The sequence below is a fragment of the Bellilinea sp. genome (assembly GCF_034432615.1).
Classification (GTDB): Bacteria; Chloroflexota; Anaerolineae; order Anaerolineales; family Anaerolineaceae; genus Bellilinea.
The window spans coordinates 57,672-115,342 of the sequence record NZ_DAOUBL010000049.1; the positions used below are offsets into that span (position 1 = coordinate 57,672).

Below are 57,671 nucleotides of genomic sequence, written 5' to 3' on the forward strand. Positions count from 1 at the left end.
CGGTAATGGTTTCATGTTTGAGGGTGCGCGCCATGATGGCATCACACATGCGGGAAAGAACCTGCGCGGTATCACCGAGCGATTCTCGCACACCCAGATGAATTTCACCCGGTTTCAAGTAGAGGGCGTGGCCGCCCAACTCGGTCATGGCAACTTCAAAAGAAACGCGGGTGCGGGTTGAGGGTTCCTCGAAAATCATTGCGAGGGTCGCATCTTGAAGCAGCTTGGGGGTGCAGCCCTGTTTATCGGCTGCTTTGATGAGCCGGGTCAGTTCGATGAGGTTGAGAAGCTCCTCTTTTGTGAAGTCCTGGGTGTCAATAAAGTGTTTCAGGTTCATGAAATTCCTCCTATGTGATTATAGAAATGCGTATAGCCAAAATATTAATCTCCAAAATCCTCGGGTCTAGGCAGCCATTCGTCAATGTTACGCAGAATGCGCGGTACCAACGCATAACCTTTTACCCTGACACCGGGTATGGAGGGCAAGACTTTACCAAGAAAAGTGCGCATTTCAGCATTATCCTTAAAGCGAGCTTCGATGGAAATCTCCTGAGTGCCCAAACCATACGCCAGATAAGAGACTTCATGCATCTGCAGCAAGCGCTCAATGGCGGTATGTTCCTGTTCTGGTTCAACTTCAAGGAAAATATCCACCGTATTGACATAGCCGAAAGCCTGGGGGTCAAGGATGGACGTCAACCTGACTGCGCCGGATTCAACCAGCCGATCAATGCGGTTGCGGATGGTTCGCTCGTTGGCTTTCAGTGCCCGGGCAATTTCAGAGGCTGATTTGCGGGCATCTTTGCGCAGTTCGAGAATGATCTGATAATCGAGATGATCAAATTCTGCTGATTTTGTCATGAATAATTCCGAAACGGAAAAATATATTACCGAATAGGCAAGATAATTATAGCAAAAATCGGTGGCCGTTTCAATAGGCGGAAGGTCGATCGGGTAATTTGTCATGGAAAATTGTGACGGTTGTAAATGCTTTGTCCGGATTGTTGCGGGTACCTGGAGTGCCATCCACAAGCATAGGAATGGAGATTTCCGCTAACATTATTCACGTCAAGTCTGCATTACGGAGATATGTTACAATTTTTTTTACTTGGATTGCTGATGAACGCTGAATTCACCCTTCCTACTCTTTATCCAACCGATCGAAGCGGGCCGGTGCGGTGGGTTTTATCGCACCTGAAATATCAATGGTGGCTGGTGATTATTGCTGTCATTGGAGCGCTGGGAAACGCCGGACTTGCCGGGGTGGTTCCGGTGATGATTGGGCAGGCAGTCAATCTGGTGAGCGGGGGTGCGTTTGAGGTCAATGGGTTATTAAGAATTGTTTTGATTATTGTCATATCGCAAACGATCCGTGGTTTTCTGCAGTTTGCCCGCAATTTTGGCTTTGAGGTGATTGCCCAAAGGATAGAACGCAATATCCGGCAGGAGTTGTATGTTTCACTCCTGGGTAAAAGCATGACCTTTCACAACCTGCAACCGGTGGGGGATACCATGGCGCGGGCTACCAATGATGTTCGCGAGGTGAATTTCTTATTTTCGCCTGGGGTCAATTTGGTCATTGGTTCGTTGATATTTATATTTGTCCCAATCTTTCTTGCCCCTCGTTATCATCCTTCGTTGGTGCTTGTCCCTCTTCTATTTGTTGTCGTCTATTTTATTCTTTTGAGGTTTTACCTGAAAGAACTTGAACCGGTTACCGACGAAGTTCGCCATTCTTTTGGCATTTTGAATACGCGGTTAAACGAAGCGTTGGATGGCATTGAAGTAGTGAAAGGGGCTGCTCAGGAAGAGGGCGAAGTGGCGCTGTTTGGCAAAAATGTGGATCGTTACCGCAAGGCTGCCGTCCGACAGGGGGATATTGAAGCGCGCTTTTTACCGGCGTTGCTGCTGGCGGTTGCAATGGCTGGGGGACTGCTTCATGCGCTTTTGCTTTTCCAGAGGGGCTTAATAAATACTGGCGATGTGGTTGCCTATTTCGGTTTGCTGGTAATGCTTTCCTTTCCCACATTCGTTTCGATTTTCGCGTATTCTCGCATCTCGTTGGGCTTGGCCGGGGCGCGCAGAATTCTGGAGTTGATGAACCGAGAGAATAACCTTGATCAAAATGAACGGGGTTATCAGGGTAGGATGCGGGGGGAAGTCACCTTTGAAAATGTCTATTTTGCTTACCAAAACCAGGAAGCGGTATTGAAAAATATCTCGTTCCATGTAAAGCCCGGGCAAACCGTTGCCATTGTAGGGCAAACCGGCAGCGGAAAGACCACCCTGGTCAAGCTGATCAACCGCATTTACGATGTCAGCAGCGGCCGGATTCTGGTGGATGGCGTTGACGTACGTGATTGGAATCTGGAAGCACTGCGCCGGCAAATTTCCATTATCGAGCAGGATATTTTCCTTTTTTCCCAAACCATTGCGGAAAATATTGCCTTTGGTCACCCTGAAGCATCATTGGAGGAGATCATTGAAGCGGCAACCGCAGCGCAGGCCGATGAATTTATCCGATCTTTTGAAAAGGGCTACGATACGGTGATCGGCGAGCGCGGTGTAACCCTTTCGGGAGGCCAGCGCCAGCGGTTAGCCCTGGCGCGCGCCTTTTTGACCCAGCCAAGCATTCTTATTCTGGATGATTCAACCAGCGCTATCGACTCGGCAACTGAGGATAAGATTCAGCGGGCAATTTACACTGCGGCGCAAGGGCGGACTACCTTCATCATCACCCATCGCCTTTCGCAAATTCGTTGGGCGGATGTCATCCTGGTTTTGCGCAAGGGCGAACTGGTTGCAGCCGGCAGCCATGATGAATTGATGAAGAGCAGTGATGCATATCGCAATATCTTTCAGGAATTGTGAAAGGCGATACAGGAGTAGTCTGTTATGGGATTTTTTGCCGGGTTAGATGCCGAAAAATATGACCGAAAATACAGCGATCGAGAATTGATCCGGCGTATTTTGAACTATTTTCGACCGCATTTTGCAAGACTTTTTGTGGTCGGCTTTCTGGTTTTGATTGTTTCTGGGGCAGGGGCGTTGATGCCCATATTGGTATCCAGAGGCATTGATTATCTAAAAGATGAATTGACTCCAATCAACGTACTGTTTATTCCATTTGCTGTCATGCTGACGGGAGTTATTGCCTGGCTGGCAAACTGGCAGGCGCGGCGGTTGATTGTCCGTTCGGTTGCGGACGTGGTGGCACGGCTTGCCAACGAGGCGTTTGCTTCAGCGGCAGAGCATGACCTGTCCTTTTATGATCAATTTTCCACAGGAAAAATTGCCTCTCGGATTACCAGCGACACGCAGGATTTTGGTCAGCTGGTGGTTTTGACCACTGATCTCATCTCGCAAGTCGTTGAATCACTGATTCTTGCGATTGTACTGGTCAACCTGGAATGGCGACTGGCATTAACCCTTTTTGCGATTATTCCGATTGTCGGGGTTTTGGCAATGAGCTTTCGCGGCCTGGCGCGCAAGGTAACGCGGGCGGGAATGCGCGCGATGGCAAATGTCAATCAGACCATCAAAGAAACGGTTTCCGGAATTGCGGTTGCAAAAAATTTCCGTCAGGAAGGGCGAATTTTCGAGCTGTTTGACCAGTCCAACCGTCTGTCGTATCAGGTCAATGTTCGGCGCGGGCTGGTACTTTCGATGGTTTTTCCGGTACTGAACACTGTCGGGGGCTGGATGACGGCACTATTGGTATACGTAGGGGGAATAAGTGCTGTTCAGGGGGCTGTGACGGTTGGTGCCTGGTACCTGTTTTTATTAAGCCTCGATCGTTTCATGTTTCCGGTGATGAATTTATCGTCATTCTGGACTCAAATTCAAAACGGCCTGTCGGCGGCTGAACGGGTGTTTGGATTGATTGATGCCGATCCCAGTGTCGTTCAAACCGGCGATGTGAAGGCTCCGCGATTAAGGGGACAAATTGACTTTAATCATGTTTATTTTCGATATACAGATGCTTCACCAGTGCTAGAGGATTTCAATCTACACATTTCTCCGGGAGAATCGGTAGCGCTGGTTGGTCATACCGGTGCGGGAAAGTCCTCGGTTGTGAAATTGATTGCGCGATTTTATGAATTTCAAGGGGGTGAAATTTTGATTGATGGAATGGACATTCGCAGTTTTGATTTGGGTAGTTATCGTTGTCAATTGGGGATTGTGTCGCAGGTGCCGTTCCTATTTTCAGGAACATTATTGGAAAACATTCAATATTCCTGCAAAGGCGCAAGTGAGGAGGAAATTGAAAGGCTGGCTTATCAGATTGGAAATGGTGAATGGCTGGAAGCCTTGCCAGATGGTTTGATGACCCAGGTGGGTGAGCGGGGAGGCCGATTGTCCATGGGGCAGCGGCAGCTGGTTTCATTGATGAGGGTTTTGGTTCAGAAGCCGGCCATCTTTGTGCTGGATGAAGCCACTGCCAGTATTGATCCCTTTACTGAAAGACAAATTCAACAGGCTTTGGAAATGGTTCTTTCACAAAGCACCAGCATTTTGATTGCTCACCGATTATCTACAGTAAAAGCGGCCGATCGAATTATTGTTTTAGATCATGGAAAAATAATTGAGGAAGGCAATCATGAGGAATTAATGAATACCGGCGGTCATTACGCCGATCTTTATAATACCTATTTTCGACATCAGTCTCTGTCATATATTGATCAGGCTGGAAAGATGCGAGAAGAAGTAACCACTAAAATTGGGAGGCTAAGATGATTTATAAATGGATGACCCTGTTCAATCGCATTGACCCGATCATTACGGGTTTTATGGCGCGTTATTCTGTAACCTTTTTGAGAATCAGCCTGGGAATCAATTTTTTCTGGTTTGGTGTGTTGAAGTTCTTTCCGGGCCTCAGCCCTGCGCAGGGATTGGCTGCAAGAACAATTGAAGTACTGTCATTTGGTTTGATTGGCAGCGAAATTTCTGTGCCGTTGCTTGCAGCGTGGGAATGTCTGATTGGATTGGGGTTGATCACCGGTAAGTTTTTGCGGGCTACCTTGTTGTTGTTGTTTCTCCAAATGGCAGGCACAATGACCCCGCTCGTTTTGTTTCCCGCCGAAACCTTTGTTCGTTTTCCTTACGCCCCGACTTTAGAAGGCCAGTACATCATCAAGAATCTGGTGTTAATTTCAGCGGGGTTGGTGGTGGGTTCTACCGTGCGCGGCGGTCGAATTGTGGAAAAGACAACCTGATTTGATTTACTCCAATCGCCATGAATAGAATCTTGCTATCCGGAATAGTCCTGTCTTTGTTGGTCTTAAGCGGCTGCACGGTGTATGAAGCCGGCAACCTGAAGATTATTGATATTTGGGCTCAGGCTGCCCTGTTAGCCTATTCGGAAAAAATGTCAGAGCACGCCTATCATATTCCGGTTAGCAACGATGCCCCTGTTTATTTTCAGATTGAAAATCAGGGAGAGGAAACAGAGACCTTGATCGGCGGTTTCAGTGAGATTTGTGAGAAGGTTGAGGTGATTGGGGAAGAGGGAAATCAAATTCGACTTGAGCCGGGAGAAAAGGTAATCCTTTCTCCAAAATCAGGATTATCCATTCAATTAAGAAATCTCAAGCAGGATCTATTACCTGCTCAGAAGATCAAAATCACTTTGTTTTTTGAACGGCAGGGAGAAGTTGAATTCGTTGTTCCGGTGAAGCTGCCCCAAAATTAACTTTCTTGACCTTCCATTTCGGAGATCAGTTCCAAAAATGCCTCGACGATTTTTGGATCAAAGTGTTTGCCGGCTTGTTCGCGCAAATAGGAAATTACCTCTCGTTTTTTCCATGCCGGGCGATAAGGTCGATCGGATAATAAGGCGTCCCAAACATCCACCACAGCAAAAATTCGCGCAGCCAGCGGAATTTCCTCGCCCTTCAAGCCGCGCGGATATCCGCTTCCATCCCATTTTTCGTGGTGGCAGTAGGGAATTTCAAGGGCAGGTTTGAGAAATGGAATACCGGACAGCACATCATACGCCATTTGGGGATGGCGGCGCATGATTTCCCATTCTTCGGGTGTCAACGGACCCGCTTTATTTAAAATAGCATCTGGTATACCCATTTTTCCAATGTCGTGGAGCAAAGTACCCCGCCGAATATCGGGTAATTGGTTTTCCTCCACACCCAGTTTTTTTGCCAATTCCAGGGTGATTTGTGTAACCCTCTGACTGTGGTTTTGCGTTTCAGCATCGCGAATTTCAAGGGCCTTTGCCCAGCCTTGCAGGGTTGTGTCATAAGCGATTTGTAATTCATTGATATGGTGCTGCAGGTCAGTAAGTAACTGGATATCTTCAATTGCAATGGCAGCCTGACCCGCCAGCATTTCTAAAAAGTTCATCCACTCATGGTTTGGCTTGATTTCGGCACGCTTCCATAGTTGAAGTAATCCCCATTCATTCTTTTTTGTTATAAGGGGTACTCCCATATAATCCTCAAAGCCTTCTTTATCAATCATTTCTTTGAATTCATTTACTAAAATGGTGGATAAGTCTGATTTTTTAATGTGAATAATTCGATCAAGGTCGGTTCTTAAACCAGGGTATTTCATTCGCATGGCGGGAAGTTCGTTCAAACGGAACCCAATAAACGCAGATAGATGATACTGGTCCGTTTGCGGTTCTTTCAGCCAAATGCAAGCAGCATCCACTTTTTGATGTTCTACGACAGCCTCTAACAAAACTTTTAAGCGTTCCTGTAAATCTCTCCCATGAGTTATGGTTAAATCAATTTTTCTCAAAGCGGATAAATAATTCACAGTTTTTTGGGTTTTTTCCTGCAAAATTGTTCTCTGAATGGCGTTACCAACCATTTCGCTCATCGCCGTAAGAATCTGTTGATCGGTATCATTAAAGGGTTTATTCTTCCCGAGCAAAAGAGCTCCAATCGGTTCTTCAGCGGAAAGCAGGGGTAATACCACCACATAAGGGTGATACTGTTCAGAATAGCGCTGAAGAAAATTCGGATCATTTACAACATCGTTCTGAAAATACGGTAATTTACTCCGCAAGGCGTAACCGGTAATCCCCTGCTCGATTGAAAACTCGGCCCCGATCCATTGCTGCCCTTTTCCAACACCATATACAAAACGATATTGTGTTTCATTTTCTATGGACTTCATGGCCACTGCAACGGTTTCAATTTCTAACAATGAACTGATGGTATGCACGATTGTTTGCACCATATCTTCAGTGGTATAGGTTTGGCGGATGCTTTCAGAGAGCTTTAATAAGGCGGATTGGTAACGTTCAGTTTGCTTCTGGGGAGTAATATCTTCAAACAACGTAGCAAATTGACCTCTGACCGGGGAGAAGGCAAAAACACGGTAATAGCGGTCAAGTTCTTGCGAGTAATTTTCAATCAGGGCTGGTTTGCCTGTCAGGGCAACTTTGCCGTAGGTCTCAATCCAGTATGATTCGGTATTAGGTAACACCTCAAGAACTGTTTTTCCAATGATGGCATTGGCTGATAATCCAGTCAATTTTTCAAATGCAGGATTTACGGCAATGAAACGATAATCTTTGGGATGATTATTCTCGTTGAGTATCATTTCATGGAGTGCAAAGCCGTTTAACATCGTTTCAAACAATTGCCGATATCGCTGCTCACTCATCTTGAGAGACTTTTTAAACTGCTCGATTTCAGTTATGTCATGCCATCTTGCAAACAACGCCACATCCCCTGCGTAAGGAATGGCTGTCAGGGACACTTCGGCAAGAAATTCGCTGCCATCTGCACGCGTATGTAGCCATTCAAATGTGACTGCCCCTTCTTTGAGGGCTTCTTTTTGGTATATTTCAGCTTTTTCTTTGCTCGGGTTGCCATCTGGTTGCATAGGTGGTGAAATTTGGTCCGGCGATTTCCCAATGATTTGCATTCGGTTGGCGCGAAGATTGAGCAAAGCAGATTGATTCAAATCCATAATTACTCCATTGACGATCAAAAGACTTGGATCAGATGATTTGTGGAATATACGCTGAAATTTTTCTTCACTCCTCAATAACTCAACTTCGCGCTGTCTTCGTTCTTTAGCCATATACAGGGTTGAACGAAGCGAATCATCTGAGATGGGTTGAAAAATAAATCCATCAATCAGCTTACTAATCGTTGATAGAAAATTCTCGGTGGTTTTTTGAGATTCAGGCTCAAGGATTAAAATTAAGAGTGCGCGGTTGTTTTTACGAATTTCATCAAGACATTCAAACAGGTTGGATTCAGGGGCAGCATCAATGTCAAAGAAAATTACGATTTCTTTTTCGGTTGTACAACAAATTTCCAGTAGTCTTTCGTGAGATTTAACAATAATGATATCTGTCCATCCCATAAAATTTAATTGAGTAGATAGGGAATGGATGAGTAACTCGTTTTTTGAGACCAGAACCACTTTGGAAGGAAACATAAATTGTATAAAGTGAATTGATTATACACACCTGATAATATAATGTATCACAATAATCATGTATTTGCTGTAAAAGACCGATAAAAAAGCATCCCACATTTGTGCAGGATGCTTTTTTTATAACAAACCGGCGCTTTCAACAGCAGTTAACCATTAAAACTTTCAATATCCTTCCATCCAGTGGTTACATAGGTGGTTAATTCACTGACGCTCAGGTCTTTGATTCCTAATTTTTCCAGTGTTCTTCCGCGCCGCCAGTAATCAGTGCGGTGGATGATGCAGGCCAAACGTATCACACTGTTGATCCCATTGACCGAAACGCCATAGCGTTCGCCCAATGAAGCAATCGGAACCAGACTCATTGGAACATCTTCAAAGATATAACGGTGGTTGAGGGTGGCTGGGGCTTTAATGCCATAGTAACCGGTCTGATTATGAATGCGATCATAAAGGGTTTCTCCGGTAACGTTGTATGCCAGTTCCAGCCACTCCAAGGCTGTGCGGGCACGAATGCCCAAAGCTGAAGCGACCGTAACTCTTTCACGATCGAGAATTTCCAAGACGCGAGCAACCGAGGGAGTGACCCCGTCAATGTAAAATTGAAAATCGCCATGTGTGGCTTCAATCCATCCTGCATTGAGGATCGTCAAAGCCGGATGAAAAATTGCCCCCATGTTATTCAAACCGGTGTGCAGCACATTAACACCATCAATGTATTGTGGAAAAGCAACTCGGATTTGTTCAAGTACCAAAGGAGTCTTAACAGCGGGTAGAGCTGCCAGTGGAACTGCCTCCTTGATGCGGAATATGCGTGCCTGGGCAGGACCGTCTGCTCGGCTGGCATAGATAAAGGTTTCTGCCTCTGCTACGTTGACCTCGACATTGCATCCGCTTCTTCGAAGAATGACATCAAATTCAATTGCACCAAGTGTTCTGCCCGGATGAAGGATGATGGTTTGTCCTTCTTTCAGGTGGCAGGCTATTTTATGGGCGATTTCTGCATGAGCAGAAGATGGCAATACCACCATGATGACCTGAGCATCTTTGATGGCAGTGCCAATGTCGTCGGTAACGATTCGAATTTTTCCAAATCCTTTAGGTCCGCCTTCGTAACTTTCCAGATCAATTCCCCCTCGCTTGGCAATGATTTCAATATGGGCATAGGTGCGATTGTATAGACTTACATCAAAACCCATCAAAGCCAGATGGGCAGCCATCGCTTTTCCGCCGTTGCCGGCACCAATCACTGCGAATCGTGAAATATCAGACATTGGATTACCCTCCCGATTTGAAGAATTGTTCCAGTCTTTGGAGTTCAGAAATGGGATTACCATTTTCATCAACCGCGTGACAGGCTCCGTTAATGATGCGTGTGCGGATCATCCCTCTGCCAAAGCGGTTGTTTTTCAGTTGCGGAGCGTCCAGAATGCCCGTGGTGACAGACCTTGCCAGGACTTCAGGGTCAGTGAAAGGATCGCGGGTTGAATCATGGGAGAGGCTTTGAATTGCCAGGAGAGTGACTTTCGCTTCCGAAACAAGATTTTCTTTTCGTTTAACAAGGTTGGGGTCATAAATCATAGCTGGCTGACCCCCTAGCGCGTTCTCAATCGAGCGCCGAGCCATTTTGGCGGCTTCAATGACCTCGTCGGCAGTGGCTGCATGGTCGGCTTCCGTATGACCAACAATATGGACAATATCCGGTTTAAGCGCCATTTGTAAGTAGATACTGGCAGCCAGATGGGCTCTGGCGGAAGGCGGGTCAAGCGGATAAGACAACAGGCCAGTGCGAGTTTGAGTCCAGATCCGAAAATCCGCACCAGCGAGCGGTTGAATCAGTTCAAGAATTGCCAGCATCTTGGCCAGGTCCATACTGTCTGAAGTGCCGGGCGGACTGTTGAACATCAATTGTGCAATATAATCTTTCACCCCAAAGGCTTTGGCATTATAGGCTGAAAGGAAAGCAGATACAACAAAAACTACATCAGGCGCATCTCGCATCCCCCAGTGATGTGGTTCATTCAATTCTACCGGGATATTTTTATCCCCGTACCATGTCATGACGCGCTGGTGCTCACGGATGGAGCCGGCTAAATCCCATGGACCGCGGCCATCCATTTGATTGAACCAGAAAAGCGGAATGGCACACCAGGCGTTATTAATGGTTTCTATGTATAACTCAGCCAGACGAATGAAGTCATCCGTGCCTGAGTATGTTCGTAAAAGGGGATAGTTGCCGGTTCGAGATACCTGATAGAGCATGCGGTAATCCCCTGCAGAACGTACCGGAACACCGCCTGCGCCTTTACGGCGCGGATCTTGTCTTTCTGGATGGAAAAAATTTTCCTGGGCATCCTGGTCAATACCCAAAGAGATCACATCCAGGACTCGTGCCTCAGCAATTTTTCGTATTCCATCTCGGGTATCTTCCAGGCTGGGTAAACCAAAATGATGACGCAAGAGGGGAAATGGCGCTTTCCATAAACGACGCTCAACCGTAGTTTGGGGAAAAGCGGATTCTCCAGAATGTTCAGTTTTTTCACCACGCAGGTAGGCTAAAGTTTCCTCTGTTAATTCGGAACCATCAAAAATTTTTTCAAAAAAACCGAGCCCTTTGGCTCGTTCGGCAACCGGTGGTGTACCGGCAAAAGCAAAACGAATTCCTTTTGACCTTAATTCATCAGCGGCTTCCGCAAATTCACCAAGTAATCTTTCCCCAGTTTCAGGAGTCAGGCGGTATGAAACCCCAACCAAATCAGCATTTTCTCGAATTGCTGCCTGAATAAACTCTTTTACCGGCACCGCTGGGCCTAAAAAGACTGTCCGCCATCCAGCTATTTCTGCCAGCTTGAGAAAATTGCTGACACCGGCAACGTGGACACATTCTCCCAGTGCGCCGGCAACAACTGTTTTCATGTACACCTCCATTTCACACGCAAAAAGGGGCTACAAAAGTTTTTCTTCATCCACCAATAAGTTTTTCAATGTTGGGTGGGTGATGGCGAATTGGACATGACGCCATGTAATACTGGTATTTTTATTATAACTGATTTTTTCCGCCCCTGATTTTGTAACAAAATCACGCCAAAGTCATCTAATTCAATGGCAAGACCAATCAAAGGAGTGGAACCTCAATGACTGAAACAAAGGTCAATCATCCCAAAGTGATCATTTTTACAACGCCGACCTGCTCATTTTGTAACATGACTAAAAAGTACCTGCGCGAGAAAGGTATCCGGTTTAAGGAGGTTGATGTCAGTCGTGATCCTGTTGCCGCTCGAGATATGGTAAAACGCTCGGGGCAGATGGGCGTGCCGGTTTTGGATATAGGTGGGAAGATCGTGGTCGGATTTGATCGTCCAAAAATCAACCAGTACTTAGGAATTAAATAAATTCAGGAGGCTGAAATGACAGAAATTAAAGTTCAACCTATGGGGGCTCGCATTCTAGTGAAACCGCTGGAGCAGGAAAGCAAAACCGCAACTGGTTTATATATCCCCGAAACAGCCAAAGAGAAACCACAAACGGGTGTGGTTGTTGCTGTAGGGGATGATGAGGACATCAAACTCAAGGTGAATGACAAAATTTTATTCGCAAAGTATAGTGGAACAGAAATCAAGCTGGGCGGTGATGATTATCTCATCATGGAATGCAGTGATGTTTTGGCTAAGGTACTTGATTAATTGAGATTAGCATTTCAACAAAAAAAACAGCCGGTTCCACAAGCCGGCTGTTTTTTTGTTGTCCCTGTGGGGAGGTGATAACTATAAAAATGGCCAGTTTTAACCTGGCCAAAATAACGGGGCTGAAACTGGTATTTGTGCAGATTACAAAACCAAAGGTTTCATTGAAAATCAAAAGGAATTAAACCGCCGTATCAGAGCCATTCAATCATCGTGAATCGGAGGTGAATCCCAAAAATCAACTTCTAGAAGTCTGTCCCTTTTTGTTTTTCCACAAAATCTTGAAAGGAATTGAAGATGAAACGAGTAAATTATTTTTGGATGCTGCTGATTGCATTCTCGCTGGTGATGAGTGCCTGTCAGCCAGCTGTCGAAACAATTGAAGTTGAAAAAGAAGTTGTCAAAACGCAAGTGGTCGAAAAGGTTGTGGAGGTTGAGAAAGAACCCTCCGAGGTACTTTCTTTCTCGACTCCTCACCCAATTCTTTCGGATGTGCGAGTACGTCAGGCGATGGCTTACTGCACCAATAAAGACGAAATCATCCAGGCTGTTTATCCTTTTCTCTCACCAGAAGAGCGGGCTGAACTGGTGATGGACACTTTCATCCCCAAAAATCACTGGGCATATGCTGGGGATGAAAATGTAACCATTTATCCATTTGACCCGGAAAAGGGTAAAGCTTTACTAGAGGAAGCTGGTTGGACGGATGAAGATGGTGACAATGTTCGCCTGAACGCGGATGGTGAACCATTGATGTTGGAACTGGTTTTGACAGAAGCACCACACCGCAAGATATTGGCTCCAGTCTGGCAGCAACAAATGAAAGCATGTGGTATTCGCGTAGCCGTAAACCATGTACCTTCCACATGGCTGTATGGGGATACTACCGGTTTGGCGCGCCGTGAATTTGAATTGGCAGACTATGCCTGGGTTGGTCAATCTGATCCCTCTGGCAGAACCTTGTATGCCTGCGATCAAATTCCTACCGCGGAAAATAACTGGGAAGGTCAAAACGCGATGGGATGGTGTAACCCGGTTGCCTCACAAGCCATTGTGAAAGCCACCAACACCATCAATCAGGAGGACCGCAAGGAACCGTACAAGATTGTTCAACAAGAATTCACCAAAGACATGGTTTCTTTACCGTTGTACAATCATCTGGAAATTTTTGCGTCCAATCCGAACTTGAAGGGATTTAATCCCCAACCGGGTGAGGAGTATTACAGTTACAACGTCGCTGAATGGGAAATCCCCGGAAAAGATACGATTGTGATCGGCTTCACCCAGGAACCGGCTTCGATGTTTGCACTGGTGGAACAGGGTGTTTCAGCGATCATCGCCAACTCACTTGTGCATGGCCTCGCCTTCTCTACAATCAATTACGATTTTCAGGGGATTGCTCAAAAGGTACCTTCCACCCTGGATAGTGGTTTGGCTCAAAATCTGGATGTGGAAGTCAAGGAAGGCGATCTTGTTTATGACGTGGATGGCAATCCGACTGAATTAAAAACCGGCGTAGAGGTTTATAACTCTGCGGGTGAGGTGGTGACCTTTGATGGCACGCCGATTACAATGAAACAACTGACCGTTGAATATCAGTTCCGCGATGATATGGTATGGTCGGATGGCACGCCGGTCAGTGCTGCAGATTTTGCCCTGCGGTTCAAAATTGACTGTGATGAAAATTCAGGCGCAACCTCATTCAATACCTGCCGATCTATTCAATCCTATGAAGTGAATGACAGCGGTTATACCGTAACCTATCTGCCGGGTGTTCAGGATCCGCTCTACTTCCGGGCTTTAATGGATCCGCGTTTGTCAAATGTTTATCCTGCGCATCGCGTGCTGGCGGATGGGCGCAAACTGGCAGACGTTCCCGCTGAAGAGTGGGCAACCTTACCAGAAATTGCCGAATTCCCAATTGGTGTTGGCCCCTACGTCCTGAAGGAATGGGTCAAAGGCGAAAAGATGGTTTTTGAAGCCAATCCCTATTACTATGGCGGAGCACCCAAGACCAAAACCATCGTCATCTCAATCATCACCCCTGATAACGCCGAAGCCCAACTGTTGGGTGGACAGGTGGATATCCTGGATAGCACAACGCTCAATACGATTTCAGATGCGATGAGAAAAGCAGCGGATGAAGGGAAAATTAACCTTTACACCCTGCCCGGCGGAACCTGGGAACATATTGACATGAATCTTTATCTGCCGTAACTCCTTTTGTAAAAAGGGTTTCGGAAAATCGGTGTGGCGCTGCAGGGCGCCACACCGACCTGTAATCGAGTTCTGGGAGGGTGACCCTGCACGCCCTTCAAGAAGTCCGTTACAGGAAACCTGAAAGTTTAAGGAGAACTCACATGCTTGGGTATATTGCTCGCCGTTTGCTTCAGATGGTGGGTGTGGTGTTGATTTCGGCTGTTGCCACCTATGCCCTCTTGAATCTTGCGCCGGGCGGACCGTTGACCGGCTTGCGCCAACAACAACAGGGTCGTAATCGTATCACCGCGGCGGATATTGCTCGAATCCGGGCATATTATGAATTGGACCTATATTTACCCATCCGCTTCAGCCGATGGCTGATCGGTCAACCCCGGGGTAGTATTGAAGTGGGTGGGGTGGAATGGTTTGCGAACACACCCATCGGCTGTCGACAACCGATTGAAAAAAATATCCGCAATGAAAAAGGTAAGATCGAGACAAAGGTTGTCGGATGTCAAGACTATGTTTATCTGCGTGATCTGTCAGGCAGAAAGGTTAGTCGCGGGATTTTACTGGGCGATTTTGGGGCATCGTGGAAATTGCTGCGAGATCGGCCGGTGAGTGACTTGATATTAAGCAGATTACCCAAAACCATTGAGCTGATTGGGCTTTCGACGTTACTTTCTCTGTTGTTGGGCATTCCGCTCGGTATTTATTCGGCGGTAAAACAGTATTCACGTTTTGACTATATATTTACTTCACTGGCTTTTCTTGGCTCGGCCATGCCAACCTTCTTCTTTGGGATTTTGATGATTCTGATCTTTTCGATTTTACCCAAATCAGCGTGGCTGCCTTACCTTCCACCGGGAAGCGCTTCTGCGGTACGGGAATATGCTGTACCATTGTTGGGAACAATTCAACCCGATACGGTTGCAGACCGATTAATGCACCTGGTTTTGCCGGTAATTACACTCACAATTGTGAGTGTGGCTTCCTGGAGCCGTTTTATCCGCGCCAGTATGCTGGAAGTGTTACGGCAGGATTATGTGAGAACAGCCAGAGCAAAGGGGCTCAAGGAAAAACTGGTCATTGTAAAACACGCCTTGAGAAATGCATTGATCCCTTTTGTTACCATCGTTGTGTTTTCAATTCCATCCTTATTCGGGGGAGCAATCATTACCGAAACAATTTTCTCCTGGCCGGGCATGGGGCGTTTGTACTTCCTGGCGCTGGGTGATTCGGATTTTCCGGTGGCGATGGCAATTTTGTTCATTACTGCCGTATTGACCGTTATTGCAACATTAATTCGCGATCTGGTCTATACCGCAATTGACCCGCGCATTCGATACAGTTAGGAGATCAGGATGGTTGCTCAAGTTGAATCCATAACCTTGTCCAACGATTATCCCAAAGAAGAAAGCCCATGGAAACTGGTGTTCCGCCGTTTTCGGAAACACAAACTGGCTATGATTTCGCTTGGGGTGATGGTAATTTTGTTTTTGATCACTTTGTTTGCTCGCCAAATCACTCCTTTTGAAGTGGATGAAATTACAGTGGGAAATTACTTTCTGAAGCCGGGTTCTGTGCAGGAGGCTACGGGCAGAGTGCACCTTTTGGGAACAGACCATTTGGGGCGCGATTTATTCTCACGATTGATCTATGCGGGGCGAATCTCGCTCACCGTGGCCTTGTTATCGGTGCTGATTTCCAGCGTAATTGGAGTGACCATTGGCGCGATTTCTGGTTATTATGGCGGCTGGGTGGATAATCTCTTAATGCGGATTGTCGAATTCTTTCTCACAATCCCCTCGCTCCCCATTCTTTTGATAATTTCAGCCATGCTCTTGAAAAATCAGGATGCAATCCCAATTCCAAAGTATTTTTTGGAGTTGGCCGGAAAATTGATGTTGCTTGAAGTCCGCGAAGCACGGCAGGCGGTATTAATTGTGCTCGTTTTGGCTGGCCTGGGTTGGTTGACTTCGGCGCAATTGATGCGGGGAATGGTGCTTTCTCTTCGCAATCAAACCTTTGTTGAAGCCGCCAAAGCGATGGGAGCAGGGGGAGGTTGGATTATTTTTCGACATATGATACCAAATGCCATGGCGCCCATCATCGTGGATGCGTCACTCAACATGGCAAACTATGTGGTAGCAGAGGCTGCACTTTCATTTCTTGGGTTTGGCATTCAAGAACCCATTCCGACCTGGGGGAACATGCTTTCTGCGACCCAGGCGTATATGCTGAATATGCCGTGGCTGCCATTAATTCCGGGCTTGCCGATATTTTTATGTTCCCTAGCTTTTAATTATATTGGGGATGGCTTACGAGATGCTCTTGATCCGAGGTTGAAATTATGAAAATGCAAAATGAACCACCAGTATTGAGTGTGCGTAATTTGAAAACCCATTTTTTTACCGAAGATGGGATTGTAAAAGCAGTAGATGGAGTGGATTTCGACCTTTATCCCGGAGAGATTTTAGGATTGGTCGGAGAATCGGGCTGTGGGAAGAGCGTAACTTCGTTATCCATCTTGAGGTTGGTTGGGGTGCCGGGAAAAATTGTAGATGGAGAAATCTGGTTTGAGGGAAAAAATTTGCTGACCTTAAGCGAAACTGAAATGGTTGCAATGCGCGGGAATCGCATGTCCATGATCTTTCAGCAGCCACAAACCAGCCTAAACCCGGTTTTTAAGATAGGCGATCAGGTGGCAGAAGTGTTTACCATTCATAAAAATCTGCCTAAAAAGGAAGCCTGGGAAAAGGCGGTTGAACTGCTACATCTTGTTGGAATTCCGGATGCAGAGAAAAAAGCTCATGCTTTTCCCCACGAAATGTCTGGTGGACAGGCGCAGCGGGTGATGATCGCCATGGCGCTGGCACTTAACCCAACTTTATTAATCGCTGATGAACCTACAACAGCTCTGGATGTGACCATTCAGGCGCAAATTATGGACTTGATCCTTGACTTGCGTGAAAAAATGGGGACGTCCGTTATCCTGATCACCCATGATCTGGGAGTGATTGCGGAAATGGCAGACCGCGTGGCAGTAATGTATGCCGGTCAAATTGTAGAGCAGACAAGTGTTCAGGAGTTATTCGCCAATCCTCAACACCCTTACACGAAAGGATTGATGGGGTCAATCCCAGTTTTAGGAAAGGTAACGCGACGATTAGAGGTGATTCCAGGGTCTGTTCCCAATCTCATCAGTCTGCCTCAAGGGTGTCGGTTTTCTCCGCGTTGTAAAGCAAGAATTGAGCAGAATTTGGAAATATGCCTGAGGGAAACTCCGATGCTTTTAGAAACGAACAGTAATCATTTATGCCGCTGCTGGTTATATGATCAGCCAAAAGATGTTGTTACTGCCTTAGCGGAGGTGAAGTATGAATGAGCCACTTCGATCCCATTCCGCCAGGATGGAATTAATTCAGGTGCGTAACCTGAAGAAATATTACACAGTTCGCAGTGGATTTTTTCAGCGGGTTCGCGCTTGGGGCAAAGCGGTTGATGATGTATCATTTGATATCCTGGATGGAGAAACACTCGGTCTGGTCGGTGAGTCAGGATGCGGGAAAACGACCATCGGTCGGACCATGCTCCGTTTGATTGAACCAACAGCGGGGGAAGTGTACTTTGAAGGGAATAATGTGTTCACTTTGAGTGGTGGGGCTTTGCGAACAATCCGCCGGAATATGCAGATCATCTTTCAAGATCCATTTTCCTCGTTAGATCCACGAATGCCCGTAGGCGAGTCGATTATGGAAGGTTTACGCATCAATCGAATTGGGACCCGCAAAGAACAGTTTGATATCATGATTGATGTGTTACGTAAAGTTGGGCTGGAAGATTATCATGCCCGACGGTATCCTCACGAATTTTCAGGCGGGCAACGGCAAAGGATTGGAATTGCCCGGGCACTGGCATTACGCCCGCGATTTATTATTTGTGATGAACCTGTTTCTGCGCTGGATGTTTCCATTCAATCGCAGGTACTGAATATCCTCAAAGATTTGCAGGAAGAGTATGGCTTGACCTATTTGTTCATAGCGCATAATTTGAGCGTTGTGGAACATATCTCCGACCGGGTAGCAGTGATGTACCTTGGAAAAATCGTGGAACTGGCACAACGGGAGGATTTGTTTCGAAATCCATTGCATCCCTATACACAGGCATTATTGTCTGCAATTCCAATCCCTGATCCATCTCTCAAGAAAAAACGAATCATCTTGAAAGGAGATGTTCCCAGTTTATTTAATCCACCCCAAGGATGCCGTTTTCACCCACGTTGTCCTTTTGTTAAAGAGCAATGCCGGGTGGAAATTCCGCCATATCGAGAAGTGGAAAAAGGACATTTTGCGGCTTGCTGGTTAAACGAATAACTGACTTATAATTTTGATGATGGATTGTGAATTTGTAATTCGCCCATTTCAAAAAGCCGACCGTGACGCATTATTGAAAGTTGCCGCTAACACAGCTTTTTTTGGTGATCCGGTAGAGTATTTCATGGAAGACCGGCGAATATTCTTAGACGCCTTTTATGTTTACTACACTGATCACGAGCCGGAGCATAGTTGGGTGGCAACTTATGAGGAGTGCGTCATTGGTTTCTTGACCGGTTGTTTCGATACGACCCTGCAACGCGAATTTACTGCCAGGGTACTGGAACCAAAAACCCTGAGGGGAGCGCTGAGCGGTAAATATCGCATGGGGAAAAAGTTTTTCCGCTATCTGCTCAATTATTCTATGAGCAAAATAAGATCCCCCAAAAACCATTTGGATTTATTGCAGTACCCTGCTCATTTTCACATCAATATCATCAAGGAGTGGAGAGGCAAGGGGATTGGAAAAAATTTGATCGAGAGGTTTTTGGATCAATTAAAAGCAGCCGACATTTGTGGTGTTCATTTACAAACTACCAGTTACAATAAAGCCGCTTTGTATCTTTATGAAAAAATGGGGTTTCAATTGCTTTTCTCTACCCACTCTTATTTATGGCAAAACGTTGTAAATGAACCCATATTCGAACTCACGTATGGAATGAAACTATAACTGTGAAAAAATGATTAAACCTTATACAGCTTTTTAATTTGCAAATCGCTTGCAATTTTGATAGGATGATGTATAGGCAATTGTTCTTAAGAAGGTCGAGTAGAATTTAAGGGATGGATAAAGAAATCGCTCAACTGCAGAAAAAATCCGATTAAAAAACTGGCTTGATGATGTCTTTTATCAAGAGATCGGCTATCAGAAGTATTCGCAGTCAGATGCGGCTGATTGTGTTATTTCTTCTTGCCGCTTTTTTGATTATTGATGGTTTGGGTATTTGGCTGTTTATTTATCGTATTGAAAGAAACAGCTGGAAAGAAAGACAGAACGAAGCAATCGTTAATGCCAGTAACACCATCTCACAAACATTGGCACAGGTACAATCAGCGCTTTACTGGTTGGGCAATTTCGGCGATCCAGCAAGGCTTGAAGACCCGGTCGTGATTCGCACATTGGAGAGTCAGCTCCCGGATTTAATGGAGTTTGTCTATTTTGATCGGGATGGAAATGTCCTGTCAAAAGTGGCATTTGATGAAGAAATCCTGTTGGCTAATGTTGATCAGGTCATCTACACAAATTGGTTTTTACAAGCGAGGAATGGCAAAACATTCATTGGAAATATTCAATACTCGCCCGCTAATAAGCCATATATCATTTTTTCGGCCCCGGTTTTCCGGAACGGAAATGTTCTGGCGGTCCGCCTGAGTGCAGAGTTTTTACGAGAGGTTGTGGAGGGGATTCAATTTGGAGCAGAAGGAAAGGTCTATATTCTTGATCGGGACGGTTCAATAATCGTTCATTCCAAACCTGAACTCAGTAATGCTCAAATCAATATTCGTAATCGTCCTGAGGTGGTCAAAATTTACACTGCTGGTAATAAAATCTGGAGCGGTGAATATACCAACTTTGAGGGAGTGTCTGTCGCGGGTGTTAGTACGCCGATTCCAGCTACAAACTGGGTATTGATTATTGAAATTCCTGTCAGTGAAGTATATGAAAATACCCGGCTTGCTTCAATTCTGGTTATTGGTGGAATGCTGTTGCTGGGAATTGTTTTATTCCCTCTCTATTACCTGCTTTTTGAACATTTTTTGATGAAACCATTGAGTGATTTGGTCTCCGGGTCGAAAAGAATTGGAAAGGGGGAATTGGACTACCGCGTACCGGTTTTACAAACTGCTGAGTTCAATGATCTGGGATCTTCAATCAATCAGATGGCCGCTGATTTGCAGGAAAGAGACATTGCGCTACGCATCCAATATCAGGCACTTCAACAAGAAATAGAAGATAGACAAAAAGCAGAAGAAGCCCTGCGGATTCTAAATCAAGACTTGGAACAGCGAGTTTATGAACGTACCCAACAACTTACTGTAATCAATGAGAATTTGAAAAAGGAGATTGAAGAAAGAGAGAGGTTGGAGCGTTTGTATCAAAATATGATTGAAAGAATGCCGGCAGTATCTTATGTGATGAATCTCAAGAAAGAATTCTCCTTTGCTTTTGTAAGTCCTCAGATACAAGCCCTGACCGGTTGGGAGCAGAAAGATTGGATTGATAATGACGATTTTCGATTAAAGTGCATTCACCCAGAAGATGTTCAGGAATTTATGGCATCCTTGAAAAGGTGTATTGAAAATCACGAGCCCTTCCACCATGAATACCGTATCATTCATCGAAATGGGGATATTGTATGGGTGGAAGATTTTGCATCTCCGTTACTTGATGGTAGTAAACAGGTTGAATCCTATCAGGGGGTGATGTTGGACATCACCAATCGAAAGAAAGCAGAAGCCGAACTGATTTATAATGCTTATCACGATGTTTTGACCGGTTTGGTTAATCGGGCTTATCTTGTTGAACGATTAAACTTGCTTCTTTCAAGGAGGCATCCATACTCCGAACAACCCTTGTTCAGTTTATTGTTTATGGATTTGGATCGGTTTAAAATCATCAACGATAGTCTGGGGCATCGTATTGGCGATCAATTGCTGGTTGAAGCTGCCCGTCGGCTGCAAATTAACCTGTTCCCGACCAGTACGCTGGCGCGTTTTGGCGGTGACGAGTTTGTGATTCTGATTGAAGGGGATGACCCGCGCAGAGATGCGATTCAGCTGGCGGATAAAATTCTCCTCGATTTTCAATCGCCATTTGTTCTTGATGGGAAAACTTTATTTACGACCATAAGTTTGGGATTAGTCATTGATAATGGTGAATATGTAGAACCTGATGAAGTTTTAAGGGACGCAGATATTGCCATGTACCGAGCAAAGGCGCGTGGCAGAGCTTGTTATGAAGTATTTTCCAAGCCATTTTTGGATCAGGTGATTAATCGGCATCAAATTGAAGCCTTGTTGCGGGATGCGTTGAACAGAAATGAATTTAATTTGTACTATCAGCCCATTATTTCACTCAAGGATAGCCGCGTAGTTGGTTTTGAAGCTTTAATCCGCTGGATCACCCCCCAACATGGTTTGATTCAACCTTCTGAATTCATTTCTTTGGCGGAAGAAACCGGATTAATCCACCAAATTGATCGTTGGGTAATGCACGAAGCCTGCCGCCAGGTGCATGAATGGTACGAAAAAGGATTATCCCCTTTCCCATTCACGGTTAGCGTAAACCTTTCGGGTAGTCTGTTACAACAAGGGAATGTGGTGGGAATGATTCATGAAATTCTGGAAGAAACGGGAATTTCACCCAGATCCTTAAAGATCGAGTTGACGGAAAGTGTGTTCTTGGAAACCAGCCCATCTGTCAATCAGCAACTTCAAAGCATCCGTGATCTTGGAATTCATTTGCAAATTGATGATTTCGGTACCGGGTATTCCTCACTTTCTTATTTGCAACGTTTTCCGATCACGGCAATTAAGATTGACCGCAGTTTTATCAGTAGAATTGGTGCTCAATTTTCCGGTACCGAAATTGTTCAGGCAATTATTGTCCTTGCCAAAGAATTGGGTTTGGAAACAATTGCGGAAGGAATTGAAACAATCAGCCAGCTTCACTGGTTGAAAGAAGCTGGCTGTGATTACGGACAGGGCTATTTGCTTTACCGCCCAATGGATGCTGAGTCTACCGAAACGCTGTTGAGGAATATCGGCAAAGACGAAATGGCTGATCAAAAGTCGTGATTAAAAACCGGCTTTTGGGTCATCTTAATGTAAGAACATGCCAATCAAGCCTTGTCCATTTCCAAAAGCAACGATTAATCCGGCAAATACCACAGAAACCATAGACATTAACTTTATTAAGATGTTCAGGGATGGGCCGGCAGTATCTTTGAGGGGGTCGCCAACGGTATCTCCAACCACGGCTGCCTTATGAGCCTGTGAACCTTTTCCACCAAACTCGCCAATTTCAATATACTTTTTGGCATTGTCCCATGCCCCGCCCGCATTGGACATCGTAATAGCCAGGGCAAAACCTGTTGCCAGTGTTCCGGCCAACAGACCGAGAACACCGGCAATCCCAAAAACCACTCCAACAACAACCGGAACAATGATCGCGGCCAGCGCTGGCGCTATCATTTCTTTTTGGGCAGCTGCGGTACTGATGGCAACGCAGCGGGCATAATCAGGTTTTTCTGTTCCCTCCAAAATGCCGGGAATTTCATGGAATTGCCGGCGTACCTCTTCAACCATGCCTGCTGCGGCACGACCAACCGCTCGCATGGTCATGGAAGAAAATATAAATGCGGTTCCCACACCGGTGAACAAACCGGCAAGAACGGCTGGGTTGAGGAGGGTTACGTTGTAATACTCCATAAAATTCTGCATTGTCATTTGTGCAACACTAATTACTTGATTACCGATGGTTACTTCTTTGATACCCCGCAACTCCATCAGAACCAAGCGAACTTCTTCAAGATAAGCCGCCAGAAGTGCCATGGATGTAAGCGCCGCCGAACCAATTGCAAAACCTTTGCCGATTGCCGCAGTGGTATTGCCCACCGCGTCCAATTGATCGGTGCGCTCGCGCACAACCTTATCCAATCCGGCCATCTGGGCATTGCCACCGGCATTATCGGCGATTGGCCCGTAGGCATCGGTCGCAAGGGTAAAACCCAGCGTAGAAAGCATGGCAACTGCAGAAATACCCACACCAAAAAGACCCATCAATAAATTTTCCGCACCACCAGCGACATAGTAACTGAAAATGATGCCAATCACAACCGCAGAAATGGGTAGGCCGCCTGATTCCATTCCAACAGCAAGACCCTCAATCAGGGCGGTGGCAGGGCTGGTATGGGCCTGTGCGGCAATATCGCGGGTTGGCTGAAAGGCATGCGAGGTGTAATATTCGGTGGCCTTACCAACAACAATACCCACAACTAAGCCAGCGAGAATGCATAACCAGATGGCCAGCCAGTTGGGCAGGGCAAGCAGGAACAGGATTGGGAGAGAAATAACGGCAATGCCAAGTGAGCTGAGGTATAACCCTCGGCTTAAAGCGCTGATTAGTGCTGACTGATCTGCATCCTCCCGGGTTCTGACAAGATAAATTGCCAAAATGGACAAAATGATGCCAATTGCCGCCAAGGCGATTGGGGTAGAAATATAAACCAGACCGGCTTGCAATTCGCTTCTGGAATCTAAAAATGCAGGTCCAGAAAGACCCACTGCTGCGACACCCAGAGCTGAAGTGGCCAGAATTGAACCGGCGTAGGATTCATACAGGTCAGCGCCCATACCAGCAACGTCACCGACATTGTCACCCACATTATCAGCAATTGTGGCAGGGTTGCGGGGATCATCTTCTGGAATGTTGGCTTCTACCTTGCCAACCAGATCCGCCCCGACATCGGCAGCTTTGGTGTAAATACCGCCGCCTACCCGGGCAAACAAAGCCTGTGTTGAAGCGCCCATTCCAAAACTTAACATAACGGCAGTGATTTGGGGAAGCGGGTTGGCCGCGATACTAATGAAACTTTCGGGAAGTAAGATTGGAAACAAATAATACAATAAAACAAACCACACGGTAATATCCAGCAGAGCAAAGCCGACCACGACAAGTCCCATCACTGCACCGGCGCGTAGAGCAACTTGCAAACCATCATTGAGGCTTTTACTTGCCGCAAAAGCCGTACGCGCAGATGCGTTGGTGGCAGTTTTCATGCCGATAAAACCGCAAAGTCCCGAGAACAAGCCGCCGGTAATGAAGGCAAAAGGTACAATTGAATTTTGAAGTTTGAAGTAAGCAAGGGTAAGAAATATAAAAAATAATACTGCAAAAACAATCCCCACCACACGATATTGACGGGATAAGTAAGCCATTGCCCCTTCTCTAACAGCCTGAGCAATGAATTGCATCCGTTCAGTGCCTTCAGATAACTTCATCATTTGTTGATAAAAAAGTCGGGCAAAGATCAGGGCAATCACGGCTGCGATTGGACCAAGCCACCACATCAGGGGAATGGGTTCACGAATGGAAGAAATTTTTTCGGCAAAAATATCAAGAAGAGGATACATTGGTTTATTCTCCACCTAGTTAGTATTATTGATTTAATTTGTCTAACAATTTAACCGTGAAAATTATAATTGAAAAAACTTTACAAATCAAAGTCTGCTAACAAATAGCGGAAAAAATTTACTGTACAAAGACCAATCGGCTATAATTTTACAAACCATGGATTAAAGGTTGTATTTTCATGATCAAAATAAAACATTTTGACTGGTTAGCTCCAATTTACGAAAAAATCATAACCGGCGAGGTATCGCAAATTTTAATCAATTCACTGGATTTGCAAGCGGACCATTTGGTATTGGATGCAGGGGGTGGTACAGGAAGAATTTCCGCTGGTTTAATCGGAGAAAACCGGAAAATTATCGTTGCTGATCCTTCCCTCCAAATGCTTAGACAAGCTCGAGATAAATCTGGGTTGCTTTGCACAAACTGTGATGCAAGAGAAATGCCTTTTAATGACGACCTGTTTGATCGAATTGTCATCGTAGACGCTTTCCATCACATGACGGATCAAAGGAGCGCGATAAAAGAATTGTGGCGTGTACTAAAGCCCAATGGATTATTAATTATTGAGGAACCTGATATCATTCATTTTCGGGTTAAGATAATTGCCTTCTTTGAAAAAGTATTGTTAATGAAAAGCAGATTTTTAAGGCGCGAAGAGCTTATTGAGATAATAAATGCTCATCAACCAAAGAAAGTAATGATGTACAATCAAGATTATACCTACTGGGTCGTTGCCACAAAATAGACGGCGAGAAAGGCTAATTTTAAACATGGCGGATGAAAAAAAAGAACCGGTCTGGAAATTCAGAGGCTATGAGTTGCGGCCTTCGGAGTTTACCACGGCAATGGTGCATTATTATCGTGCTGAAATTCAACGCAGCAATCTCTGGCGCAGCAGGTTGGATTCAACGACCAATTGGGCGGTTGTAACGACAGGTGCGACGCTTTCATTTGTGCTTTCCAGTCCGGATAATCATTTTGTCATTATCCTTTTGACAACCATTTTGATTTTGGTGTTTTTGTGGATGGAGGCCCGCCGTTACCGTTATTATGAACTATGGAGCTACCGGGCGCGGTTGCTTGAAACTGATTTCTTTGCTGCAATGCTTGTTCCTCCTTTTGCTCCTCATGCGGAATGGGCTGAAAGTCTTGCTCAATCATTGTTGCAGCCTGAATTCCCAATTACCATGTGGGAAGCTATTGGACGCCGTTTGCGGCGGAATTATTTCTGGATTTTTATGGTGCTTCTGGTTTCCTGGTTGATTAAAATTGGATTACATCCATACCCTCTGACGAGCTGGCAGGAATTTGTTCAAAGATCATCTATTGCTTTTATTCCTGGCGAGGTTATCATCGCCGGAGGGGCGATTTTTTATCTTGGATTGATTATCCTGGCGATTTGGACGGCTCGCTTTCATCAGGCAAGCGGTGAGGTGCTGCCCAAGTATGATGTTTTTACACCTCCAGAGAAATTAAGCCCTCGAAGACCCGAATTTACGAAAAGAAAACAATTGCTGGTTTGGATTGTCACAGATAAACCGAACGAATTATCACAATCCATCATGCAAACGATGCATCGGGGGGTGACTTCAATTAGCGGAACAGGAATGTACACCCAGAAAAGTCACTCAATCTTGATGGTGGCAGTTACAGTAACAGAAATTGCTGAATTAAAACGAATCGCTCAAAATGTTGATCCCGCAGCGTTTATTGTGGTCAACCCGGCACAGGGCGTATTTGGTGGCGGATTTCAACCCCTGACTATGGAGGAAGAAAAATAAGTCTTTATCCAGTTTGGGTTTCGGCGTTTTCCCCTTCTAAATCTTTTTGATTTTGGTCAGAAAACCAGTAGCCGACTCCCCATTTTGTAATGATGTAACGCGGATTGCTGGCATCGGGCTCAATTTTTTCGCGCAGATAACGGACGTACAATGACAAACTGGCGATAGCGTCAGTGTAACCTTCTCCCCACGCTTCTTTAAGAAGGTCTTCGTGGGTAACGACCGCGCCGATGTTTCGCACCAAACAGGCCAGCAACCGATACTCGGTAGGAGTAAGGTGTAACATTTTACCGTTACGATAAACATGTTTGGTTTCAAGGTTAATTCTGAGAAAACCATCATCATATTCCAGGACAGTTGTATCTGAATTGGCAGTTGATTTCTTGCTGCGCTTTATCAGCGCAGAAATTCGAGCCTCTAATTCTCTGAGACTGAAAGGCTTGCGCACGTAGTCATCACCGCCGACTTCAAATCCCTTGACAAGATCTTGTTCGCGTCCTTTGGCAGTCAAAAATAAAATGGGGACTTCAGTGATCTTTCTCAATCGTTTGCACACCTCATAACCATCCTGACCGGGCATCATAATATCTAAAATAATTAAATCTGGGCGGTTTTTTTGCACAGCAAGGACTGCTTCATTGCTGTCATTGATTCCAATGACTTCATAACCTCGGGGTGATAAATTTACCCTCACCAGTTCACATAAAGTTTCATCATCGTCTATCATTACGATTTTAGATTTCATCAGAGTTCTCCATTATGGGTATAGAGAATCGAAAACAACTCCCTTTTCCGGGTGTACTTTCCACGCAGATATTTCCTCCTAGCGATTCCGTCAGCATCTTGGCTACATACAACCCAATTCCATGGCCATAAACTTCTTGAGAATCGCCGCCGGTAGCGCGATAAAAACGGTTAAATATCAAGTGCTGCTTATCCGGTTCAATACCCGGACCGTGGTCAATTACAAAAATTTCAGCGGCTCGGTTGTCCTTTACGCGCAGCTCCACACAAATTTCACTATGATCGGGGGAATATTTGACTGCATTATCCAACAAATTACTGATAATTGAATTGAGTGCATTTTCATCTGCCATTACCCAAACTGGCTGAAGGGGTTTGAGAAATTCGATGCGTCGATTTGGTGCAATAATCCGCCATTCTTCAATCAGGTTCTGCACGACAAATGTCAAGGGTAAAGGCCGCAATTCAACTTTGAATTGATGAGTTTCCAGTTGATGGACATCCAGAATTCGGTCCAAAAATTGGGACAAGCGTTGACTCTCTGTAGATAATGTATCCAAAAATTTTCGATCTGGGAGAGGTTCGTTTTTATCTAATGTGGTTGCAATCAATTCGCTGATGGATTGGATTTTCGTCAAGGGGGTGCGCATTTCGTGGGAGATTGAAGAAATCATTTCTTCCTGAAGCCGGTTCAATTCCTCGCGTTCGGTGATATCCCGTAATAATACAACAGCACGAGAAGGGGCTTGATTTTCCTCAAATACCGGAGCTACCGAAAGATTCACAATACGGCGTTTTGAGTTAGGGGGATGGAGGGGAATTGTTTCCAGAATGAATGGGGCGTGGTTCTCCCAGGACTTTTTTAGTTCATGAATAAAGTGGGTACAGTTTTCATTTGAAATACCAAAAGTGTCACAGAAATTTGTGCCGATGACTGCACTTTCTGGTAGACCAACCTGTTGAATTGCTGCCGGGTTGGCCGTGAGAATAACCCCATTTCGATTGATGGTTATCAAGCCATCGGTTACAGATTCGATAATCAGACTGGTTTGTTGTTTTTCTTTGTAAATCTCCTGAAACAGGCGAACATTTGTCAAAGAGGTTGCGGCGTGGTCTGCAAGCAGAGAGAGAATCCATTGACTGGTACGATCAAAGGCTTCAACCCGTGTACTTTCGGTAATGATGATCCCCAGCAAAGATCTTCCATGAGAAATATAACAGCATAATTGAGATGCGGAATACTTAAAGATAAATGGGAAGGATAATTCGAGATTGTTGTTACGCTCTAAAGAAGAAGCAGAAATGGCTTCTTCAAGAATTTGATTGGTGCGTTCCGAGTTGATTTCTTCCCCGATCACTTTTTGAATTGTAGAGCCATCGCTAGCATGGAAGCGAATTACGCCTGCTTCAGCCTGGGTAATATCAAGAGCAGTGGAAAGGGTCAGCTCGATGACTTTTTCTGCATCCAAAAGAGTATTGAGAACTTGACTGGTGCGCTGGATAGTTGAAAGCTGGGAGATTTGTCTTTCTAACGCATAGTCGGTACGTGTATATCGGTAGGCTTGTTCAATGGCTTTTTCGACAGCCGGAATAAACTCGTTCAAACGTTCAATATCCTGCTCGTAAAAATAACCGGTAATTTTGTTGATTAAAACAACACGCCCCATTTCGCTGCCATTGGATTGATACATCATTCGGCTCATTACCGATGTTACGGTGTTTGGTGAAGGAAGGTTTTCGACCAGGATTGAGTTCGGATCATCAAGGTTGTTAAGGATGAAGGATTCATTTTGGGAAAGAATGAAACTCCCCAAAGTTGGGGAATCGCCCTCGGATCTGGCGCGTAAGGCCGCCCGGCCCTTATCCGTGTAAATTTGCCACTGTTTGGTGATGGGATTTTGTAATACCAGACAAACTTGCTGGACGCGAATTATTTGATGAACTTGATTAATAACAATTCGAGTAATCTCCTCCAAATTGAGAGTCTGGCTTAAGAGGGTTTCGCGGTTTTTCAATGCCAATCGCAACGATGACCTTTGGCGAACCGAATTGGATAAGTCGCCAATCACAAGCGCAGCAATATACAACAGCAGGCTAATTCCGACCCGCTCGATGGATTCAAAGGTAAATCCATACATCTTAATAACAAAAGGAATTTCCAATAAAAATAAACTGCTAAAAATTGTCGCTCCAATCAGTCCGGCAATCACCCCAAAAAAGTAGGCCATTGAAATTACCGGAAGCAAAGCGATTAGATGAGATAGTGGAGAAGTGGAAAGATTATCCGAAAGATTTAGATGATAAACACCAATGATTGCCATGCTCACAAAAGAAACAAAAAACAACGCAAGATCACGCGGACGAATGCGTTGTGGCATTTCTTTTTGCAAGGAAGGCGGATTATTGGAAAGGTTCATAGGTAAAACGGTTGAATAATCACCATTGAAAATGCCAGATTCGCAGCGAAAACGACATACAAATTTCGCCAGCGATAGATGATAAATACACTCACAACGGAAAGGATAAACTTGTAAAACAATGCAATCACTCCAAACGGAAGCGTATTTGGACTTTTAGATAAGTATAGTAAGGCTGGTAAATATACCACCAGGTTTAAAGCGCTGATCCAGAGGATGGTCTTTTTCAGCGGAATTGACTTTTCATCAAAAAGCAGGGAGAATAATTTTCCCCGGAAGAATAATTCCTCTGCCGGGATGATTAAACCGGCAAATAAACCGAACAACCAAACCAGTTTTTCTGCATTTAAACCGGGAAGTGGAAGATTAATTATTGGCAAAAAGCGAGATACCAGAAGCCCGTGGAACGCCAATCCAGCCCCCATGAAAGCACCCGATGCAATATGAAGAAAAGGGTGGAAAGGTGTAAGGCTATATCTTCTGGATTGCGGCAGGTTCTTTTCAAAAATCCACGCCAAAACAATCCAAACCAGAAATATTGCCAGCAATGCGCTCCAACCGGAATACGAAAAAATGGTTGGCTGTAAATCGGGGTTTGTGAACCACGTGAAGGTTGAAAGTGCCGATAAGACTAAAATAAAGGCTAAGTAGAGAATATTTTTTTGAGGAAGCCCAACGAAGAATTTTTTTAGGCTTTGCAAGTATAAAACAGGTGAAAAATAATAAATCAATAACAGGTTGTGAGATTGCCAATTTTTGATAAAAGGATAGATGAGCAACAAACCAAGCGGTAAAGCAATGTTTAGAATAAGAATATTACGCCATTCCTTATTTTGCTGTGCGGCAAGAGTTTGGCGATGGGATCGTAAATCATTGCGGATTTTCAGTAACAACGCTTCCATGAAAAAATATTTTAGATCAACCAAAATGAATGACTATATTATTTATGATTATACTCGTATACTGAGATTATTGATTCCACCCCTGAATCAGGGTTTTTCTACGAGTTGCCACAACACCGGTCTGGTTTTTGTATCAGATATCAACCAGATGCTTCCGTTTTCATCTTGGGCAACCAAATCAAAATATTGTTCAGAGAATAGTACCGTTCCGCTTGGTGTGATATGAAAAAGCTGTTTTTCGGTGAAAGCGAAGACGCATGCGGTGGGTGTGAAAAAGATTTGAGGTGGCAAAAGCCCATTGAAACTGGTGATTTTGAAAAGATTTTGATTTTTACGCTGGTAAAGTATGTGCTGCTCAACCATTCCATTCGGGTTGATGATTGCCCCTAATAACCATTGGTTTTCATCATTATCAGTCCATATTGGACCAAAACGAAAAGTTGTGTTATTTGAGAGTACATTGGTATATAGCGGAGTCCCCTCAACCCATCCCTGACCGTTATATTCCCAAAGGCTATCCGGTGTGGTAACTAAGACGTTACCATCATTGATGATCGTCATGTTCGTAACACAAATGTTTTCAATGGGAAATTCAGTTCGCTGCCAGGTTTTACCATCAAATTGAAGTGGCGAAGATCCTCCAATCCATTGATTCCCCTGCCAAAAACAAGCTGCAACCCATACATTCCCGGTTGAGGGATTGCGGCTGATTGTAAAAACGGACTCAACGCCTGACTTATAAGGAAGTTTTATACCAATTTCGGTTGCGGTGAAAATCCGCCATCTACTTCCATTGAAGAATCGAACATCATTTGAAGTGGCCAGCCAGGTATTTTTCCCGTCGGCCAAAAAGGATGGATGGAGAGTGGGTAGAGGAGGGGTGAAAAATTTTGCAGGTAATATCCAGCCGTTCTCTTTGCTGTATTCAATGGTTCTTAACCCATCCCATCGGAAAACTGACCCCGATTTTTCAATGAGGTACCACATGTTTGATTCATTATCTACACCAATCGGGGTATTTCTAAAGCGTTTTACAAAAGTTTCTTGTTTGGCTAAATCAAGAATTGCCAGACCATAATTGCCTGACAAAAACACTTTATTACTTTGGACGGCAAAACTTTGGATTAAGCCAATTTGAATTTTGTCTAAGCGGAATTTTAAGTTTACTGAGGAAATTAATTCATGTTGAGATGAAATGCAGGGAGAGTATAAATTTTGAGCACCTGCAGTTTGCGAGTTGTTATCTTGACATTCATCATCAATTGTTTGAATTGCTGAGCGAATAGTTCCGGAAATATAACTAGAGGGTGAAAAATTTTCTGAGAAAGAAGGGATGGATTGATGACTGATTCCTACAGATACTAATAACAGGCCAACACTAAGAATAAATCCATTTACCCGAGCCAACGAGGTATTCATTCCCATGTTGAAATTGTACCTCATTGGATGGACAAATGTTTATTGGGAAGCTCCAAGGGTTACACTCAACTCACGGAGAGCCCTTTGACGATAGAATTTGATGGCCACAGTTTCGCCAGGCTGATGGGCAAACAGTGCATTCAAATAAGAACGCTGCTGATTGATTTCTAATTCACCGATTTGAACAATAATATCTCCTCTTTGAAGACCGCCCCGGTCAGCCGGGCTGCCGGGTTCAACACTGGTGATGTAAGCGCCCCATTCAACCGGTAATTGATATCTGCGGGAAATGGTGGGATTGATCCCCTGCCAGGTAATCCCCAAATATGGACGGGAGAAAAAACCTTTGGTAATAATTTGCTCACTGATCAGACGAACGGTATTGGATGGTATGGCAAAACCCAATCCTTCTGCAATCGTTGTTGTACCGATGCCACCGCGCACAATTAAGGTGTTAATCCCAATTATTTCGCCATTAAGATTAACCAACGGACCTCCGGAATTACCCTGATTGATGGCTGCGTCGGTTTGAATCAAGTCTTCCATGGCATAACCTTTTCCGGTATTCAATACCCGGCCTGTAGCGCTGACGACACCTACAGTGACAGTATTGCGAAATTCACCCAGCGGTGAACCAATTGCAATTACCGTTTCACCAGGATTTAGACGGTCTGAGTCGCCAAAAACAGCAATAGAGGGCATTTTACCTTCGGCTTTCAACACGGCTAGATCGGCGTACACATCAGCGTTTATCAACATTGCTATTTCCTGTTCGCCATTCGACAGGATTACGGATAAATCAGTTGTACCTTCAACAACATGATAATTTGTGACAATATATCCCTGTTCAGAAATGATTACGCCGCTACCACTTACTGTTTCATCTGGTGCTTTGCCAAAGAAAGTCATTTGTCCAGGAATTGTTCCAACAACGGTAACCACCGCTGGAGATACCTTTTCAACAGCACGGGTGATTTCTGTCTGTATATCGGTTTGAGAAAAAGTTAAAACCGATGCAGTGGGCATCGGGTAATTTTCTGTGGCGTTGACAGACAAATTAGTTTTTGAAACTTGATTTAGAACCAGTAATCCTCCACCGATTGCCCCAATGAATGCGCTCAAACAGGATAAGACGATGACAAGTATCCCGACAACAAGACCTTTTCGCAGGGACATATTTGATCCTCCGAAGGAAAATTCTAAGGCGAAATTGTAAGGATAATATTAAGAATTTGTTGAAAGATTATAAAAAATCAAAAACAACGGAAAAGAAATATTCGTATAGCCAATTAGTGAGAATATAAATTTCGATAGAATTTATTCCTCCGAGGAATTGTCGTTCAAAATGGATTTTTTTAATTGATTGCGCAATTGAATGATTTGATCCGTAACCTGTCGAATATGAGAAAACAACTCTGAGTTGTGCTTTATTCCTTCGTTGATCAGTAGAGCAGCGGCCTCAGAGCGGCTTTTTGCGATTTCAGCTTCGATCAGCATATCCATATGCCTTAATGTTTCATCGTTAACGCGTACCATGACAACATTGCCCCTGGATTGTAAAGCCTCACCAAGGGTTTGCCCAATGTTTTCAACCTGTTTCCAGGCTTCTCGCAAAGGATCAGATGGTTGTTTTTTGGATGAGGGGGTTTCTAAGTCCGGGGTGTCCTGATTTTTTTGATAGTGGTTGTCAACTTGTTGCTGAGACACGGTGTTTTTCTCCTTTGTAACGGAATTACACGTAATATTATAACATAAAAAGCATTAAAACAAAAAAACGCGATCCAATTGAATTCGCGTTTTTTGAGAAAATTTTGACCAATGATGGCTTCAAAAAATGGTTTTGATGGCTGAATATAAATTTTGGTGAAATTGAATTTGTTTGTAATAGGTGAGTGTGGTTGCGGTTTTGTATTGTTTTTTTCCCCTTCCTGTAGCCACAAGATATAAATTGGGTATGCCTCCCAGATACCCTGCTTCGATATCTGAAAGAGCATCGCCAATGAGAATTGTTTCCCTCAAGTCAATTGCGTATTGATGAGCTGCTGTAATAATCATGCCGGGTTTGGGTTTTCGGCAGTCGCAATTTTCTTCAGGTGCATGGGGACAGAAAAATACCTGATCAATAAATCCTCCGTTTGAAACAATGACCTCAAGAATTTTTTGGTTAATTTCCAGATATTGTTCAATCGAAATCAATCCCCGGCCAATGGCTGATTGATTTGTGATGAGAAACACTTTGGGTCGATCCTGGAGATGATTAATCATCTGTAATGCGCGCAATGAGGAGGGATAAAAGTGGACATCCTCCCATCTTCGCACATAATCGGCGCGATTATGAATGATCACGCCATCCCGATCTAAAAAGATTGCTTGTATCCTTTTGTGATTTGACGGATTACGATTCACCGACAATAAAATGTTTTACGAAGTTTTTGGCGAAGTTCGATCTTTGATTTCTTTTTCTGTGATCTTGCCGTTCGAACTCTCTTTTTTGACACCTGCATAATAATAATGGCTGTAATAGGTCGCGCTTTTGGGGGAGATGCCATTCATAATGTAACCCAATATATTTGCATTAGCGCGAATTAACTGACTCTTCGTTTTTTGAAGCACATCGCGACGCGATTTTCCCATGCTAACTACAACCAAAACACCATCTACGCGGGCGGAAAGGATAAGGGCGTCTGAAATAATGAATGGCGGGCCATCAATAATGATGACATCCGCGACTTCCTTAAGCATTTCAAGAGTTCTGAGCATTTCTTGCGAGCCTAACTGCTCAGATGGATTGGGTGGAGTTGTGCCAGAAGGAAGTAAAAATACCTGATTTTTGAAAAGAGGTATCAAACACTCTTTACCAATTTTGCCATCCTGCAACAAATCTCCCAATCCCTTTTTATTCTTAAGTTGAAATTTTTCATCTAATTCTGATTTATAAAAATCAGCGTCAATCACAATGACCCGTTTTTTGGCTTTTGCTAAAGATAAAGCTAGGTTTATTGCAATGGTGGTTTTTCCTTCCGAATCGCCGGGACTGGATATAAGAAGTGTCTTTACTGTATTGCCAAGTCCTGAAAATTCGAGGTTAGTACGCAAGGAACGAAAGGAATCCGTAATGGGAGAAAAGGGTTCATCATTGACATAGCTTAAAGGTTCAACGTCTTTGGGAAAGCGAGGAATTTCTCCAAGGAGAGGTTTTTGTAAAATACGGTCCACCTCTCCCGAAGAGTGAATTGCCTGATCAATCCACTCGATAATGTAAGCGCTTGCAGCTGCTAAAGCAAAACCAATCAACATTGAAGTCACCACTGTAATTAAGCGGTTAGGTCCAATTGGACGAGTTGGAATTTCAGCGGGCTCAATCACACCCAGGGTGTTTAAAGCCCCTCGCGAACTACTGGACAATAACCGGCTGTAATTTTCCTGGAGGCTGGTCAGTTTATTTTCGAGTGCATTGATCTTTTGTTGGGTTTCAGTGATTTGACTGGCGCTATTCAGGCTGCCTAATTCAGTTTTGAGTTTAGTAATCTCATCTGTGGTATCGGAAATGTTTTTTTCTAAAGTAGATAATTGCTGATTAATAAAGGCCTGCCGTTCCAAATCATCATCCTGGGCAGCGGAGGGTCCGCGTTTAATCAGCTGCTTTGCCAGCTCGGCTGCAACTGCCTGTGCTCTAACCGGATCTGAATCGGTAACGGTTATTTCGATCAATTGGGTATCCGGTAGTGCCCGCGCCGTGTACTGTGGAATCCAACTCAAGTTCAATGCTTCCATGGCTGCCTTTCGTACCGGTTCGCGGGTAGCCATATCAGCATAAATGGAGGCTAATTGCTGTTCTAAAAAGAACTGTGAGGTGTTGGGGTTGGGATTGGTGAGGGATTGTCCAATAATGAGGGTTGTTCTGGATTGATACATTGCCGGCTGGCCAAGCGTGATGATAAAGCTGGCTGCAGCGGCAATCAGACCAGCTGCTAAAATCATCCACCACCACTTTAAAAGGGGGGCGTAGTACGTTTTTAAGTCCATTGTTGATCCTTGTAGCAATTCAAACCAATACCCTCATCTTCATAAAAATTGTAACCGGATTTATTAATTATTTCCATAAAATTTCTATAGAAATTACTTAGAATTTGACTCTATAGTCTCATAGTAGATATTTTCAAGTTTTTGTCCAATCCTTTTCCACGAATGCTCTTTTTCTACATAAGTTCGTCCAGCCTTCCCAATTTTTTGAGCAGTTTTGGGGTCCGAGAGCACTTTAAGGATCAATTCGGCGTAATGTTGAGCATCTTCACCAATCATTACTTGTTCGCCATTTACAATGGTCAATGCGGATACAGCCAACGGCGAAGCAATTACCGGAATTCCGCAGGCCATTGCTTCTAATACTTTATTTTGGACACCTGCTCCATAATTGAGAGGAGCGAGCGCCAGAGTGGATTTTTGCAGGTATGGAAGAATTTCAGGAACAGTTCCGGTAATTTTTATTTTGGGGTGATCGGAATATTTTAAGAGAACTGGTGGGGGGTCTTTGCCGACCACCCATAGTTCGATATCGTCATTTTTTTGCCACACGAATGGCATAATTTTGGTAATTGTAAATAATGCCATATCAACATTGGCGTGATAACTCATTTTCCCACTGAGTAAAATGACGTTCTTAAGTCTTTCCTGTAAAGGAATGGGGTAAAAGTAGTCCAAATCAACACCATTGGTAACAACCTCAACCGGACTTGTTGGGGAAAGCTTTAAGAATTCTTCCTGATCTTTTGGCGATGTTACCAGCAGTTTATTGAATTTTGTTGCAAGCAACTTCTCAAATTTTTCAGTCCTTTGTAACTCAAATTTGATTAACCAACGCAGCAGTTTTTTTGGATGATTTTTTTGGGTCTGTCGGAACAAATGGGTAATTGAATCAACGCTATCCCAAACAACTGGAATTCTATACTGACTTTTAACCATGAGGGCATACTTTGCACCTCGTAAATGTTCCACATGAACCACATCAAAATTTTGTTGAGAAATGAACAATTGAATATCTTCTTTTAATTGATTACTCCAACTATATACCGCTTGAAGTGGTAGCCTTGAAGGAAAAGCCTGAAGGCAATTGAGCATGGATCGCCACTTGGGTAAATTAAAACCTGTTGCTTTTAAGGAGGCGGAGTTAATGAGTTGATCAGGTTGGAACTCTTTTTCAACCAGGTATAAAAGGGTGATGTTATGTCCAAGAGCCAATAAGGACTTAATCAAATTATAAGATCGAACCCGAATCGGGCTGGGAGAATAAGGCACAACAAACAAAATGTTCATGAAAGGGTGACTGCTTTTCTTTGTTGAATTTTTTGGATTAAATCTGAAAATCCGACGGCTGCAAATAAAACCAGCACTGCATCAACTGGTAGCCTGTAACGAATTAATGTCCAGGTAAAAATGTGAATCAGACTGTAAACCAAAATAAACAGTAATAGTAAAAATACGGGGGAGTAGAGGGTTACTTTTTCTTCACCTTTCTTTGCCAAAGTAGTCATCAGCCCGTAAATCATAAAAGGTAAAAACACTCCAAAACTTCCTATTCTTGAAATATTGCTAAGAATTGAGGAGTGAGGCGAAGGCCAAAACATGAAGTAAACTGGAATACGACTGAGGGAAAGGAAAAAATAACGTAATGGATCTTGAATAACGAATTGCAATCCACGATTTAATAATTCACGATCCAGAGCAGCCTCGTTTAAGCCATAAAGTTCTTTTGGCAGTAAGTCGAGATAGGTGGATTGGGACAAAATTCCTTCAAAGTGTGTGCCATAAATGGGATGATTTGCCCAGTAAAATGCAAAACCGGCATTGGTATTTAGCAGGACAAATTGATTAAAGCGCTCGTAGTTGTAAATTGTGAACGGGAGAATAAACAATGTGATGATCAGCACATTTATTCCGATCATTTTGAGAGCGGGGACGAGATAATTTTTCCTTAAGACAAATAAAAGCCATGTATAAAGAAATGGCAGAAATAATAGAAATGCCTGTCTCAATAATATGGTCAATGAAGTTGCTACACCCAACAAAAAAGCGAAAAGAAGGTATTTCCTGGGGTTTTCAAGGATCTGATTGGCATTTTTGACAATCCAGCCAGATGTGCCGAGGATTGCGAGTATGCCAGCGATATAAAAAGGTTCGGTCATCAACGTTGCCGAATAGTAAACGAAGTAAATATAAACCGAGGTTATCGCAGCAGCAATTAAGCCGACTCTTGAATTGAAAGAGAGTTTGCCAACAACAAAAATTAATAAGGGGTGAATTATTCCAATAATCAAAGCCTGTAACAGACGCACCAAAAGAGGGTGCGGACCAAAAAGCCAATAGATACCTGCAACAAAATAAGAGTATAAATAGCTCCAATGAGCCGTGGGTTCTCCAGCCTGTGTGGCTGGCCACCATGGGCGATCAAATGTAAAACCATACCCCCCCGCCAATCGGATTCCCAGGGTGTGATAACTGATTTGATCAGAAACGCCAGGCATTTCGCTAATTTGATTACCCAGAAATAAAGCCGCTCCCACCCGGAATAAAACTGACACAAAGGTAATACCGATCAATAATTTGAGTGTATTTTTACTGTCACTTAAAAAGTTCAACAAATTTCGCATCGTTTAGATTTGATAAATCCTATCCAGTTCTTTCAAAACTACTTTCCAGTCATAAAGGCTGGTGACAAGTTTTCTGGCGTTTTCGGCCAGGGTTTGTTGTTGAGCGGGTTGGTCAAGTAGGTTTAGGACCGCCTTTGCGAAAGAAATAGGATCATTTTCGACCAATACATCCATCCCATTGTTGGCTGCGATGCCTTCTAGACCAATTGTGGTTGTGACCGCAGGAATGCCTCTGGCAAATGCTTCCAATATTCGAACGCGCATCCCGCCACCTGCTAAAACCGGCACAACCATCAGTGCGGAATTTTCAAGATGAGGGGTCAAATCTTCTACATACCCTTTGATTTGAATATCTTCACCAAATGGAGCAGCAAGGTGATAAAAATCTTTGGGGGGATTTTTTCCAATGATCGTGAGGGTTGCTTTGCCATTTATTTTCTTTATCAGCGGAAAGACCTCCCGTAAAAACCATCGTATTCCGTCTGCGTTTGGGGGGTAATTCAATGATCCAATGGTCAAAATTTGTTGTGATCCTTTTTTTCTCATCACAGGTTGGATTTCCTGGGTATTGACTGCTATGGGCAGTACATGCAATTTTGAAAGTAGTGATGGGTCATTGGGATTTTCCAACAATAAATCACGATCAATGTCTGTTACGGTAAGAACATGATCAAATTCCTGCACCAGCCTATGTTCGAATTTCTTTAATTTTTTTGCTTCCTGAGAAACTAACGGACGAATAAACAAAGGCACTTGGGAACGCATCCGTTCTAAAATAGCCCAGGTGGCGTTGTGGGCGTCAAAAATGGTTTTGGATGATATATAAAGACTGTTCCGTTTAAGAATAAATTGAGCCATGTTAACCTGATCAATGTGAATCACGTTAAAGGTTTCTTCTACCAGCAATTTTTTTATGGCTTGCATCATTGCGGGACGAAAATCTCTTTCAATCAAAAAAGGTGTACCTCTCAACTGACTACTCATCAACGAAAGCACATCTCGTATCTTGGTGCGCCGGATAGGTACCGAAATTACTTTTTCGCACACTCCTTTGAGGTATGGTAAATATTTTTCCTCTTCTTTTCGAACAAAAGTAATCAGTGTAATAGAATATCCCTGCTCTGCAAGGTACTTGAGAACATGCCATGTTTTAATACGTGGACCTGCATCGGGTGGATAAGGCACAATCAGAGTAAGGAAGAGAATTTTCATTTTGAGATTCTAAAGGTGTGAGAGAGAGGCAACCAGATATTTGTAATTTTCTTGAATTTGTCTTTGTTGGATTTTCGCGTCGGGGTTAATCCAGCTTACCAAAGGAGAGAGAAATAAGCGAAGCAAAGAAGCAATTAATAAAATAGTTTTATAAATGAATGTAACAAAATTGCCATGATGTTTCTTGAAATATTGGATTTTTGCCCGATATAGTTGTAAAAACATTTCTCTGGCAAATTGTGAGGTACTTTGCCCGCCATAGTGAATCACACGTGAAGTAGGAACCCAGTAATTTTCAAAACCAGCTTTTACTAATCTGTAACAAAAATCAACCTCTTCTGAATAGATGAAAAAATTTTCGTCTAACCCCTTTAGAGCATCCCACAAATTACGTTTGATCATCAGGCTTGTGCCTTGAACCACATCACATTGATGGGGTGATTTTGTATCCCATTTATGCTGAGGATACGACCCAAATGGAATTATGCTATCAAGATGAAGCAGCCGCCATAATTCTCGAAACAAGGTTGGGAATGGATAGCAGGAGATTTGAAAAGTACCATCCGGGTTTTTTAGATACGAACCCGCAGCACCTGCAGAGGGTTTAGAAGTCAGGAAGTTATAAAGTTCATCAATCGCGCCTTCCTCGACCACTGTATCCGGATTGAGCAAAAAAAGATATTGCCCCTTTGCGTAAGAAGCCCCAAGATTATTAGCTGCGGCAAAACCAATGTTGCTTTCAGATTGAATAATAGGGATTTCTGGAAATTTCTGTTGAAGTTTTCTCACGCTGTAATCGGTGGAGTTATTGTCTACGACGATAATTTCAACAGGAACATCAGAAGGTTTTCTCTTGAGACTTTCAATACAATTCATCAAGAAGGTTTCGACATTATATGAAACGATGATTATCGAAACTACAGGGTTGGTACTATTCATTTTCTTGTGGATTGTACCGTTTGCGCAATTCGATGAATACCAGAGCTCCCATGAAAAACCAGCCTAAAACACTGGCGCGGAACCCTTCCATACCGACATTATAGACGAACGGAATCACCCAATCTCCAAACATCCCGGCCACCAATATCCCAACCACTCCCCCTAAAGCAGAATAAATATAGGCATGTTCAAATCCCCGGTTGTCAGTTTGTTTTATGGCTTTCCATCCGGATTTGAAAATTTCAAAAATCATCCATAGGTAAGCGATCAATCCGAGAAGTCCTACCTGAGCGACGATGTCAATATAGTTGTTGTGTGAATTGAAACTGACAGAATATCCCATTATGCGATAAAAAGGTGTAAAAAAGTAATAATTGGAAGGTCCTAAACCAAACAGAGGATTGACTTTAATAATTTCTCCAAGAATTTTCCATGCTTCTAATCGAGTGAGTAAACTGTACTCATTATCGCCGCCCATAATAAGCTCATTAGCAAATTGGGATGAGATCAGGAGAAAAACTCCGGTTATCCCAGCCACGGAAACTGCCAGTTTCGGTTTGGTAATGAAAACCACAAAGAAAATTGATGCCAACGCTGGAAACCATCCTGATGTCCAGGATTGTTTCATGATCAAGAGGTTGTACAAAATAGCCAGAGTGCTAATCCCCAACATAACCCGCCACTTCGTGGCGAGATTCCGGTTCAGGTAAGCCTGCCCAAAGGTTAAGATCAACAACCAAAGCCAGAACAAACTATCCAGAACTGCTCTTTGAAAGAAACGATTAACATATGGGCGTAAGGGAGGAATCAGAAATGCGAGGTTGTAAATTCCACCAAGAATAATAAAAACCCAAACGGCAGATTGTAGCCATTTTAGATCAGTCAAACGGTGGATGGTAACAATCATAGTCAAGGTAAGCAGGATAAACAAAGATAATCCGCCCAATTGAGAAAAAAGAGAAGCTGATCTTCCCGGATACCAGGGTAATTGACCAAAAAGAAATGCAATAATCGCAATGACAATAAATATGATTGAGGGGGTGATTACCGAAACGGGTAATAGTCGAATTTGTTTTTGCCGGGTAATCATATCGAACAGCCACAATCCAATCATTCCAATTGAAACAATCATGGCACTGTTGATACTGGTTTGTGTGCCTGTATTAATCCGGATTGGAACAATCAAGCTTGCTGCAACTAAAATTGGGAATCCTGCACCAGGCCATTTCAATAATACAACTGCTCCAACAATAACCGCTATGCTTCCAAAAAGGAGATAGGCAAGAAGATTGCCCATAGCCAGCATGGGTGAAAGGATTGCAATAAGAATCAATATGATGGGGATCATAATCCATTTGAATAATGGATGCTCTGGATTTAGAATTTGAACAGGATTGATTGTCGTTTTCATTTTGAAGCTGCAAGCAATTGGATTGTCCGGTTTAACTTTTCACCGATAATTCGCCAGTCATACACGTTTTCAACTAAATTTCGCCCCTCACGGATTATTTTTTCTCTCAAGATCTGGTTTTGGAGAATACATATAGTACTATCAGCAAAATCTTTTGGTGAATCGGCAAGCAAAAGATGTTGCCCGTGCTGAACATCCAGCCCTTCAGCTCCTTTTGATGTTGTAACTACGGGGGTGCCGGCGGCCATTGCTTCCAATATTTTTAAGCGAGTCCCTGCGCCATGCCGCAAGGGCACGACACATGCCGCACAGGAGGATACCAAACTGGTGATATCATCAACAAAACCGGTAAAAATCACATGGCCATTGCGACGGGGGAGAAGGCTAATATCTACATTTTCATTTTTCCCTGTAATCAGTAATTTGCAATCGGGTATTGTTTCAATAATAAAGGGAAATATTTCAGACAAAAAAAAGTTCATTGCATCAAAATTTGGCCAATAACTCAATGAGCCATTAAAAATCAAATTATGGTTAGAGGAAGTATTGTTTTGAACAAGGGGTATTTTTGTCTCAACACCATTGGGAATTGCGATAATTCTCTCTTGGGGCAGGTTGATATATTCGGCGGCGCGCGATTTGTCCAAATCTGAACAAACAAGGGCAAGGTCAAATTTTTGGTAAATCTGATTTTCATAATTTCTGAATTTCCAGTAGGCTAAATATCGTCTTTGTTTTTGGAAAAAACCTGCTGCATTCAGGAACAAGTCTCGGAGCATCAGCGCTAAGAGATTATCCATATCTACAACACGAAGAGTATGGGGGATCTTTAATGCATAGGGTGCGGTAACAAAAGTGAGAGCAATAACTAAATCGGGCTGCCAATCCACCGAAAAATTTTGAACCGTTGTTGCCATCTTTTTTGAATAACCCGCAACTACTGAACTGGGTAAGGTTGTAAAGAAACCCAACCAAGTTTTGATCCGAGGGTAATGAAAAGGGTGGTGATCAACAACAATTACCTTTTTGCAATATTGATGCAGGTGTTCAATCCATTTGTCGTTTATCGGAGTATCTTGAAAAGAAATTATAGCAACCTCGTTTTCCTGACTCAGGCTGCGAATCATGTTGTAAGCCCGAATTTTACTCCCCTGGATCGGCGGGTAAGGAAACCATGTGGATAATATCAGAATTTTCATTCGTTTTGTTGGGACTCAATCTTCAAAGAAAGCTTCCCACTCCGTGTTTTTAAATTTGGTTTTCAAATACTCATAGTTTTCGATGATTTCATAGAGTGGTCTTTGAATTTGCTTAAAAGTTTGGGGTTGAACTGGGTGATCCGGCAGATCTAAAAACTGTTGAATTTTGTGAATTTCCTCATCCGTATTTGCTGAAAGTTCCTCATAAATAACTTCGAGTTTGGGATGGGCGCTAAAAAAAATATCGGCCTGTTGTTCCCATCGGCGAGTTTGGACAAAATCATTAAGCAGAGCATCATAATCGAGTGTGTAGGTTTGAAGATGATTCTCTTTACCATTGGTATTTACCCATTGACCAGTTTTTACGGCGTTCTCACGGGATAAATGTGTTCTCAATATATTTTTTCTTTTTATGTGTATGATATGAAGATCAGATTGTTCTTTCAGGGTTGACCAGATTTTCGCAAAAGGATTTTCGTTTGCGTGGTAATAGAACAATTTGAAGCCGAGCGCTTTGTAATTCGCAGGGATTTTTCGAAAAACAATTTTTTCAAGGAATCTGCATGGGTCTTGTTGGTAAATTTTCATAACGCTGTTGGTGGTTGGGAACTGCGGATGGTCAAAATCAATGGCGTCCCGGTTGCGGAAAATTTCACCTAGAACAATAACCGCGGGGTGGGAGTTGAGGAGACCGCGCAGAAAATTACTGCCTGTGCGGGAACGCCCAAGAATGATGAATTTGGTGTAATCTGAGGTTGCGGGTATTAGACCAATCTCTAACGCGATTTTTTTTAAATTCAGCCGCTGATCCTGAATCAATTGGCTAAAAGTGAATTGGGAAGCATCTGGTCGGTTATCCATTTTTATTCCAATATTTTTATTTTTCTTCTAATCCCAAAATGCCTGGAGTAATAGTCGATCATGCCCTGTAATAACGCATTTCGATGAGACTTTTGATTTTTCCATTTGGGTTTTATGCTCCACGCAAACAAAGTCCTTAATAATGATAAATTCACGACCAAGCGATTAACAAGAGGTGCGTGGTGTTTGGATAGGGTCATTAAGCGGTTGCGGGTTGCGTAATAGGTCACGTTTGGCGAGGGCTGATAGTTCCTTTGTACTCCTTTATGCCAGATTTTGGCTTGAGGAACCATCCAAATCTGCCATCCAGCATTACGAGTCCGAATACACCATTCTGTTTCTTCCCAGTAATAAAAATACCTTTCATCAATAACACCAACTTGCTGGATGACTTCCCTTTTTATTAAAAATGCGCAACCAGATATCCAATCCACCTGAATCGGTTCAGGGTATTGTCCTTGATCTGGCTCGTTTTGACCTTTATGAACAGCCTGCCAATCTTTGGTGATTATTCCACCCGCGCTTTGAATTACAGCCGGTTCGTCAAAATGGTAAACCATTGGACCAAGAATTCCAGCCTGCGGCTGAGAAACTGCAAATTGGAGCAGGTTTGATATTGTGTACGAATCAAGGATTGTATCCTCGTTCAGGACAAGAATCCAGTCGGAGCCAGCCTCCAGTGCTGTAGAGATACCCACATTGTTATTACCGGCATACCCTTTGTTTTCAGTCAGATTTATGATTCTGGTTTGGGGGAATTGTTTTTCAATTGCCTCAACCGAACCATCTGTGGATGAATTATCCAATACCCATACGATAGTATTCTGGTATTGACATTTTTGCAAGGAAGATAAACAAGCCAACGTATCTTCTTTGCGATTAGTATTCAAGATAATTACCCCAACCAGTGGTTCGGTCATTCTACTCCAACCAGACCGAAGGCAGGTTTTTGTTAATCTCAATGCTTTTGAATTTTTTGGACTGGCGCGAACCAAATTTCTTTACCCATGCAGCCATTGCCTCCAAGCCATCATCGAGTGAAGTGGCCGGTCTTTTGCCAAAAACCGCTTCGATTTTTTCATGAGTTGAATAAGCATCCTTGACTTCATTGCGCGGAGGTAAATATTGAATATTTGGCGAAACACCCATCGCTTTGGCGACAGCAAAGGCCAATTCATTGACCGAATAAGGTTGATCTGCCCCAATGTTGAAGACTTGATTAAAGGCTGCTGGTGTTTGAATCGCTTCTACCATTAGCGGGACAATATCTTTGATATAGCTAAATGCTCTGGTTTGATTACCGTTACCAAAAATGGTCATTGGTTTTCCTTGCATTATCTGGTTCATGAAAATTCCGACTACATTTCTGTAACGATCTCCGATATTTTGTCTTTCTCCGTACACATTGTGCGGACGAAAGATAATGTAGTTCAATCCAAACATTTCGTGGCTCACACGTAATTCCTGCTCAACTGCCAGTTTTGCAATACCATAGGGATCTTCCGGGTGGGGAAAATCCGCTTCACTCATTGGCAATTTGGGGCTGGCGCCATAAACAGCAATAGAGGAAGTAAAGACAAAGCATTTGATTCCATGATTGATTGCGGCATTGATTAAGTTAATGCTTCCTATAAGATTATTGGTGTAATTGAAGTGTTTGATGAAGTGGCTTAAGCCTTCGGCCGCATAAGCCGCAAGGTGATATACATAGTCGAATTTTTCTTCCTCAAATAATTTGTTTATTAGTATTGGGTCAGTAATGCTGCCCTCTATGAAACGAACCCCCGGGACTAAATTGTCTTCAAAACCACCCGAGAGATCATCCAGAACCATTACATCATAGCCGCGTACCAGGAGTTGTTCGCTAACATGCGAACCGATAAAACCAGCTCCGCCTGTGACTAAAACTTTTGACATTTTTATCCTCATTTATCCAAAAAGATAAGTGTAAATTGGTCTTAAGAAAGATTTGATGGTCAAATTCATCATCAGCAAAGGAACAAATAATCCGACTAATACCAAAATTACAAAGAAAATCAGCGGAAAGCCTAATATCTGTGGCAATAAGTGATAAATTCCTCTGGCAGCAACGGCCAAAAACAACGAATGAGCGAGAAAAATCCCGAACGATTTTGGTCCTAATTCTTCAAGTTTTTTACTGAAGGGAATTCGAGTGTTGATGAATCCAATAAATGCAGCAAGAATTGCAATTGAATAAAAATTATCAACGAGGGTTTCTTGAGGTCCTATCCATGATTGACCCGATTGTATTAATAACCATTCCCATTCAATAACTCCCACGATAAAAAAAGCCATAGAAAGAATCAACAAAAACCAGCGAATCCTGAAAAAATATTCTTTAATTTCGTTTTGATGGGAACCAATCACTAAACCAAAAGTAAACCAAAAAACATGACCAACAAAAAGCCATCCTGAATTTAGAAATGAAAAAAGGGGAGCAAAGGGAATGTCCAATCCAATTATCAATGGGTAATTAACCAGTTTAGTTAGGATCTGAAGCGTGGCCGTAAAGAGCAGGAATTTCTTCCAATCCCAGTGGACCAGTCGGATAAAAAGGGGGGATAGCAAATAAAATGTAATGAGCAGGGGAACGAAATAGTAAGCCTCAGCTGCCTGACCAGTAATAATGATGCGTAACAATTGTGCAGGGGTATAGGTTGTGTTCTGAAGAACATTAAAAATGATCATTATGGCTGACCAAATTAAGTACGGAATAATAAGATATTTGATTCGACTTAATACATAGTTCCATTCAAGTGCTTTTTTTCTGCCAGCACTAAAAGCAACAAAAAAGCCTGAAACCAGTAAAAAAGCCGGGATACTGGGAATAATCCACTGTTCTAAAACTCTTAAAATAAAATAATCTGGCGAGTAAAGTTGAGAAAAGTTTGGGGAGGTTAGAGGGGTATAACGATGAACCCACCAAAACATGGCAACGTACGTCCAGCCAATGGAGTGGTTGACGACGACATTGATAATTGCTAAACCATTCAACAGTAAAAATCGTTTTGACATGAAGATTCATTTATCCAAACAGAAAACCGTAAATAGGCTTTAATTTGGGCAAAGAAAAAAGTTGCATTCCCACTAAAGGTAAACCGAGACCGGTAATAAAAATCAGGATGAAAAAGAGGAGTTGGTTTGGCAATACCCAGGGAGCGATCAGGTAGATGCCCCTGGCCATAACCTCCATGATGGGAACATGGGCTAAATAAATCCCATAGGATTTGCTACCAAGAAAATTGGAAGTTTTTGTAAGAGGTAGTTTCTTGCTTTCGAGCAGACTTAAAAAGTAAAGCAACACAGAAATCTCGTAAAACCAATCTATAATGGTTTCCCGTGTTTGAATCGGCCCTTTGAACACTTCCCATTCGATAAATCCCGCTACCACAAAAAAGATTGCAGAATATCCGAACAATGGATTCATTTTTTGAAGTATTGGTCTGATTTTTGTAAGGTGCAAACCAGTAACAATTCCTGCTGAAAACCAGAATAGTCGAGAAACAAACAACCATTTCGGGATTTGCGGTAATGCGTTTATCCATTCGTTCTGAATTCCCCATAAGGAAAGACTGGCGGGTAAATGAACCAGAAGTTGAGTCAATGCCGTAAGGAAAATCAGAACCTTCCAGTTTCTCCTGGCCAAGGCGATGAGAACCGGAGCGATTAAGTAAAGCTGAATGATGAGAGGTACGTAATAATAGGCTGGCGTGGTCGTGCCGAGCAATAGATTGGTTGCAATTCGATCGAGGCTAAAATTTTTACCCTCAAGAACACCCAAGGCCATAAAAAGGACTGACCATACCAGGTACGGAATGATCAAGCCTCTGATTCTGGAAATGGTTTGTCTGTAACTGATTTTGTTGGCTTGGCGTCCCGCCAAAAATGCAGCAAAGTAACCGGACACAAAAATAAAAGCCGGAATGCTGAATACAACCACTTGTTCAATTGCTCTTATAAAGTAAAAGGCGGGACTGGTAGCCAGAATTTCAGGGGAGGTGCTGGCCGGGTAACGAGCATACCAGGAAAACATGGAAGTCATTACCCAACCAGCGCTGTGGAAAAGGATTACGCAAAAAGCGGCTATCCCATTAAGGTAAAGCAGAGTTTTGGTCAGGGAAGGTCCTTTTAGTCCTGGGATAGTTGAGTGAATTCAGGTAAGTCGTCAATCGGAATGCTGGTAAGCTTCGATCGCAACAAGTGATTCTCGGTTTTCTCCACTGTTTCAATGTATTGACGCATTGCTGCCAAAACAGGCACCTCTTTTCGATCGTACACTTCACCCTGGAGAAGACGCAGGACTTCAAGACGATACTTTTTGGACTGAATGAAGTGGGTAAACAAAGGTAACAGCTTATAGTAAAGTCGAATAAATTCATACCATACGCTAACGCCTGCGCGCATCTTCATTTCATAAGGTTTGAAAGCTGCTTCGCTGAAATCACCGGTTTCAAATGCTTGCCGGATAAATTGTGAGCCGTATTTTGCTGAATACAATGCGATGCTAACCCCGGAAGAAAAGATGGGATCAACAAAACGAGCGGCATCACCGATTAACATAAATCCGTCTCCAACGAATTTATCCATTGAATAGGAATAATCGCCCTCTTGTTTAAATTCATTGATCCTTCTGGCTTCAGAGAGAGCCATCTTTAATCCTTCGTTGGAGTTTGCGTATTTATAAAAATATCCTTCGATATCTCCTTTCGATTCCATAAAAACCTCTTTTTCGGCAACGATGCCCATTGAGGTAATATGATCGTTGATCGGAATTTGCCAGGCCCAACCTCTTTCGACTGGAAGAAAATAAATATGAATAAAATCGGCGGTATCTGGTTCACCACGCTTGACGTTTTCAAACCAGGCATGGACGGCGTATTGATTAAAAATTGGATCTTTTTTCTTGATTCCCAATTGCCTTCCGAGCAGGGTGTTGCGCCCGCTGGCATCCACGATCATTCTGGTAGGTAAATCAATCTCCTGATCCGCAAATTTTGCACGTACTCCGACCGCATAACCATGTTCGTCGAATAAGACTTGTTTTACAGTAACGCCTTCATACACCTCGCTGCCAAGTTTTTCAGCATGTTTTAGTAAAAGCAGATCCAGTTTTCCACGGTCGACGTGGTAAGTATAGGGCTGAGAGATTCCTTCCTGTGGGAATTCATCAAACCAGATGTGGGAGGCTCCTGTGCCTTTGATATCATGCCAGGATGCACCATATTTGTGAGGAAAGCCCTCCTTCTCCATGGTTGGAAGGAACCCAATTTCGTTATATACCCTTGTTGATGAGGTAACCATTGACTCGCCGACATGTGGGCGTGGATGAATGGCAGATTCAAGAATGATATTCTTAATGCCCGCCAAAGAAAGATAACTTCCCATGACTGAGCCTGCCGGACCACCACCGATAATAATCACTTGATTCATTCTATACCTCCGTTGTTGCACTAAAAAGGTTATTGGATTTTGAAGGGTTTGGAAATTAACCCCACAAATACGAATAGATGGTCTTGAGCGGTGTTATCCTGGATACATACATGATCAGTAAAGGTATACTAACCCCTAAAAACACCAATATCCCAAGGAATATAACGGTTTGCCCTAATATAAAGGGAAGAATATGGTAAATTAATCTGGCGCAGATTTCAATCGTAAGGATATGGCTAAGGTAAATTCCATAAGATCTGGCTCCAATAAATTCAATTCTTGAAACCCACGCATTATTCTCCCAAAAGACTGCAAAAGCAAGAATGAGCAAAGAATAAAAAAATCTGGTCACAATAGAGGCTTGCGAATTTATCCAATTATTTCCACTCACATTCATCAATTGTTGGATTTCAAGTTGACCAATAAAAAAAGTGAATGCGATCAATAATAAAAATCCCCAAAGGTACTTTTTTAGAAAAGCAATTATTTTTTGCCGATAAATAAAAAATACCATTCCGATTAAGAACCAAACGAGATGAGAAATAAGATAACTGCTTTTGAAAAAATTTAAAAAATTGAGGGACTGTAAGGGGGTAATTTCTAAAACCTTGAAGTACCATGGAATACTTGAGAGAGCCTGGATCACAAAAGCTATTGGCAAAATTACGACAGGATATTTTTTAACGGCTTTAAATAAAAAGGGGGATAAGATAATCATTTGAATAATTAGAGGTACGTAGTAAAACGGCGCGTCAGCCTCACCGAGAAGATATACCCTGATCAATTCCACAACGGTGTAACTTCTGCCTTCAATTGCTCGAAATACCACAGTAGCTGTTGACCAGACGATATAGGGAAAAAGGAGATATAGAATCCGTTTTTGAATAAGCCGATAACTCTGGCGGATGGTTTGCCGGTCTAAGGAGAAACTGTAGAGAAACCCAGAAACGAACAGAAAGGCCGGTACAGCACTACCGGCAATTTGATCGGTTATTCTCAAAAACAACGAAAATACATTGGGTATCGAAAGCAATTCCGGGGTAGCGCTGCTGATAAAACGATCTCCCCAATAATTTATGGCCGTAACTGCCCAATATATAGAATGATGATAAACAGCAAAAATAATCGCAATTCCGTTGAGAAAAAGAAGTTTCCTGGTCATTGATTATTTGCCTCGTTTGGAGCAGGAATCAAAATCCCCCATCTTCCGCTCCAGAACTGGCATCAGCCGTTTGATGCCAGTTTTTGATTGAGATAATGACTCAACGCATTCACGCTCATGAAATTTTCAATTACCACATCCTCATCTGGGACAGTGTAATTGAACTTTTCCTCAATGAAGGCTACAAGTTGAAGAATGCCCAAGGAATCAATGATGCCTTCGCCGAGCAAATCATCGTTAACATCTATTGTCTTTTTTCGGCCCTTGGCAAGTTCATCGAGTATAAATTTTTGAATAATTGTTTGAGTTTCCATTTTCCCATTCTCCTTATCATTCATGAATTAATTCTTCTTGTTGCTCTTTCTTGCAGTTCCCGTCTATTGATCTTCCCAGTTGAAGTTCTCGGAAAATCATCACATATGATGATTTTGGTGGGAATTGCATAACTTGGCAATCGCCCAGAAAGGTGTTTTATGATGTCATCTTCGCTTATACTCTCTCCTTCAATCAAAATAACGGCCGCTTCAATAAGATTACTCCCCTCAACATCGGGTACAGGGTAAGCAGCTGCTTCATGGATGGTGGGGTGAGAAAGGAGCATTGCTTCAACTTCATCCAATTCCACACGGTAACCTCTGGTTTTAATTTGGCGGTCTTTCCTACCCAGAAATTTGTAATTTCCATCGGGCATTTTTTGGACCAAATCACCGGTTCGGTAGAAAATATCCTCACAATAGTCGAACATTTTTCGACGATAGAAACCTTTTTCAGTTAAGTCTGGTCTCGCCCAGTAACCTTTCATGACCGTACCACCCCTGATTAATAATTCTCCGATTTCGCCTTCCGCCACAGGCCGACCTTCAATATCCACAACCAAATCTTCGGTATTTTCACAAACGATACCAATCGGGATGGGCTCATCTGAATCCTCTGGCAAGGGAGCAACATGATAGTATGTGCACACATTTGTTTCGGTGGGTCCATAAAGATTAGAAAACTTAACCCAAGGGAGTATCTTCATCAAAGTTCTTAAGTGTTTGGTTGGAAAAGGCTCACCCGCAAACAGGATCCATCGCAAGCCAGAAAGATCTCTGGATTCAAGGTTACCCCTCTCAAGCATTTGAATCAAAGCAAAAGGCACAGAATACCAGATTGTTATCTTTTCGTCTTGAATCCACTTTGCCATACTGGCGGGCAATTTGGTTAATCCTTCGGGAATGATCACAGTTGTTGCGCCCCCAATTGCGGAAGCAAAGAAATCAAAGGTGGAAAGATCAAAATGAAGTGGAGCATGATTGCTGATGCGATCTTCAGAGGAAATCTGGTATGTTTGGACGGCCCATTCAGCAAAAGAAAGTCCGCTGCGATGGGTGTGCATAATTCCCTTTGGGGTTCCGGTCGAGCCAGAGGTATATAGGATATATGCCAGATCTTGCTCCACCAGTTGTATGGGCGGTGTTAAGGATGGAAATGAAAATATTTGTTCCCAGGAATAGGAGGGGACATCAATTTCTGAGGTGCTTTGAACGCCGATCAAACCCTGGAGAGATGTCTTGTTAATGATTTCTTTGACATTTTCCATTTTTTGATCATTGGTGATAATGAATTGAATTTGACAATCGTTAATTACAAAACTCAATCGGTCAATTGGAGCAAAAGGATCGAGAGGTACATAAGCGGCTCCGGCAGATAAAATTCCATAGATTGAAACGGCCGAATAGAGGTTTTTATTCATATAAATTCCCACTCGGTCACCTCGTTTGACTCCACGTGAAATTAAAAAGTTTGCCAGTTGCCTGGATGCTTTTGCCAACTGAAGATAGGACAATTCTTCTTTCTGAAAGCGAACTGCTGGACGGTCTGGAATATTTTGTGCATTTTCAAAAATTGCAGCATGTAATAGATAGCGGTAACTCATTTGTGCCTCACCAGAAATATGAACTAAAAATCTGTATTGGAAACGGCTGGAAGGGATGACTCGGCTGCTTTCCGGGGTGTTTTTTGGGAGGCAAGGAAGTAGGTCATCAATGGGCCGGCAGCAATTGATGTAATGATAGCCATTATAAAAAGCGAAACAAAAATTCGTTCGTCAATGAGCCCATTCGAAAGACCAATTCCTGCAAGGATTATTCCGGTTGCACCGCGAGCATTCAAACCACTGGCTATGGCTAATGCCTGCCGGTCGATTTTCATTCCAGCAATTTTTCCACCAATCAATACCGAGAGGAATTTTGAAATACTGGCGCTGAGCAAAATAATCACCATCAGACCAAAATCAAAGTTGGCTATGAAATTGGTTTTCATCCCAATTGAAACAAAATAAATGGGTGCAAAAAAAGCCATCACAAACTGCGAGATGACAGTGTGGGCTTCTTCTGCCTCGGGGTGTTTACCGGCCACAACTGCTCCCAGGAGGAATGCACCGAGAAAGGCGTGAATTCCTAAAAATTCAGCTACTGATGCGACCAGTAAAATAGCTAATGCGGTAAAGGCAATAAAACCACTTGGCCATGCCAGGGTTTTCCTGATGACTTTCAATGCTTTGGGGGCAAAATGCCTTCCCAACGTTAACATGAGGAAGAAAAAAGCAAGAATTAAGAAGATGGTTTGATTGGTATTAAGAAAAACCTCACCCGTTTGTGGAGTAGTGAAACTTAGCATGATTGCAAATAATGTCCAGGTGATGGAGTCGTCCACCACTGTGGCATTAAGGGTTATTGCTCCAACTTCTGTTTTGAGTAGTTTTAAGTCCTGAAGAATTCGGACAATAACCGGATTGGCTGTATTGGCAAGATTAATCCCGATGAAGAGGCCAAAGATTGTTAAGTTATTTTTTGCAATTTCTCCCCAGAAGGCGGGAGGAATCAAGTAGACCAACGCCACCCCAAAAGCAATGGGTAATACAGTGCCAACAAGCCCGATGATCAATGCATATCGGCCCACATGATTGGTCTTTGAAAAATTAATTTCCAGACCGGCGATGAACAAAAAAAACAACATCCCCATCTTTATTGAAGCATCCCTTAAAATTCCCACTTCAGGCGAGGATTGAAAAAGCCAAAGATAAAAATTTGGCAATAAAAGGCCTAAAATTGTTGGGCCAATGATTACTCCTCCGATCAACTCGCCCAAAACAGCAGGTTGGCGAAATCGTCTCATGATTTGTCCTGCGAACAAAGCACAAGCCAGCATGACAGCAATTTGTAAAAAGAACTTTATGATATCTTGATTGTTCATTGAGCTTTTATGAAGATGGATTTTGTTACAGAGATAAGATTGCTTTCTATATTTTGCACAGAGGAGTCCCAATTCCATTTTGCTAAAACTTCTTGGTACCCATTTTGGCCATATTCATGAGATTTTTGTGGGTTTTTGAGAAGTTCCAAAAGTGCCATTGCAAAAATTTTTTCATCCCTTGGGGTTAGGCATCCGGTGAATTTATCTCGAATTGTTTCAAGCAGTCCCCCTTCTTTTACCCCAACAACCGGTGTGGCACATGCCATTGACTCTAAAGCAACCAAACCGAATGGCTCTCGGTGAGGGGTGTAGGCTGTCAGCCTCGCGCTGTTGTATAACTCAACCAGTTTTTCGTCATTTATTCCGATTAAAAATTGGACATTGATATGATTTTGATTAGCCAAATCATTCAAGTATTCATATTCTTGTGTGTTTGAAAAATTACTGGCAATAATTAAGGCTGGCTGGTCATTGGTCGGCATCATTGCAATAGAGCGGATAATGAAATCGAATCCCTTTAACGGAGTTAATGATCCAACCGAGAGAATAAAATTAGACTTATTGACGTATTGGAGGGGTTTGAATTTGGTCGTATCCACACCCAGATAATTTACTTCGGCTTTAATGTGGTAAATCTTCTCGACCTGCTGTTTGGTGTAGGCGGAGTTAACAAACACCCTTCCTGCTTTTTGAATATTTAATTGATCGTTGTTTCTGGCATAATTTCGGAAATATGTCAGGAATGGGTCGTATTGGTCAAGTGTATGGCGTAATTTTGATCTGCCATTGTAATATGGGCGTGGAGGTGCATCTTCATAAAGAATCCGATAAGGCTCGTGGCAGTAATATATACTGGCAAATTCCGAAATATATCTTAACAGTGAAGGAGCGTTCTCAAAACGACATGGTTCAACAAAAATCAGGTCGGGTTCGTGCCGTTTTATGTCGTTTGAGATGATTTCGTTGATGTGTCTGAGCCGAACCAGATCAAATGCGCGGATAATTGAATTAAGTCTGCCGAATGGAGAATGGAAGAGCTTGCCTGCTTGAAATGGATATACCTGGTGAGATTCTACGTATGGTCGTATGTCACAAAATTCATGATCTGCACTGGATAGAGAATAAACACGGATTTCGTGTCGACGGCTAAGCCGTTTCACAATCTCGAACAAAGATCTTTTTGCGCCGCCTGAAGATAAATTATGGAAAATGGCGATTTTCATTTTTTCTCAGCTGGAAAATGGAGATGCCGGCGCATTTTTGGGTCGTAATGTTTCTCTAAGGTTCAGGAATAAACGAAATATAGATGGACTGAAGCTGTAGAACAACCTCACCAAGTTAGTTTTTTGATCGTTGGGGCACAGGCTGGTGGCCTTTTTCAACCACTTCTTAAAAGTGGCACTTTTACCGGAGTGTAAAAATATCTGCTTGATAACTGTGAGTCTGATTAATCGGCTTTGTTCACAGGGTGAAAGCCCATTGAAAGAGGGATGAGATAACAGCCATTCGATAGAGTTTAACTCTTCAGAAATTAAATTAACCATTAAGTCATAAAATACATAAACTCTGACTTCTTCTTTACAATCGTTGAACCTTGGCAGATCAATCATTTTAAGGCGGCAAAGCGCAAGCGAGTGATTTTTTCTTGCATTTCCTGCAGTTAAAGTGATGTTGGTTTGGTGAACACGATAAAAACAAAGTTGCCGGTTGAGATGACCAAAAATCATAAACTGCGATAAATGGGTAAAAAAATCCCAATCCGGACCGATTACAATGCGGGGATCAAATTGAATGTTGCTTGAGATAACTTTGTCGCTTCGCAGCATGACTGTCATAGGTGGCCCGAATACATCTGAGGCTCTGACTAACTGCTCGAACAGATCGCCTTCAAACGGCCCGCGCCGAAAGTTGGACAGGGAAGAAAGCACTTTATCGTTTGTATCCATGTAATAACCATCGCAGTAAACCGCGTCTTTTTCCGGGTGCTGGTTTAAGTAGCTGACCATGAGCGCTAAAAAAGAGGGATGAAATAAATCATCAGCATCCAGAAAGGCAAGAAATTCACCCTGAATTTTTGTAAGTGCGTGGTTTCTGGCTGCGGCTTCGCCCGCGTTTTCCTGATGAAATAACCGGATACGAGGATCGGTGAATTCTCTGGTAATCTTTTCGGTTTGATCCGTTGAGCCATCATTTACCAAAATTAATTCCCACAATGGGTAGGTTTGACTCAGTACACTTTCTATAGCTGCCCGGATAAATTTTTCAGCGTTATAAGCTGGCATCATTATCGATACCAGACCGGGTTTGAGCGGATTGTTCAATGGAACGGTCATTTTTTATTTATATCAACAAATTGATTGATGATATTGATGATATTTTCGGCACTATGTCTCCAGGTGTGTTTTGCTTCTGCCTCAAATCTTGCTTGCCGACCGAGGGCGACTGTAAAGTTGCGATCTTTTGCCAGTAATTTCATCGCGCTTATCAGAGCTTTCTCATCGCAGGGAGGGACAATTAGGCCAGTTTTGTTGTGAACAAGGGTTTCGGGTTGTCCGTTTTGACCGGATGCAATAATTGCAAGGCCCGCCGCTTTGTAGTCAAATAATTTCAATCCCGAATATTCACTCCAACCACAATAGGGAGATAAACCTATGTGGCAGCCAGCAAGAATGTTCGCGTATTTTTCGGGTGGTAAAGTTCCGGTAAAGACTACTTTCTCTTCAATGCCTAACGATGATGCGACCCTCTTGGTGTCTTCTAAATCGCTTCCGTCACCAATCATGACGAATTGAGCATTTATTCCCTCGCGAATTAACTCGTGAAAAGCATTAACTGCAATTTTTGTCCCGTGCCAAGGATAAAAACCTCCCAGGTAAGCGATCTTAATTGGAAACTGTGAGGATTTTTCCTGAAAGTTGGCTAAGTTTTCTCTGCAAAGAAGGTTTACCAGGATTGTTCCATTTTCAACCACGCTTATTTTTTCGGGAGATATTTTCCACTTTTCAATCAAATTATTTTTCCAACCCTGACCAGAGGCAATCAGGTGAGTTGCACGAGTAAGGGTGAAACGAAAAAGGCTGCTTGAAATGGCCAACTGCAAACCACGGGGAAGCTGTCCTTTTGATTTCAAATCAAGGAGAGGGTCTCCATTAAATTCTAGAATCAATGGAATATCCATTTTCTTTGAAATCAACAGTCCGCCGTAACTCATCCAGCTTGCTCTTTCGTATAGGCAATCAATATTTTCTAATTGATTTAAAATTATCCTGGAAAAATGACTGCTCTCAAAAAAGTTAAGATATGGCAAGTGGGTTATGGTTTGTATTTTGCGTAGAGATCGCTCAAGGATCTTTTTTTGCTGGTTTTCAATCGGCTCAAAATTTTTTAGGTCATCGCTTTTCCAATAAATAGAATTTATTCCTCCAATGAATCTAACCCGGTGATTCATTTCTCTCCACTCATGGATAATGTGGCGGATAT

The 57,671-nt window shown here is 43.2% G+C and carries 48 protein-coding genes (2 of these 48 cut by a window edge); 15 read left to right on the top strand and 33 right to left on the bottom strand.

The window, feature by feature from the left end; genetic code table 11:
• A protein-coding gene (gene ptcA, locus VAE48_RS02505; protein WP_322791734.1) for a putrescine carbamoyltransferase crosses the window boundary here: on the bottom strand, nt 1-337 show its 5' end (the start). It extends 671 nt beyond the left edge of the window; 337 of the gene's 1,008 nt are visible here — the first part of the coding sequence; it begins with the start codon at nt 335-337; the stop codon falls past the left edge of the window.
• A gap of 44 nt (nt 338-381) precedes the next feature.
• Nucleotides 382-861 carry an Lrp/AsnC family transcriptional regulator gene (locus tag VAE48_RS02510; RefSeq protein ID WP_322791735.1) on the bottom strand — a complete coding sequence of 160 codons (480 nt, stop codon included), beginning with the start codon at nt 859-861 and terminating at the stop codon, nt 382-384.
• Nucleotides 862-1,119: 258 nt separating this feature from the next.
• Here VAE48_RS02510 and VAE48_RS02515 point away from each other — a divergent pair, with 258 nt between their 5' ends.
• Genes VAE48_RS02515 through VAE48_RS02530 form a run of 4 tightly spaced genes read left to right on the top strand, consistent with a single transcriptional unit; the run spans nt 1,120 to nt 5,692 of the window.
• A complete protein-coding gene (locus VAE48_RS02515; protein WP_322791736.1) occupies nt 1,120-2,871 on the top strand; it encodes an ABC transporter ATP-binding protein in 1,752 nt (583 codons plus the stop codon).
• A gap of 24 nt (nt 2,872-2,895) precedes the next feature.
• The gene (locus VAE48_RS02520) at nt 2,896-4,737 is read left to right on the top strand and encodes an ABC transporter ATP-binding protein (RefSeq protein ID WP_322791737.1); all 1,842 of its coding nucleotides are present in this window, start codon (nt 2,896-2,898) and stop codon (nt 4,735-4,737) included.
• Nucleotides 4,734-5,216 carry a DoxX family membrane protein gene (locus VAE48_RS02525; protein ID WP_322791738.1) on the top strand — a complete coding sequence of 161 codons (483 nt, stop codon included), beginning with the start codon at nt 4,734-4,736 and terminating at the stop codon, nt 5,214-5,216. Before VAE48_RS02520 ends, VAE48_RS02525 begins: the two co-directional genes overlap by 4 nt.
• Before the next feature lie 20 nt (nt 5,217-5,236).
• Complete coding sequence (locus VAE48_RS02530) at nt 5,237-5,692, top strand: copper chaperone PCu(A)C (protein WP_322791739.1); 456 nt, start codon at nt 5,237-5,239, stop codon at nt 5,690-5,692.
• Here VAE48_RS02530 and VAE48_RS02535 read toward each other — a convergent pair.
• The 3 genes from VAE48_RS02535 to VAE48_RS02545 form a co-directional block, all read right to left on the bottom strand.
• Nucleotides 5,689-8,400 carry an HD domain-containing phosphohydrolase gene (locus VAE48_RS02535; RefSeq protein WP_322791740.1) on the bottom strand — a complete coding sequence of 904 codons (2,712 nt, stop codon included), beginning with the start codon at nt 8,398-8,400 and terminating at the stop codon, nt 5,689-5,691. The genes VAE48_RS02530 and VAE48_RS02535 overlap by 4 nt on opposite strands.
• A gap of 161 nt (nt 8,401-8,561) precedes the next feature.
• Nucleotides 8,562-9,686, bottom strand: a complete 1,125-nt coding sequence (locus tag VAE48_RS02540) for an NAD/NADP-dependent octopine/nopaline dehydrogenase family protein (protein ID WP_322791741.1) — start codon at nt 9,684-9,686, stop codon at nt 8,562-8,564.
• Between the two features lie 4 nt (nt 9,687-9,690).
• On the bottom strand, nt 9,691-11,328 hold the full coding sequence (locus VAE48_RS02545; RefSeq protein WP_322791742.1) for a cobalamin B12-binding domain-containing protein: 1,638 nt from the start codon (nt 11,326-11,328) through the stop codon (nt 9,691-9,693).
• Between the two features lie 218 nt (nt 11,329-11,546).
• Between VAE48_RS02545 and VAE48_RS02550 the strand changes: the two genes are divergently transcribed.
• From VAE48_RS02550 to VAE48_RS02590, 9 genes are all read left to right on the top strand, one after another.
• On the top strand, nt 11,547-11,804 hold the full coding sequence (locus VAE48_RS02550; RefSeq protein ID WP_322791743.1) for a glutaredoxin family protein: 258 nt from the start codon (nt 11,547-11,549) through the stop codon (nt 11,802-11,804).
• A 24-nt stretch (nt 11,805-11,828) separates the two neighbouring features.
• A complete protein-coding gene (locus tag VAE48_RS02555) occupies nt 11,829-12,095 on the top strand; it encodes a co-chaperone GroES (RefSeq protein WP_322791811.1) in 267 nt (88 codons plus the stop codon).
• 297 nt (nt 12,096-12,392) lie between these two features.
• On the top strand, nt 12,393-14,312 hold the full coding sequence (locus tag VAE48_RS02560; protein ID WP_322791744.1) for an ABC transporter substrate-binding protein: 1,920 nt from the start codon (nt 12,393-12,395) through the stop codon (nt 14,310-14,312).
• Nucleotides 14,313-14,455: 143 nt separating this feature from the next.
• The gene (locus VAE48_RS02565; RefSeq protein WP_322791745.1) at nt 14,456-15,652 is read left to right on the top strand and encodes an ABC transporter permease; all 1,197 of its coding nucleotides are present in this window, start codon (nt 14,456-14,458) and stop codon (nt 15,650-15,652) included.
• 9 nt (nt 15,653-15,661) lie between these two features.
• Nucleotides 15,662-16,654 (top strand): ABC transporter permease, encoded by a 993-nt coding sequence (locus VAE48_RS02570; protein WP_322791746.1) that lies wholly within the window; start codon nt 15,662-15,664, stop codon nt 16,652-16,654.
• Nucleotides 16,655-16,656: 2 nt separating this feature from the next.
• Entirely contained in the window at nt 16,657-17,685 is a 1,029-nt protein-coding gene (locus tag VAE48_RS02575; protein ID WP_322791812.1) for an ABC transporter ATP-binding protein, read from the top strand.
• Entirely contained in the window at nt 17,678-18,673 is a 996-nt protein-coding gene (locus VAE48_RS02580; protein WP_322791747.1) for an ABC transporter ATP-binding protein, read from the top strand. The genes VAE48_RS02575 and VAE48_RS02580 overlap by 8 nt, the downstream gene beginning before the upstream one ends.
• 16 nt (nt 18,674-18,689) lie before the next feature.
• Nucleotides 18,690-19,343 (top strand): GNAT family N-acetyltransferase, encoded by a 654-nt coding sequence (locus VAE48_RS02585; RefSeq protein ID WP_322791748.1) that lies wholly within the window; start codon nt 18,690-18,692, stop codon nt 19,341-19,343.
• A 215-nt stretch (nt 19,344-19,558) separates the two neighbouring features.
• Nucleotides 19,559-22,471, top strand: coding sequence for an EAL domain-containing protein (locus VAE48_RS02590; RefSeq protein WP_322791749.1), 2,913 nt, complete (start codon nt 19,559-19,561; stop codon nt 22,469-22,471).
• A gap of 24 nt (nt 22,472-22,495) precedes the next feature.
• Here VAE48_RS02590 and VAE48_RS02595 read toward each other — a convergent pair whose 3' ends face one another.
• Nucleotides 22,496-24,808, bottom strand: a complete 2,313-nt coding sequence (locus VAE48_RS02595; RefSeq protein ID WP_322791750.1) for a sodium-translocating pyrophosphatase — start codon at nt 24,806-24,808, stop codon at nt 22,496-22,498.
• 179 nt (nt 24,809-24,987) lie between these two features.
• Between VAE48_RS02595 and VAE48_RS02600 the strand changes: the two genes are divergently transcribed.
• Entirely contained in the window at nt 24,988-25,554 is a 567-nt protein-coding gene (locus tag VAE48_RS02600) for a class I SAM-dependent methyltransferase (protein ID WP_322791751.1), read from the top strand.
• A 25-nt stretch (nt 25,555-25,579) separates the two neighbouring features.
• Nucleotides 25,580-26,590: a DUF2270 domain-containing protein gene (locus tag VAE48_RS02605; RefSeq protein WP_322791752.1), complete on the top strand. Its 1,011-nt coding sequence runs from the start codon at nt 25,580-25,582 to the stop codon at nt 26,588-26,590.
• Nucleotides 26,591-26,594: 4 nt separating this feature from the next.
• Here the strand turns inward: VAE48_RS02605 and VAE48_RS02610 are convergent, their stop codons facing one another.
• From VAE48_RS02610 to VAE48_RS02740, 27 genes are all read right to left on the bottom strand, one after another.
• Nucleotides 26,595-27,335, bottom strand: coding sequence for a response regulator transcription factor (locus VAE48_RS02610; protein ID WP_322791753.1), 741 nt, complete (start codon nt 27,333-27,335; stop codon nt 26,595-26,597).
• Complete coding sequence (locus tag VAE48_RS02615) at nt 27,325-29,712, bottom strand: ATP-binding protein (RefSeq protein WP_322791754.1); 2,388 nt, start codon at nt 29,710-29,712, stop codon at nt 27,325-27,327. The genes VAE48_RS02610 and VAE48_RS02615 overlap by 11 nt, the downstream gene beginning before the upstream one ends.
• A 35-nt stretch (nt 29,713-29,747) precedes the next feature.
• Nucleotides 29,748-30,653, bottom strand: coding sequence for a hypothetical protein (locus VAE48_RS02620; RefSeq protein ID WP_322791755.1), 906 nt, complete (start codon nt 30,651-30,653; stop codon nt 29,748-29,750).
• A gap of 87 nt (nt 30,654-30,740) precedes the next feature.
• Entirely contained in the window at nt 30,741-32,078 is a 1,338-nt protein-coding gene (locus tag VAE48_RS02625) for a hypothetical protein (RefSeq protein ID WP_322791756.1), read from the bottom strand.
• A gap of 33 nt (nt 32,079-32,111) precedes the next feature.
• Entirely contained in the window at nt 32,112-33,248 is a 1,137-nt protein-coding gene (locus VAE48_RS02630; RefSeq protein ID WP_322791757.1) for a S1C family serine protease, read from the bottom strand.
• Nucleotides 33,249-33,389: 141 nt separating this feature from the next.
• The gene (locus tag VAE48_RS02635; RefSeq protein WP_322791758.1) at nt 33,390-33,779 is read right to left on the bottom strand and encodes a hypothetical protein; all 390 of its coding nucleotides are present in this window, start codon (nt 33,777-33,779) and stop codon (nt 33,390-33,392) included.
• A 120-nt stretch (nt 33,780-33,899) separates the two neighbouring features.
• The gene (locus tag VAE48_RS02640) at nt 33,900-34,478 is read right to left on the bottom strand and encodes an HAD family hydrolase (RefSeq protein ID WP_322791759.1); all 579 of its coding nucleotides are present in this window, start codon (nt 34,476-34,478) and stop codon (nt 33,900-33,902) included.
• 15 nt (nt 34,479-34,493) lie between these two features.
• Entirely contained in the window at nt 34,494-36,098 is a 1,605-nt protein-coding gene (locus tag VAE48_RS02645; protein WP_322791760.1) for a polysaccharide biosynthesis tyrosine autokinase, read from the bottom strand.
• Between the two features lie 93 nt (nt 36,099-36,191).
• The gene (locus VAE48_RS02650) at nt 36,192-37,385 is read right to left on the bottom strand and encodes a glycosyltransferase (RefSeq protein WP_322791761.1); all 1,194 of its coding nucleotides are present in this window, start codon (nt 37,383-37,385) and stop codon (nt 36,192-36,194) included.
• Nucleotides 37,382-38,707 (bottom strand): hypothetical protein, encoded by a 1,326-nt coding sequence (locus VAE48_RS02655; protein ID WP_322791762.1) that lies wholly within the window; start codon nt 38,705-38,707, stop codon nt 37,382-37,384. Before VAE48_RS02655 ends, VAE48_RS02650 begins: the two co-directional genes overlap by 4 nt.
• A 15-nt stretch (nt 38,708-38,722) precedes the next feature.
• Nucleotides 38,723-39,931: a glycosyltransferase family 4 protein gene (locus VAE48_RS02660; protein ID WP_322791763.1), complete on the bottom strand. Its 1,209-nt coding sequence runs from the start codon at nt 39,929-39,931 to the stop codon at nt 38,723-38,725.
• Between the two features lie 9 nt (nt 39,932-39,940).
• Nucleotides 39,941-40,870: a glycosyltransferase family 2 protein gene (locus tag VAE48_RS02665; RefSeq protein WP_322791764.1), complete on the bottom strand. Its 930-nt coding sequence runs from the start codon at nt 40,868-40,870 to the stop codon at nt 39,941-39,943.
• Nucleotides 40,863-42,281 (bottom strand): O-antigen ligase family protein, encoded by a 1,419-nt coding sequence (locus VAE48_RS02670; protein ID WP_322791765.1) that lies wholly within the window; start codon nt 42,279-42,281, stop codon nt 40,863-40,865. Before VAE48_RS02670 ends, VAE48_RS02665 begins: the two co-directional genes overlap by 8 nt.
• On the bottom strand, nt 42,278-43,480 hold the full coding sequence (locus VAE48_RS02675; RefSeq protein ID WP_322791766.1) for a glycosyltransferase family 4 protein: 1,203 nt from the start codon (nt 43,478-43,480) through the stop codon (nt 42,278-42,280). The genes VAE48_RS02670 and VAE48_RS02675 overlap by 4 nt, the downstream gene beginning before the upstream one ends.
• 15 nt (nt 43,481-43,495) lie before the next feature.
• Nucleotides 43,496-44,341: a sulfotransferase gene (locus VAE48_RS02680; protein WP_322791767.1), complete on the bottom strand. Its 846-nt coding sequence runs from the start codon at nt 44,339-44,341 to the stop codon at nt 43,496-43,498.
• A gap of 2 nt (nt 44,342-44,343) precedes the next feature.
• Nucleotides 44,344-45,261 (bottom strand): glycosyltransferase family 2 protein, encoded by a 918-nt coding sequence (locus tag VAE48_RS02685; protein WP_322791768.1) that lies wholly within the window; start codon nt 45,259-45,261, stop codon nt 44,344-44,346.
• Nucleotide 45,262: 1 nt separating this feature from the next.
• Nucleotides 45,263-46,258, bottom strand: coding sequence for an NAD-dependent epimerase/dehydratase family protein (locus VAE48_RS02690; protein ID WP_322791769.1), 996 nt, complete (start codon nt 46,256-46,258; stop codon nt 45,263-45,265).
• A gap of 12 nt (nt 46,259-46,270) precedes the next feature.
• Entirely contained in the window at nt 46,271-47,377 is a 1,107-nt protein-coding gene (locus tag VAE48_RS02695; protein WP_322791770.1) for an acyltransferase, read from the bottom strand.
• 10 nt (nt 47,378-47,387) lie between these two features.
• On the bottom strand, nt 47,388-48,515 hold the full coding sequence (locus VAE48_RS02700; RefSeq protein WP_322791813.1) for an acyltransferase: 1,128 nt from the start codon (nt 48,513-48,515) through the stop codon (nt 47,388-47,390).
• Nucleotides 48,491-49,792, bottom strand: a complete 1,302-nt coding sequence (locus tag VAE48_RS02705; protein ID WP_322791771.1) for an NAD(P)/FAD-dependent oxidoreductase — start codon at nt 49,790-49,792, stop codon at nt 48,491-48,493. The genes VAE48_RS02700 and VAE48_RS02705 overlap by 25 nt, the downstream gene beginning before the upstream one ends.
• A 55-nt stretch (nt 49,793-49,847) precedes the next feature.
• Nucleotides 49,848-50,954 carry an acyltransferase gene (locus VAE48_RS02710; RefSeq protein WP_322791772.1) on the bottom strand — a complete coding sequence of 369 codons (1,107 nt, stop codon included), beginning with the start codon at nt 50,952-50,954 and terminating at the stop codon, nt 49,848-49,850.
• A 62-nt stretch (nt 50,955-51,016) separates the two neighbouring features.
• Nucleotides 51,017-51,268 (bottom strand): acyl carrier protein, encoded by a 252-nt coding sequence (locus tag VAE48_RS02715; RefSeq protein ID WP_322791773.1) that lies wholly within the window; start codon nt 51,266-51,268, stop codon nt 51,017-51,019.
• A gap of 20 nt (nt 51,269-51,288) precedes the next feature.
• Nucleotides 51,289-52,872, bottom strand: coding sequence for an amino acid adenylation domain-containing protein (locus tag VAE48_RS02720; RefSeq protein WP_322791774.1), 1,584 nt, complete (start codon nt 52,870-52,872; stop codon nt 51,289-51,291).
• Nucleotides 52,873-52,895: 23 nt separating this feature from the next.
• Nucleotides 52,896-54,191 carry a cation:proton antiporter gene (locus VAE48_RS02725; RefSeq protein ID WP_322791775.1) on the bottom strand — a complete coding sequence of 432 codons (1,296 nt, stop codon included), beginning with the start codon at nt 54,189-54,191 and terminating at the stop codon, nt 52,896-52,898.
• Nucleotides 54,188-55,414: a glycosyltransferase family 4 protein gene (locus VAE48_RS02730; protein ID WP_322791776.1), complete on the bottom strand. Its 1,227-nt coding sequence runs from the start codon at nt 55,412-55,414 to the stop codon at nt 54,188-54,190. Before VAE48_RS02730 ends, VAE48_RS02725 begins: the two co-directional genes overlap by 4 nt.
• Nucleotides 55,415-55,420: 6 nt before the next feature.
• Nucleotides 55,421-56,524 (bottom strand): glycosyltransferase family 2 protein, encoded by a 1,104-nt coding sequence (locus VAE48_RS02735; protein WP_322791777.1) that lies wholly within the window; start codon nt 56,522-56,524, stop codon nt 55,421-55,423.
• Nucleotides 56,521-57,671 carry the 3' portion of a glycosyltransferase gene (locus tag VAE48_RS02740; protein WP_322791778.1) on the bottom strand. It continues 70 nt past the right edge of the window, so the window shows 1,151 of its 1,221 coding nt (coding positions 71-1,221); its start codon lies off the right edge, out of view; the stop codon is at nt 56,521-56,523. Before VAE48_RS02740 ends, VAE48_RS02735 begins: the two co-directional genes overlap by 4 nt.

What these genes read in the sequence shown, in the direction of transcription:
- VAE48_RS02510 (WP_322791735.1), bottom strand. Translation starts at nt 861, where the DNA reads ATGACAAAATCAGCAGAATTTGATCATCTCGATTATCAGATCATTCTC.
- VAE48_RS02515 (WP_322791736.1), top strand. Translation starts at nt 1,120, where the DNA reads ATGAACGCTGAATTCACCCTTCCTACTCTTTATCCAACCGATCGAAGC.
- VAE48_RS02520 (WP_322791737.1), top strand. Translation starts at nt 2,896, where the DNA reads ATGGGATTTTTTGCCGGGTTAGATGCCGAAAAATATGACCGAAAATAC.
- VAE48_RS02525 (WP_322791738.1), top strand. Translation starts at nt 4,734, where the DNA reads ATGATTTATAAATGGATGACCCTGTTCAATCGCATTGACCCGATCATT.
- VAE48_RS02530 (WP_322791739.1), top strand. Translation starts at nt 5,237, where the DNA reads ATGAATAGAATCTTGCTATCCGGAATAGTCCTGTCTTTGTTGGTCTTA.
- VAE48_RS02540 (WP_322791741.1), bottom strand. Translation starts at nt 9,686, where the DNA reads ATGTCTGATATTTCACGATTCGCAGTGATTGGTGCCGGCAACGGCGGA.
- VAE48_RS02545 (WP_322791742.1), bottom strand. Translation starts at nt 11,328, where the DNA reads ATGAAAACAGTTGTTGCCGGCGCACTGGGAGAATGTGTCCACGTTGCC.
- VAE48_RS02550 (WP_322791743.1), top strand. Translation starts at nt 11,547, where the DNA reads ATGACTGAAACAAAGGTCAATCATCCCAAAGTGATCATTTTTACAACG.
- VAE48_RS02560 (WP_322791744.1), top strand. Translation starts at nt 12,393, where the DNA reads ATGAAACGAGTAAATTATTTTTGGATGCTGCTGATTGCATTCTCGCTG.
- VAE48_RS02565 (WP_322791745.1), top strand. Translation starts at nt 14,456, where the DNA reads ATGCTTGGGTATATTGCTCGCCGTTTGCTTCAGATGGTGGGTGTGGTG.
- VAE48_RS02570 (WP_322791746.1), top strand. Translation starts at nt 15,662, where the DNA reads ATGGTTGCTCAAGTTGAATCCATAACCTTGTCCAACGATTATCCCAAA.
- VAE48_RS02575 (WP_322791812.1), top strand. Translation starts at nt 16,657, where the DNA reads ATGCAAAATGAACCACCAGTATTGAGTGTGCGTAATTTGAAAACCCAT.
- VAE48_RS02580 (WP_322791747.1), top strand. Translation starts at nt 17,678, where the DNA reads ATGAATGAGCCACTTCGATCCCATTCCGCCAGGATGGAATTAATTCAG.
- VAE48_RS02585 (WP_322791748.1), top strand. Translation starts at nt 18,690, where the DNA reads ATGATGGATTGTGAATTTGTAATTCGCCCATTTCAAAAAGCCGACCGT.
- VAE48_RS02590 (WP_322791749.1), top strand. Translation starts at nt 19,559, where the DNA reads ATGCGGCTGATTGTGTTATTTCTTCTTGCCGCTTTTTTGATTATTGAT.
- VAE48_RS02595 (WP_322791750.1), bottom strand. Translation starts at nt 24,808, where the DNA reads ATGTATCCTCTTCTTGATATTTTTGCCGAAAAAATTTCTTCCATTCGT.
- VAE48_RS02600 (WP_322791751.1), top strand. Translation starts at nt 24,988, where the DNA reads ATGATCAAAATAAAACATTTTGACTGGTTAGCTCCAATTTACGAAAAA.
- VAE48_RS02605 (WP_322791752.1), top strand. Translation starts at nt 25,580, where the DNA reads ATGGCGGATGAAAAAAAAGAACCGGTCTGGAAATTCAGAGGCTATGAG.
- VAE48_RS02610 (WP_322791753.1), bottom strand. Translation starts at nt 27,335, where the DNA reads ATGAAATCTAAAATCGTAATGATAGACGATGATGAAACTTTATGTGAA.
- VAE48_RS02615 (WP_322791754.1), bottom strand. Translation starts at nt 29,712, where the DNA reads ATGCCACAACGCATTCGTCCGCGTGATCTTGCGTTGTTTTTTGTTTCT.
- VAE48_RS02620 (WP_322791755.1), bottom strand. Translation starts at nt 30,653, where the DNA reads ATGGAAGCGTTGTTACTGAAAATCCGCAATGATTTACGATCCCATCGC.
- VAE48_RS02625 (WP_322791756.1), bottom strand. Translation starts at nt 32,078, where the DNA reads ATGGGAATGAATACCTCGTTGGCTCGGGTAAATGGATTTATTCTTAGT.
- VAE48_RS02630 (WP_322791757.1), bottom strand. Translation starts at nt 33,248, where the DNA reads ATGTCCCTGCGAAAAGGTCTTGTTGTCGGGATACTTGTCATCGTCTTA.
- VAE48_RS02645 (WP_322791760.1), bottom strand. Translation starts at nt 36,098, where the DNA reads ATGGACTTAAAAACGTACTACGCCCCCCTTTTAAAGTGGTGGTGGATG.
- VAE48_RS02650 (WP_322791761.1), bottom strand. Translation starts at nt 37,385, where the DNA reads ATGAACATTTTGTTTGTTGTGCCTTATTCTCCCAGCCCGATTCGGGTT.
- VAE48_RS02660 (WP_322791763.1), bottom strand. Translation starts at nt 39,931, where the DNA reads ATGAAAATTCTCTTCCTTACTCTGATTGTGCCTTATCCACCCGATGCA.
- VAE48_RS02665 (WP_322791764.1), bottom strand. Translation starts at nt 40,870, where the DNA reads ATGAATAGTACCAACCCTGTAGTTTCGATAATCATCGTTTCATATAAT.
- VAE48_RS02670 (WP_322791765.1), bottom strand. Translation starts at nt 42,281, where the DNA reads ATGAAAACGACAATCAATCCTGTTCAAATTCTAAATCCAGAGCATCCA.
- VAE48_RS02675 (WP_322791766.1), bottom strand. Translation starts at nt 43,480, where the DNA reads ATGAAAATTCTGATATTATCCACATGGTTTCCTTACCCGCCGATCCAG.
- VAE48_RS02680 (WP_322791767.1), bottom strand. Translation starts at nt 44,341, where the DNA reads ATGGATAACCGACCAGATGCTTCCCAATTCACTTTTAGCCAATTGATT.
- VAE48_RS02685 (WP_322791768.1), bottom strand. Translation starts at nt 45,261, where the DNA reads ATGACCGAACCACTGGTTGGGGTAATTATCTTGAATACTAATCGCAAA.
- VAE48_RS02690 (WP_322791769.1), bottom strand. Translation starts at nt 46,258, where the DNA reads ATGTCAAAAGTTTTAGTCACAGGCGGAGCTGGTTTTATCGGTTCGCAT.
- VAE48_RS02695 (WP_322791770.1), bottom strand. Translation starts at nt 47,377, where the DNA reads ATGTCAAAACGATTTTTACTGTTGAATGGTTTAGCAATTATCAATGTC.
- VAE48_RS02705 (WP_322791771.1), bottom strand. Translation starts at nt 49,792, where the DNA reads ATGAATCAAGTGATTATTATCGGTGGTGGTCCGGCAGGCTCAGTCATG.
- VAE48_RS02710 (WP_322791772.1), bottom strand. Translation starts at nt 50,954, where the DNA reads ATGACCAGGAAACTTCTTTTTCTCAACGGAATTGCGATTATTTTTGCT.
- VAE48_RS02715 (WP_322791773.1), bottom strand. Translation starts at nt 51,268, where the DNA reads ATGGAAACTCAAACAATTATTCAAAAATTTATACTCGATGAACTTGCC.
- VAE48_RS02720 (WP_322791774.1), bottom strand. Translation starts at nt 52,872, where the DNA reads ATGAGTTACCGCTATCTATTACATGCTGCAATTTTTGAAAATGCACAA.
- VAE48_RS02725 (WP_322791775.1), bottom strand. Translation starts at nt 54,191, where the DNA reads ATGAACAATCAAGATATCATAAAGTTCTTTTTACAAATTGCTGTCATG.
- VAE48_RS02730 (WP_322791776.1), bottom strand. Translation starts at nt 55,414, where the DNA reads ATGAAAATCGCCATTTTCCATAATTTATCTTCAGGCGGCGCAAAAAGA.
- VAE48_RS02735 (WP_322791777.1), bottom strand. Translation starts at nt 56,524, where the DNA reads ATGACCGTTCCATTGAACAATCCGCTCAAACCCGGTCTGGTATCGATA.